A 57509-nucleotide genomic window follows, 5' to 3' on the forward strand; every position below is an offset into this window, starting at 1 on the left:
CCCACGAACAAAAAATGAAAATTTTAGTCATTTAATATCAATGGGTTACCAGTAAATGCTCTCGTGCCATATGACTTATTCGCACCTTCCCTAGAGCCACATGACTTGATTTCGGCAATTAGTACTTATGTTTTGAGCAAGGGGCAAGACTATTGGGCTCTGGATGCCAATTTTGATCATGAAAAAATCCATAAATATGATGAGGCCAGGCAACGACTTGAAGCCAAGGCGTTGCAATTAGGTGAGGAGTTTGCGGCATCAGGTCATAAACTTGATGAGCTGGGGCCAAACCTGTTTTCAAATGGTTGGATGCCTAATACCTATGCATTCGGAAGAGGATTGGCTAAGGGGGGGCATGATTTACGAGCGGGCTGGCAGCAACTTGTCGAGCAACTGGAACCATTGTCCAGGGTAGGTATGAATGTTGCCGTCTTTGGTGGTTTTATCAAAGAGATAGATGCATTTGAACCAGAGTTGGTACAGGAGTTACTCGACTTTTGTGCCCAGCATCCAGTACTCCGTCACTCGCTGGTCTATTTGCATCCTTGGGGTAAATTTACAGAAGTTGATCTAGGGAAGGTGCGAATAAGTCATATGGCACGAGAGCATTTACTGGTAACCCATTGATATTAAATGACTAAAATTTTCATTTTTTGTTCGTGGGATACTTGTTCGCACTTTCCCTAGAGCGTTGTATGATGCTGTTGGATGATCCTGATATTGACCCAAATATGTATGAACCCATCTTATGGCGAGATGAGTATGCATCCTTGCCGAGAGCGAGAATCCTCGAGCTTGCAATGCGACTTCTGAGTAAACCTGGCGGCAGTGATGTGGTGCTGGAGGCGCTAAGCATGCGCCTTCATGACAAAGATGTGATGGTGGATACGTTGGGGCCCGATTTTCGTCAGATAGGTCTTAGGGCCGCAATTTTAAATTTGCCAAAAGATCACAACGATCCTGGTGGGTCAAAAGGCTACAACATGGAGTGCGTCATCAATGCTGCATTACGTTTCGATGGCAATGAGCCAGAAAAACAGGAGTGGTTGGACGCAATTTTTGCTGTTGTTGATCTGCACTATGGTTACGTTCATTCATATGAAAGCGCCATTGAGACAACAGCTGCGCTGATGCCAGAAGCATTTTTAAATCGAGTCTTTGAAGGCACTGAAGAGCAACAAGAACGTCGGCAGTTTTTTATTTGTAATAGAGACTTACGATTCTCACCTCTTGCCTATATTAATATGGATTTTCTGATTTCGTGGTGTTGTGCCCGAAATGAGCCCCGCGTATGGGTAGCTATTGCAGCAAGCATTAACTTGTGGGAAAAGGATGGCGAAATTGAAGGGCTCAGGATGTCAGAGTTAGCTCTCAGGCTGCTTGAGTCATCTCCTGACCCTGCTATTGTTCTGGAAATATTCGCCGAAAGTGTCACTCCTTCATCTTGGTCTGGTAGCCGAGCCAAAGTAATGCAGTCCAGAGCGGAGGCAATTCGCAAGTTAGTTGAGCATGACAGAGCAGATATTTCGAGTGCAGCTCAAACTGTTTCAGAGAATTTGGTTCAGTTTATCGAGCGACAGAAAGAGCGAGAACAGCGGGAGGATATGGAGCAAGAACAGCGATTTGAATAAAAATCACCTGTTTCAAGTCCGTAGGGTGCAATGAACAGCGTGAATTGCACCTCTAATTTGGTGTTTCATACCTTGTACAAAAGCCGCTCGGCAAACGGTGCAATGCGCTGCGCTTATTGCACCCTACGTCTCTTCGTCAATTCGCCGGGGTGGTGTAACTGATCGCACGCCCCGTAACCAAAGGAACAGAAGGGGCAATCGGCGCCCCGACTCTGCTAATGCCCCCGCTTTATATCACGGCATGCTGGTCCGGCATGGTTTGATAGTCTGCTGACTCACAACCAACAGCCCTGTTTTTCCTCCTATCAGGAGAGCATAAAAGGCCACGTTCACTCATACCTCGCCGCTTCCCAGGCATGTATCGCCTGTTTGCGGGTCTCGCCCCAGTGATAGCCGCCGAGCCTGCCGTTTTGCTGGATGACTCTGTGGCAGGGGATCATCAAGGCGACGGGGTTGGCGCCCACCGCCAGCCCCACGGCGCGGGCGGCCTTTGGGTTGCCGACGGCGTTTGCCACCTGGGCGTAGCTCACCACCTTGGCGGGCGGGATCTGCAGCAGCGCCCGCCAGACGCTGATCTGAAAGTTGGTGCCGCTCACGTGCAAGGAGAGGGGGCGGTCCGGTGTCTTGCTGCCATCGAACATGGTGTGGATGACCCCCTGGGTGCGTGATGGCGCTTCTCGCAGTTCTGCCGCTGGCCAACGCTGGGCGAGGGCACTCAGCGGCGTTTGTGGGGCCTGGTCATCGAGAAACGAGAAGTTGCACACCCCTCGCGGGGTCAGGGCAACGAACGCCTGGCCGAAGGGGGTGTCGTGCACCCCGTGATCGATAACCAGCCCGGCCCCGCGCTGTTTGTACTCCCCCGGCGTCACCGCTTCTAGCTGCACGAAGTGATCGTAGAGCCGCGAGCCGCTGCTCAGGCCCAGGGTATCGGCCACTTCCAGCAGCGGGCGCGACTCCTGCAACAGCGCCTTGGCCCGCTCCAGGGTCAGCACCTGCAAGTAGCGCTTCGGGGTCACTCCGGCCCAGCGGCTGAACAGCCGCTGGAAGTGAAAGGGGCTTAGGTGAACGTGCGCCGCTATCTCGTCCAGGGTGGGCTGGCGCGCCACCTGGCTTGCGATAAAACGGATGGCATCGGCGATGCGGGCGTAATCAGACATAGGGAGCTCTCACGATAGGTTTGCAGCCGCAGGATCTTGGGTGCGACAAGGTCATGTGCGACAAATAGATACCCCACCATCGGCCAGCAGGGCAATGCCGGTGGTAAAGCTGGATGCATCGGACGCAAGATAGAGGGCCGAGCGGGCGATCTCCTCCGGTTGGGCCAGGCGCTTGAGGGCATGCATATGCTGCACAAAGGCGAGACTCTCCGGTGTATCGGTAAAGGCCCGCCCCATGGGGGTGTCGGTGCCCCCCGGCAGCAGGGCGTTGACCCGCACCCCTTGTGCCCCATATTCGGCGGCCAGCACCTGGGTCAGGCCGATGAGGCCTGCTTTGCTCGCAGCATAGGCCGCCATGCCGGGCAGCCCCAGGGTATGGCCGACGAAGGTGGAGGTAAAAATAAGGGAGCCGCCCCCGCGTGCCTGCATGGCGGGGATCTGGTACTTGGCCCCCACAAAGGCGCTGGTGAGGTTGGTATCCAGGGTCTCTTGCCACTGCGCCAGTTCAAGCCCCGGCACGCTGCCCGGTGTCCCCGTGCTGCCGGCGTTGTTGAAGGCGATATCGAGTCCGCCGAAACGGGTCAGCGCGAGATCCACCAGGGCGCGGGCATAGGTTTCGCTTTTCACATCTCCCGCCAGGCTCACCGCCTGGCCCCCGAATTCCCTGATCTCCTCCACCAGCAGATCCAGCTCGGGCTGGCGGCGGGCGCCGACGACGACGCTGGCCCCCTCCCTTGCAAACAGGATGGCGCTGGCGCGACCGATACCGGAGCTGGCGCCCGTGATGATGGCGACCTTGTTGGACAGTAATGACATGGCAGTTCCCTCGCTAATGCGCATGGCGCCAGGTGGCGACGCTCATGCAGGATTGGCAGACAAGTGGATGGGTTCAACCCCCTCCTGGTTCAAACCTCCTTTGGTTCAACCCCTTGGGAGGTCGAAAGCACTGTTGGTTTGAAAGCACTATGGCGGTGAACCTTCGTCACGACGACCCGAATCTTGCTCACTTGTCCCATCGGCGATGGCCCATCACGGCATCAGGAGATATCCGCGTTTTATTAAGGGAGTGGGAACGGAGCGGGGTTGTGGCGCCGCTTTCCCAGGTGGTGGTGACCTGGGTTTGCAAGGGCAGGGTATGGAAAACAGTGCCACCGGTGTCGGCGGCACTGACGCAAAGCCTGGTGGGATAACGCTCTTTTAGGGGTTATCAGGCCAGGGCGGGGCTGGATGTGGCGGCGCAGGGCAGGGCGGTCAACTGTGCAAGGTGCTGGCCCAGGGAGACACCGGCGCCGGTGGCGTTGACCGTCTCGAAGTAGTCGTGCCAGCCCGATACGGCTATTCCCTGGACGAGGGCATCGATAGCTGCGGCATCCGGCCCGCGCCAGATGGCGAAGAAGGGGTGGGGCGCACCATGGAGGGTGGCAGCATCGGTCTCGCCCAGGGCGATGGGCTCCACCCCGAGGGCGGCGAGGTTGGCCATGCCTGTGCCAATGGCCTCGAAGAACTGCTGACGAGCCGTCTGGCTCAGTGCCAGCCAGGCGGGAGTGGGGGTGTAGAGCTCTGCCAGATAGTGGGTCATAGGGGTTCCTTCGGGAGTTGGCCCTTGCGCAAGGTGCGCAAGGCGCGTTGACAAATCCGGGTTGTCGCGGGGCAGGGGCTTTCGCGAGACCAGCGCGCGCAGAGGTCAGTGACCCACTGTGGCCTGTCTTTGCTCGCATCGTTCAGCCAGTTGGCTACGGAGTCCTGCACATAAGGGGCGGGATCGGCCTTGAGGGGCTCGAGTAGCATCAGGGCCTGCTCCGGCGCTTGTCGCAGGGACGCAAGATGGGTACACCAGACGCCGCGGGGCCGGGTCGCTTCGCTTGCAAAGCGTCGCAGTCGCTCGGACGGCTCCGCCGTCCAGGGCACCAGGGCGGCAATGGCCACCTCGAGCTGCGCAGCAATGGTCGATCGCATTGCGAGCCAGGCCCACTCGCGCACCCCAAAGTGAGGGTCATCGGCGAGGGGGCGAATGAGGGCCAGGCGGTCGCTGAGCGACAGCCCCTCGCTCGCGCCCACCATGAAACAGGCCCAGCCCCGCACGGTATCGGAGGGATGACGGCTGAGCGCCGCAAGATCCCTCGTGCCGTTCTCGGTCAGGAGCAGCCTGGCGGCCAGTGCCATGCGCCGGGTAATGCCCTCCCCGGATGCGGCGTGCATCGACGCCAGCGCCTGGGGCCCGAGCGAAGGCCGGGTGCACTGCATCAGGGCGGCAAAATCCACCGTCAGGCATTCGGTCAGGTTGCTTGCCTCAGCCTCTCCCCGGTTGAGCTGGGCGAGGCGTGAGGGGGCGATATCCGTGATGCGGCTGCGTGTCATGGGTGCTCCTCTGTGGCGGCCTCTGTGCAGCCTGCCCGGGATGAGATGACATTGAGCCAGGCCCGCTTGAGCAGGGCACTCAGGGTCTCTCGCTCTGCCTGATCGAACCCGGCAAACAGGGAGCCTATCCACTGGCTGTGCTCATCGAGCAGGTGCTGCGCAAGGGCCTGGCCCTGCTCTGTCAGGCGCACCGAGATCTTTCGCCTGTCCTGGCTGTCGCTGTGGCGAGCCAGCAGGCCGTCCCGTTGCAGCCCGTCGAGCAGGCCGGTGATGGTGGCCCGCGTAACCCCCGCCTTGTCGGCAAGCTCGTGGGGAGCCAACCCTTCTGGCAGGTCGCGCAGCAAAAACAGCAGCACGAACTTGCCTTCGGAGAGGCGGTGAGGGGCCAGGCGCGCCGCGCACGCCTGATCGATGGCAGTGGCGAGGGTCAACACCTCAAAGCAGACGCGTATGTTTTGGGTGTCCGCGTGTCCGCGGCGCTCTGCATCCTCGAGCAGGGCGAGGTGTTTCTGTTCCAGCGTGATCATGATGGTGAGTCTCGAATGACTTTGTATGGCGCCATACTATATGGCGCCAATCAAATGATCAACCACCCAAGCGCGCGACCGGAATGGTCCATGGCAACGGAGAGCGGGAGTGTGGCGATGGGGGGCCTTTGCAAGAGAAGGCGTTGCAAGAAAATCGGCCATCTTTGGCCGTCATTCCCTATAATGCCCCTCCTTTGTGGTCTGGGGGGAGTGCCCGCAGTGAGCCACCGCAAGCCCGAATGTTGATAGAGACGATCCCATGCATACCCTGGAACAGCTTCGCGCAGGCGAACTCTGCGGCGCCCGCCACCTCAAACTTGCTGAAAACCTCGCGGTGTTCCCTCCCGAGATCCTGAGCCTCAAAGAAACGTTGGAGGTGCTGGATCTCACCGGCAACCAGCTGAGCGAGTTGCCTGACGCGCTGGCCGAATGCAAGAAGCTGCGCATCCTCTTCTGCTCCGAGAACAACTTCACCGAACTGCCCGAGGTGCTGGGGCGCTGCCCTGCGCTCACCATGGTGGGCTTCAAGGCCAACCGCATCGCGACCGTCCCGGCCGCCTCCCTGCCCGCCAGATTGCGCTGGCTGATCCTGACCGACAACGAGATAGAGACACTGCCCGGAGAATTGGGGCGCTGCATTGATCTGCAAAAGCTGATGCTCTCGGGCAACCGGCTACATGAGCTTCCCGAGACGCTTGCCGGTTGCCACCGTTTGGAGCTTTTGCGCATCGCCGCCAACCGCCTGCCAGCGCTGCCGAGTTGGTTGCCCTCGATGCCGCGCCTGTCCTGGCTGGCCTTTGCGGGCAACCCTTTCTGTGATGAGCAGGCGTGTCTGAACGGCACATCGGAGTTCACTACCGAGATCCTCTGGCAGGCGCTCTCACTGGGAGACGTGCTCGGGGAGGGGGCATCCGGCGTCATCTATCGCGCCGAGTGGGCGAGTGCCGAAGGGCCCGGGGCGGTGGCGGTCAAGCTCTTCAAGGGGGCCGTCACCAGCGATGGCTTGCCCCTGAGCGAGATGGGGGCGTCCCTGGCCGCCGGTCGTCATCCAAACCTGGTCGGTGTGATGGGGCGAGTGAGCGATCATCCCTCCGGCATCCCGGCACTGGTGATGCCCCTGATAGACCCCGCCTTCGCCACCCTGGCGGGGCCCCCGAGCCTGGACTCCTGCACCCGGGATGTCTATGGGGCGGATCTGAACTTCACTCCGGCCCAGGTGATGGCCATGGTGCAAGGGGTGGCTGCGGCTGCCCGGCACCTGCACGAGCGGGGCATCCTCCACGGCGATCTCTACGCACACAACCTGCTGTACTCCTTGCAGCCCGCGATGCCTCACTCGCCGCAGGAGGCGCCGGGCCGGGTGCTGCTCGGTGACTTTGGTGCCGCCTCCTGTTACGACCGCGCCGATGAGGTGCTGGCCGGGCGGCTGGAGCGCCTGGAAGTGCGGGCCTTTGGCTGCCTGCTGGCCGAGCTGCTGGCGCGCAGTGATGGGGGGGACGCCGACCTCGACCCCCTTCATCGACTGGCCGGGGAGTGCGGCTTTGAGGTGCCTTCCCGGCGACCCACCTTTGCGCAGATCCTGACCCGGCTGGCAGCGATGGCGACAAGCCTGCCTGGGGTCGTGGCCTGAGGCCTGCCCATCGTGGGCCTTCTCATGCACTGGGGCGGGATCATGGGGCTTGCGCCACTTCGGTGAAGTTGTGATAGTGATGCACCATTGCAGATGACGAGAGGAAGATGATGGAAGCGGCATTTTGGCACCAGAAGTGGAAAGAGAACCGGATTGGCTTTCATCAGGCAGATTTCAACCGCTGGCTGCAATCCTGGTGGTCGGCCCAGCAAGGGAGCGACCCCGTGCTGGTACCCCTTTGCGGCAAGTCCCGGGACATGCTCTGGCTGCGTGAGCAGGGGCATCCAGTGGATGGCTTCGAGCTCTCCGAGCTCGCCATTACCCAGTTTTTTGACGAGAACAACCTGAGTGCAGAGAAAAGCGAGGTGGGTCCCTATCAGTGCCACCGGCACGCCGATCTGCGCATCTATCAGGGGGACTTCTTCGCCGCTCCGGAGCTCGGGCAGCGTTATCGCCTGGTCTATGACAGGGCGGCCCTCATCGCCTTGCCGGGCGCCATGCGCCGGCAGTATGCCGCCCTGATGAGCCGCCTGGTGGAGGCGGGGGGGCAGGTGTTGCTGGTGACCCTCGAATATCAGCCCGAGCAGCAGCAACAGCCGCCGTTCTCGGTAGGGGAGATGGAGGTGCGTACCCTGTTTGAGCGCGACTTTGGTGTCGAGGTGCTGGGCCGGGGGGCGGAGCTGGATCACCCCAGGGTGCTCTCGGGGCAGCTCTCCTATTTCGATGAGGTGGCTTACCGGCTGATCCGCCGGGGTTGAGAGGACGCGAGGCCGATGCCAAGGATGGAAGTGGCGCTTGTTTTACCTCCTTTGACATAGATCAACGTGGAAAATCAGGGAAATGCCTAAGATGAGGCTGTTTCTCAATCACTGCTGGTGCCGACCGATGAGCTCTGGTTTGAACGCCGGTCGAACATCAACCCAGTGTCTGATTTTCACGCTCATGTTCACTTTTGGCGGCTCTGGTCGCAATTGATTATGGTTTTTCCAGCCGACCCCACGGGGTCGGCTTTTTATTGCCTGCGCGTTGCCAACAGGGGAGGTCAGCCTTCGAAGGTGGCGGCGTTGAGCCGAAATGCCCTGGGATCGTCGACAAACTGGCCGGTGATCCGCTCGTCGTGCTCGTGGCCCAGGCCATAACTGCAGAGGATGAGGCGATCCGAGGTGCGGGATCTCAGCTGGGTGATGAAGCGCACCAGATCGGCACGGCTGAGCCTGCCCACCTCCTCGCGTACCCGTTCGCGCTGATCAAAACCCAGATCCTTGTTGCCGATGCTGACCCAGAGCCGCTGGCCGCGGCTGCGCAGGTTGGCATCCCGCTCGCTGAGCTGGGCCTGCAACCCCGCCTTGCTCTCCTGCCACTGCTGCTCGGTGAACTCCAGCATGGCCAGCGGGAAGAGATCGATGAACTCCTCCACCGCATCCAGCAGGATCTGCGGCCCCGCTACCGGCGACTGGATATAGAAGATGAGACCGGGATGGCGGTTGAGGGGCAGGTTGCCGGCTCCCACAACGTAACCGAGCTGCTGGCGTGTGCGCAGCTCGTGGAAGAAGGTGGATGACATGATGTGGTTGGCCAGGGTGAAGCAGGCGAGATCCCGCGCCCGGGTGGTGCGCGACTGGTAGTAGACCAGCAGCGCCGAGTCCTCGTGATCGCACCCCTGCTCCCGAATGAGGGTGCCTCTGTCCTGGATGGAGATGAGGGGGCGGCGGGTCTCGGCGCTGGGCTGGCTGTTGGCACCGAGGTGGCGCTCCAGCAGGGCCGCGAGTTCGAGGGCCTCGGCGGCCGTCCAGTCTCCGTGTACCAGGGCCTCCAGATGCACCCTGGCAAAGAGCTCGGAGACGAAGCCGGGCATCTCCCCGAGTTCGACGGTGCGCAGGTGGCGCAACAGCTGCTCGAAGGGCGGGTTGTTGGGTTGCAGCAAACTGGTGAGCTGGTTGAACAACTGGGAGATGGGGCGGGTCTTGGCCTGGTTCTCCCAGTTGCGGATAAGCTGCTCCTTGATCTCGCTAAAGCGTGCCGGATCCGGATACCCCAGGGTGCGGTTGCCGAGGATCATGTCGAGCAGCAGCGGTTGCTTGTCGGCAAAGCCGCTGAGGTTGATGGTAAAGCCCCCCTGATGGGCATAAATCTGGTAGCCAAGGCCTGCGAGCTCCGCCGGGTAGGTGAGGGCGTTGAGGTGATCCGTGAGCAGTTCCACGGCCAGACGCGCCATGGCGATGTGACGCGGGCTCTTGACCGCATGTTCGCTGTCGACGGAGATGTAAAGGCTGCCCTTGGGCACGCTGAACTGATGCTCGTGCAGGTGCCAGAGCCGGAAACCGGGCCTGTCGATGAGGCAGGACGGCATGTCGGCGGACAGCGCCGGCAGACGGGCGTCGAGGCGGGTGCTGATGAAGGGGTTGGGCGCCGGCAGGTGCAGGGCGGGATCCGGTTCACTCTGCTGCCAGCGGATCTTCTCGGCTTCGCTGATGATCTGGACGCTGTAGGGTGTCTGGTACCAGCGGGCGAGGCGATCCGTGCTCACTTCCGGGGCCTGGATGGTCACTCGCAGATTGTGGGGCGTCAGCTTGGCGAGGAAGCGCCGGATCAGCGGCTCATCGAACTCGCGCATCATGTAGTCGCCATAGAGCAGGTCGTCCGGCCCGTAGCTGAACAGGTTGAGCACGAGGCCGGAGACGGTGTCGAGGGCCCGGCCCCGCTCCTGGAAGCGGAAGGCGGATTCCAGCACGCTGCGCTTCTCCTCATAGCGCCAGGCCTGCACCCCGTCCCGCTCGATGAGCTTCAGATAGCCAAACAGGGCGGCGATGATCTCGTCTACATGCTCAAGCCCAAGGGGGGTGAGGCCAAAGCTCACGCCAAAGTCCTTGAAGTTGGCGCCGCTGATGCCGCCGCCGGCGGCGAGCTGATTGACCCAGCCCCGCCCCTTGAGCAGGGAGAGCAGGCTGCCTTCTCCCTCATAGCCGATGAGGTGGCTCAGGAAGGTGAGGGGTTTTTTGTCGTAATACTCATCCACGCACGGCAGCGGGAAGGTCAGCGCCAGCTTGCGGGTCTCCTTGACCGGGGTCAGCTGGATGCGAATGCCGAGATCATCGAGCCGGTAGAGAGGATGGCTCAGTACCGGAGGGCCGAGTCGGCGATCCGGAATGGCACCAAAGAAGCGATCACACCAGGCCAGCTGGGTCTCGATGGGTGCCGGTGAAAGCATGACCAGCGCCATGCGATCCGCACTGTAGTGGGTTTCGTAGAACGCAATGAGGTCCGAGCGCAGATCCCGGCCGGGAAGATCCGCCAAGGTGTCGAGGTTGCCCACCGAGAATTTGGAGAAGGGGTGGTCCGGATTGACCGTCTCCTTGTGCACCTGGTAGCTGCGGCGCACATCGTCCTGCAGCTTGAGGCGGTACTCGGAGTCCACCGCGTTGCGCTCCTTGTCGACCCACTCCGGTGCAAAGGTGGGGCAGATGAAGAACTGGGAGAACCGGTCGAGCCCCGCCTCGAAGAAGCCGTTGTCGATGTCGAAGAAGAAGTTGGTGAACTCGGTACCGGTCCAGGCGTTGTTGCTGCCCCCGTGACGGCTCATGAATTGCTGGTATTCACCGGGTTTGGGGTAGGTGCGGGTACCGAGAAACAGCATATGCTCGAGGAAATGGGCCATGCCCTGGCGATCCGCAGGATCGTCGAAGTGGCCGGTATTCACCGCCAGGGAGGCGGCGGATTTGTCGGTCTCGGGATCACAGATCAGCAAGACCCTGAGCCGGTTTGCCAGCTCCAGATAGTGATACCGCCGATGGTCATTGGGACTGGCATATGGGCTCATTGGGGAGGGGCTCGCGGTGAATTTATTTGAATTTAAACATGATTATCGACCCCGCTATCTTGCGAGGCAAACCCTTTTCTGAGAGGTGGCGCAATTGTTTCCCCCGGCATGGCGGGGTAAGATTCCCCCGCTATTTAAACAGGCCCCTTGGGCGAGGTTGTAATGAAAATCTACATCATGCGTCATGGCCAGGCTGGCATGAACGCAAAGACTGATGAACAGCGTCCACTGACCGAGCAAGGCATCGAAGAGTCCATCCACATGGCGGGCTGGCTGGCTCCCCAATTGGCAGGCTCCCTGAACCTGGTGATCCACAGCAACTACCTGCGTGCCAGACAGACCTGGCAGGCCATCGCCCCCGAGTTGCCCAAGGCCCTCAAGGTCGAGGAGAGCGGCGACATCACCCCCTATGGGGACCCGGCTTTCGTGGCGAGCTACCTCACTGCGCTGGCGGCGGAGCATGACAACATCCTGATGGTCAGCCACCTGCCGCTGGTGGGGTATCTGGTCCAGAGTCTCTGCCCGGCGGCAGGGGCCCCCATGTTCGCGACGTCCGGGCTGGCCTGCATCGAATGGCAAGATGGCAAAGGAGTCTTGCTCTGGCTGGAAGGACCGCATACAATACGGTAAAAGTTAATAATAAGTTACAGTTTGGTTTTTTGGGGAAGAGAGAGTCGAATTTTCCGGTTTTTTATATAAATTTAACGGAATTATTTCGCATAAGCTGCTGTCATACGGATACAACTTCAAGAGGTTGCAAACGATGAGAGTGTTCAAGAAGTACCTGCCACTGATGGTGGCAAAACATGTCAAAACCTTCTTCAAGGGGCGGATTTACATCCACGGCAGGGGGCGCTTCGATTTCCAGTCGGGCTTGCTGATGATGCCATTGCAAGCCGACATTCCCCATCGCCAGACGGTGCTCGAGGTCAATGAACTGATTTCAAGGCTCCACATGGATGCCGCCTGAGGCGCCTCAGGCTGACCCTGGTCCCCCTCATGCCCGCCCCTGTGCGGGCATGATTGTTGATGGCGCCTGGGCGCGGTGCCAACCGTTCGCGTCATGGTGCTTCTTCCTGCGTTGGCAGGCTTGCTTATCCTGATTGCCTCTCTATACTCGCGCGCAATACCCGCCTTTTTATTCTGGATATAGCAATGCCCCTTGCCTTCCTGTTTCCCTTCTCCTGCATGGCCATCTGGGCCGGCAATGGCATCGTCAGCAAGCTGGCGGTCGGGGTGTTGTCTCCTGCGGCGCTCGCCTGGTCGCGCTGGATGGTGGCGGCCCTGGTGCTGACCCCGTTTCTGGCTCACCGGGCCTGGCGCGAGCGCCGCAAACTGCGGGCCGGTTTCTCGAAGCTGGCGGTGCTGGCCCTGCTCGGGATGGTCTTGAACCAGACCTTTGGCTATTACGCGGCCCAGACCCTGGGGGCCACCGAGATTGGCCTGATGATGGGACTGACCCCCTTGATGACGGTGCTGCTCAGCATCTGGTTGCTGCGCGAGCGGCCCACCTGGGGGGCGCTGCTGGGAGGCGCCATCTCCATTCTGGGGCTGGCGATTTTGTTGGGGCAGGGGGATCCGGCCCGGCTGCTGACCCAGGGCATCCATATCGGTTCCGTCTACATGCTGCTCTCGGCGGCCACCTATGCGCTCTACAGCGTGCTGCTCAAGCGCTGGGATCTGGGGCTGGACAACTGGTCCATGCTCTACGGTCAGGTGCTGTGCAGCCTCCTGTTCCTCACCCCCTTCTATCTGCTGGTGGATGGGCACTGGCCCGATGGCAGCGCCCTCTGGCTCATCCTCTATGCGGGGATCCCGACCTCGGCCCTCTCGCCCTGGCTCTGGATGCAGGGCATTGCCCTGCTCGGGGCGAGCCGCACCGCCATCTTCATGAACCTGTTGCCGGTCATGACGGCCGCCCTTGCCATCAGCTGGCTCGGGGAGCGGCTCACCAGCTATCACCTCATCGGTGGCGGCATGACCCTGATGGGGGTGCTGCTGGCGCAGTTGCTGGTGAGGCCCGTGACGGTGCGAAGACGCGCCCGGCTCGCGGTGGCGGGCTGTCAGGAAAAGTAGGATAAAAAAAGACCGCCCTCGAGGCGGTCTTTTTGGTTCGGTGCCCAGCGTCACTGCGCCGTCAGATAGAGATCCTTGGCATAGACCAGGTCTTGCGGGTTCTGGTAGGGGTAGCCCTTGACGTTGGGTTTGAGCAGCCGTGATTTCACGTAGAAGTAGACAGGGGCGATGGGGGCTTCCTCGTCGATCAGCACCTCGGCCTGCTGATAGAGGCGGTTGCGCTCGGCCGGATCCTTGGCGTCATGGGCCTTGGCCAGGAGGGCGTCGTACTCCTTGTTGAACCACTTGCCGCTGTTGGCGCTGCTGCTGGAGGTCATGATGTCGAGGAAGGTGGAGGCATCGTTGTAGTCTCCGTTCCAGGAGTAGCGGCTCACCCCGAAGTCACCCTCGTTCAGGGCCGACACCATGGTCTTCCACTCCATGTTGTTGAGCTCCGCTTTGACCCCCAGGTTGTGCTTCCACATGGAGGAGATGGCGAGCGCTATCTTCTTGTGCCCCTCGTTGGTGTTGTAGAGGATGTCCACCGTCAGCGGCTTGTCCGGGCCGTAACCCGCCTCGCCGAGCAGCGCCTTGGCCTGCTTGATGCGCTCTTCCTTGCTCATCAGCTCGCTGGCGGGGCGTTTGAGCTCGAAGCCGTCCACGCTCGGCGGGGTCAGGCTGAAGGCCGAGAGCTGCCCCTGTCCCAGGATCTTCTCCGTGATGGTGTCCCGGTCGATGGCAAGAGAGAGTGCTTTGCGCACCCTGACGTCGTCAAAGGGTTTGCGCTGGGTGTTGAAGACGTAGTAGTAGGTGGCGAGCATGGGGGCGCTCACCAGCTCCTCCGGGCTCTGGCGCTTGATCTGCTGATACTGCTCCAGGGGATAGGTGGTGTAGTGCAGCTCGCTCGCACGATAGCGGTTGTAGGCCGCGGTATCGGAGACGATCTCCAGATAGATCACCTTGTTCAGCACGGTGTGCTCGTTGTCCCAGTAGTGGGGGTTGCGCTCGGCGATGAGGCGCTCGTTCGGGGTCCACTCCTTGAGGGCGAAGGCGCCGTTGGAGACGATGTTGGCCGGTTTGACCCACTCATGACCGAACTTCTCGATGGTGGCCTTGGGCGCCGGGAAGGTGGTGTAGTGGGAGAGGGTCTTGAGGAAGAAGGGGACCGGGTTTTTCAGGGTGATCTGCAGGGTGTAGTCATCGAGCGCCTTGATCCCCAGGGCATCCGGGCTCTGCTTGCCCTGCACCACGTCGCTGGCATTGGCGACGCCGGTCAGCTCGATGAACCAGGCGTAGTTGGAGGCGTTCTTGGGGTCCGCCGCCCGCTGCCAGCCATAGACGTAGTCCGCCGCCGTCACCGGCTCGCCGTTGGACCATTTGGCATCGGGTCTGAGCTTGAAGGTGTAGACGGTGCCCGTGGCATCGAGCTCGTAGCCAAGGGCGCCCGCCGCCTGCAGCTTGCCGTTGCCATCCAGGGTATAGAGCCCCTCGAACAGATCGTTGACGACGTCGCTGCCCGCGCTCTCTTCCACCATCTGGGGATCGATGGAGGCAGGCTCGGTGCCGATGTTGCGCACGAACACTTGCTGGGTGGCTGGCAGAAGCTGGGTGCCTTCAGGCACCTGGGCGGCGAGGACGGGGAGGGTGAGCAGAGCGGCAACCGCCCCGGCGATAAGCGACTTTTTCATTGAATATCCTTATGTTTTTTTGCTTCCAAAGCGCAGCCAGTGTGCGGGATTGGGGGGCAGATCTCAAGAGGGGAGCCTCTGGCGCAACATTGCCGGGCGCCAGGGGGAGCAAGGCGGGCCGCCGCGTCGGCCCGGATGCATTCTTGTCACGAATTAACCCCCCAAAAGATGCCGGATGGCACCCTTGTTTCACGGCGAAAGCCCGTGGTGGCGCGGTTTTCTGGCGATTTAAAGAACGGCTTAATTCGCTGCAAAAACAAAAAACAGGCGTTACATTGGGTTACAAAACAACGCTGCCGGGGATCGGCACTTTTTTTGCCGACACTTGCAAACGTTTTCAACGGCCAACGGAAACGATCTTAAAGGAACAAGAATGCGAAACATGATCACCATGGGCGAGTTCATCGTCAAAAAGCAGGCGGACTACCCGACCGCGACCGGCGAGCTGACCTCCTTGCTCAGCTCCATCCGCCTGGCCGCCAAGGTGGTGAACCGGGAGATCAACAAGGCGGGTCTGGCGGACATCATCGGCTCCATCGGCGCCGAAAACGTGCAGGGCGAGGTGCAGCAGAAGCTGGACGTCTATGCCAACGAGCGCTTCAAGGCGGCGCTGGAGGCCCGTGGCGAGGTGTGCGGCATGGCCTCTGAGGAGGAGGAGGACTTCGTCTCCTTCGATTCCGAGCTCTCTCGTCACTCCAAGTACGTGGTGCTGATAGACCCCCTCGACGGCTCCTCCAACATCGACGTCAACGTCTCGGTCGGGACCATCTTCTCCATCTACCGCCGGGTCAGCAAACCGGGCGCCGGGGTCACTCTGGAGGACTTCCTGCAGCCGGGTCACCGTCAGGTCGCGGCGGGCTACGTGGTCTACGGCTCCTCCACCATGCTGGTCTACACCACCGGCTTTGGGGTCAACGGCTTCACCTATGACCCCTCCATCGGCTGCTTCTGCCTCTCCCACGAGAACATCCGCATTCCGGAGGAGGGCAAGATCTACTCCATCAACGAGGGCAACTACATCAAGTTCCCGGACGGGGTGAAGAAGTACCTGAAATACTGCCAGGAGCGTGACGAGGCGACTCACAGGCCCTATACCTCCCGCTACATCGGCTCCCTGGTGTCGGATTTCCACCGCAACCTGCTCAAGGGGGGCATCTACATCTACCCGTCCGGCACCAACTCCCCGAACGGCAAGCTGCGCCTGCTCTATGAGTGCAACCCCATGGCCTTCCTGGTGGAGCAGGCCGGTGGCAAGGCGTCCGATGGCTTTGGCCGCATCATGGACATCCAGCCTACCGCTCTGCACCAGCGCACCCCCTACTTCGTCGGGTCCACCAGGATGGTGGAGCGGGCCGAGGCCTTCATGCGGGAGTTCTCCGCCCACGAGGATCCGGCCAACCAGGGCTAAGCCCGGGCCAGCGTCCCTTCGTCACGGGAGCCGTCAAGGCTCCCGTTTTTATTGGCGTGCAGGCGGATGTAGCCAGGTTGATATGCTGACGGACTGACGGACTGACGGACTGACGGACTGACGGACTGACGGACTGACGGACTGACGGACCGACGCGGCGCCTCGGCGGTCGCGGTGCAATGGCTGGTGGCCCCTGGCCGGGATACCTGGTCTGGATACCTGGGCGGGATAAATACGGCACGGGCCATCTGCGGGGCTATCGAGGCGCGTTGACCCCGTTTTTGCCCACGATCATCCCCACATCCATCTGTTTTTCAGATGGGTGATGACTCAATGCATCGTATCAACAGATGGATTCGGCGGCAAAATGGTGCTGCCAGGAGGGCGAACCGAGGCATCGGGAGGCAAGAAGGCGGGCCGGGGGCGAGATGCCGCCCCTTGCCAGCAACGAAACGGGAGCCCTGGGGCTCCCGTTGTTGTAGGCGGCAGGTCGCGCCCTGCTGACGTCATGCTTTCCCTCAGGGGGTGGCATGGCGGGCGAGATCCGCCAGCAGGCCGTCCACCAGTTTGAGGCGCATGGCCCTGTCCTGGGTCGGTACCTGGAAGCGCAGCCGGGTCGGCCCGTCCATCTTGTAGATGCGCGGCTGCTCCGAGAGCAGCTTGACCAGATAGGCCGGGTTGACGCGGGTTTCCTGGGTAAAGTCCAGATAGCCGCCGCGCTCGCTCATCTCCACCCGGCGAATCCCCAGCGCCGTGGCGCGCTGGCGGAAGGCGGCCAGCTCCATCAGCGTCTTGGTCGGCTCCGGCAAGAGGCCGAAGCGATCGATGAGCTCCACTTTGAGCTCCCGCAGCTCCTGCTCGTCGGCGGCACTGGCGATGCGCTTGTACATGGAGAGGCGCATGTTGACGTCCGGGATGTAGTCGTCCGGGAGCAAGGCGGGCAGGCGCAGCTCCACCTCGGTGTGCTGGCTCATGAGCAGCTCCAGCGACGGCTCCTTGCCATGTTTGAGCGCCTCCACCGCCTGCTCCAGCATCTCCATGTAGAGGGTGAAGCCCACCGATTCGATCTGGCCGCTCTGATCGTCGCCCAGCAGCTCGCCCGCGCCCCGGATCTCCAGATCGTGGGTGGCGAGCGCAAAGCCGGCGCCGAGATCTTCGAGGGACGCGATGGCCTCCAGCCGCTTGGCCGCATCCTTGGTCATCAGCTTGGGATGGGGGGTGAGCAGGTAGGCATAGGCCTGGTGGTGGGAGCGCCCGACCCGGCCCCGCAGCTGGTGCAGCTGGGCCAGGCCAAGGTGATCCGCCCGGTCCATGATGATGGTGTTGGCGCTCGGCACGTCGATGCCGGTCTCGATGATGGTGGTGCACACCAGCAGGTTGAAGCGCTGGTGGTAGAAGTCCGACATCACCCGCTCGAGCTCCCGCTCGCGCATCTGGCCGTGGGCGATGCCGATGCGCGCCTCCGGCACCAGCTCGGCAAGATCGGCGGCGCACTTCTCGATGCTCTCCACGTCGTTGTGCAGGTAGTAGACCTGGCCGCCACGCTTCAACTCCCGCAGTACCGCCTCGCGCACCACCGCAGGTTCGTGCTGGCGCACGAAGGTCTTGATGGCGAGCCGCTTGGCGGGCGGGGTGGCGATGATGGAGAGATCCCGCATGCCGGACATGGCCATGTTGAGGGTGCGGGGAATGGGGGTGGCGGTGAGGGTGAGGATATCCACGTCGGCGCGCAGCGCCTTGATCTTCTCCTTCTGGCGCACCCCGAAGCGGTGCTCCTCGTCGACGATGAGCAGGCCCAGATCCTTGAAGGTGAGCTCGGCGCCGAGCAGCTTGTGGGTGCCGATGATGATGTCCACCTTGCCCTCGGCCATCTCCTTCATCACGGCGCTCTGCTCCTTGGCGGAGCGGAAGCGGCTCAGCACCTCCACCCGCACCGGCCAGTTGGCGAATCGGTCGCGGAAGTTGTCGTAGTGTTGCTGGGCCAGGAGGGTGGTGGGCACCAGCACGGCCACCTGCTTGCCACCGTGTACGGCCACAAAGGCCGCCCGCATCGCCACTTCGGTTTTGCCAAAGCCCACATCGCCGCACACCAGCCGATCCATGCTCTTGGCCTGGCACATGTCGCCGAGCACAGCGTTGATGGCATTGAGCTGATCCTCGGTCTCCTCGAACGGGAAGCTCGCGGCAAACTGGCGGTAGGCCTCCCGGTCGTGTTTGAAGGCAAAACCGTGACGGGCTGCCCGCATGGCATAGACATCCAGCAGCTCGGCCGCCACGTCCCGCACCTTTTCCGCCGCCTTGCGCCGCGCCTTGACCCAGGCCTCGCCGCCGAGCTTGTGGCTGGGCGGGTTGTCGGAGCCGGTGTAGCGGCTGATCAGGTGCAAACTGGTGACCGGCACGAACAGCTTGTCGCCGCCGGCGTATTCCAGGGTCAGAAACTCGGTGGGCAGGCCGCCTGCATCGATGGTCTCGAGCCCCAGGTAGCGACCGACCCCGTGATCCAGGTGCACCACCGGCTGGCCCTGGGTCAGCTCGCCCAGGTTTCGGATCACCGCATCCGAGCTCAGGTTCTTGCTCTTGTCCCGCTGGCGCTTGCTGCGGATCTTGCCGCCGAGCAGCTCGGCTTCGGTGATGAGGGCAAGGGGCGTCTGGCCGGGCTCTTGCAGTAGGAAGCCCCGCTCTAGGGGACAGACCAGCAGCCCGTGGCGCGCATCGCTCACCAGGAAGGCGTCGAGGGAAGCAAACTCCCGGGGTTGCAGGTTGATCCGTGCGAGCAGATCCCCGAGCCCCTCGCGCCGCCCCTCGGACTCCACCGCAAACAGGGTGCGCCCGGCAAAGCCTTGCAGGAAGCCGTCAAGGGCCAGCAGGGGTTGCTCCTTGCTGTGGTCGAGCTGCAGATCCGGCAGGGGGGCGAGGGGCAGATCGTGCTGACCCGCTCCGCCGTCAACGGTCGCCTCCTGCAGACGCACGGCGCCATAGTCCCCGAGGGCGGCGAAGAGCTGCTCCACCGGCAGATAGATCTGCTGGGGCGGCAGCAGGGGACGGGTGTTGTCCCAGCGTCTGTCTTCATAGCGCTGGCCGATGTCGTTCCAGAAGCGCTGGGCCGCGGGGTAGATCTCCCCCACGGTGAGCAGCAGGGTGTTTTCGGGCAGGTAATCAAACAGGCTGGCGGTCTGCTGGAAGAAGAGCGGCAGGTAGTATTCAATGCCGGCGGGCCAGCGCCCCTTGCTCACCTCCTGATAGACGGAGCCCTCGGCGCGGGAGATCTCGAACTGTTCGCGATACTGGCCACGAAACAGCTCGATGGCCCCCTCGTCGGTGGGAAATTCCCGTGCGGGCAGGAGGCTCACCGACTTCACCGGCTCGCTGGAGCGCTGGGTCTCGGGGTCGAACGGGCGGATGGAGTCCACCTCGTCGTCGAAAAAATCAATGCGATAGGGGCGGCTGCTCCCCATGGGGAAGAGATCCAGCAGGGAGCCGCGGGCGGCGAATTCGCCGTGCTCCAGCACCTGTTCCACCGCCACGTAGCCCGCCTCCGCCAGACGCCCGCGCAGCTGCTGCAGGTTGAGGCGCTGGCCGCTTGTGACCATCAGGCTGTATTTGTCGAGATAAGCCTGGGGCGCCGTGCGCAGCATCAGGGTGGAGATGGGCACGATGAGCACGCCGTGGCGCATCTGCGGCAACTGGTAGAGGGTCTCGAGGCGCTGGGAGATGATGTCCTGGTGGGGAGAGAAGCTGTCGTAGGGCAGGGTCTCCCAGTCCGGGAACAGCAGCACCGGGCAATCCTGATCCGCCAGCAGGAACCCCAGTTCCTGTTCAAGGCGCAGGGCGCTCGGGGTATCGGCGGTGACCAGCAGGACGGGTCTTCGGGCTTCCCGGGTGAGGCGGGCGGCAACCAGAGCCAGGCTGCTGCCGACCAGCTGGCCGAACGTTGTCTTCTGGCCCGCTTTGGCGGGCAAGGCGGGGAGGGTCATTGGCATCATCGGAGTCTTTTACTGTTGGCGTTCTTTTGACATGGGCCTAGGTTAGCGCTGACGTTCCTGGGCACGCAGCTTGAGCTGTTTCGACTGAACATGCAGGCTGGCGCGCACCAGCAGCTCCCGGTCATCCTCGCGGATGCGCACGTAGTCGAGCACCACGTGGGTGCCATGCTCTCCGGCGTCCCGCTGCACGACCTCGCCGTAGCAGTAGACGGCGGAGGCCTCTTCCCGCAGGAAGATCTTGAGCCGCACGATCTGGTGCAGGGCGGGGGCCTCCCCGTGCCCCTGGTGGGGGTGCAGGTAGGTGAGCTGCCCGGCGCCAAAGCGCAGGGTGTGGAAGCGGTGCTCGGGGTGATCCTGGGCCGCCAGCACATAGCCCATGATCATGTCGATCTTGCGGGACTGCTGATTGATGATCTCCACCAGATCGTGCATGGACTCGTTCTGGCTGCGCAGCAACCGGCTGCTCACCAGATCGATGGAGGTGATGGCGGAGGCGATGCGAAACGGCTCGGGCAACTCGGCCTCCAGGGCCTCCAGCGTCGGCAGACGAAAGTCGGCCGGCATCGGGATCACATTGACCGGCGTGGCATGGGTGACGCTGAAGAACTGTTCCTGCATGGAGGCTATCCCTTGTTGTCATAGACGGTTTCCCTTTATTATCCGGTATCTTATTTCGTTGGCAACGTAGATATCCTTGAAGACCGGACTTTTTCAGCCACTGTCGCTGGCCATCGGCCTGCGTTATGCAGGCTCGCGACGCAGTAACCGCTTCGTCTCCTTTATCTCCCTGTTCTCCACCTTTGGCATCGCCATCGGGGTCGCCGCCCTGATGGTGGTGATCTCGGTGATGAACGGGTTCGAAGGCCAGCTCAAGGGGCGCATCCTCGGGGTGATCCCCCATGTGGTGGTGACCAATCAGGCCGGACGCATCGAGGCCGAGCCCGAAGGTCTGCCCGACCTGGCCCGCTTGCCCCACGTGGTGGCCACGGCCCCCATGCTCGACAGCGAAGGCATGCTGCAAAGCCCGGGCCAGCTCACCGGCGTGAGCGTGCAGGGGATCGATCCCGCCCGCTGGCCCAAGGATGACATCCTGCACGCCCAGATGCTGGGAGGGCGCCTTGACAGCCTGCAGGCCGGTGAATACCACATCGTGCTGGGGCAGGGGGTGGCCAGCCGACTCAAGGTCTCTATCGGCGACCAGGTGCGTCTCATCCTGACCGAAGGTACCCGCTTTACCCCCTTTGGCCGAGTGCCGGCCCAGCGTCTTTTCACCGTCTCCGGCATCTTCGGGGTCGGCGCCGACGTGGACAGCCAGGTGGCCCTGATTGCCCTCGGGGATGCCCAGCGCATGCTGCGCCTGCCCGCAGACAAGGTGGGCGGCATCCGCCTCTGGCTGGACGATCCCTTCGCCGCCGACGAGGTGGTGAAGACCACGTTGCCGGATGGGCTGGAGTGGCAGGACTGGCGCCGCGAGCGCGGCGAGCTGTTCCAGGCGGTGGCCATGGAAAAACGGATGATGGGGCTGATGCTGGTGCTGATCATCGCGGTCGCCACCTTCAACATCCTCTCCGCCCTGGTGATGGTGGTCACCGACAAGGAAGGGGAGGTGGCCATCCTGCGTACCATGGGCATGAGCGAATCCGGCATCGTCAAGATCTTCATGGTGCTGGGGGCGTCGAGCGGCGTCATCGGCGCCCTGTTCGGGGGGTTGGCGGGGCTGGCGCTCTGCTTTGGCCTCAATCCTCTGCTCAATGCCCTTGGGCTCAACCTCTATATGGCGGCAGGGGGCAGCGGTCTGCCGGTCATCGTCGAGCCGGCCCAGGTCATGACCATTTTGCTGGGCGCCGTGCTGCTCAGCTTCAGTGCCACCCTTTACCCGGCCTCCCGCGCGGCCCGGGTCAAACCGGCGGAGGCGCTGCGTTATGAATAATTCATCTTCTGTTGTTACTGGTGCAAGTGGAGCCCCCGTTATGAATCAATCCGTCTCCTGCGAGCCGCTGCTGCGCTGCCAGGCCCTCAATCATGTCTACAAAGAGGGCAATCTGGAGACCCAGGTACTCAAGGGGATCGAGCTGGACGTCGCCCCCGGGGAGATGCTGGCGGTGGTGGGGAGTTCGGGCTCCGGCAAGACCACCCTGCTGCACCTGATGGGGGCGCTGGACAACCCTTCCAGCGGCGCCGTGCTGTTCAAGGGGCAGGACATCCATGGCTGGGACAGCCGCACCCAGGCGAGGTTTCGCAACCAGGAGCTGGGTTTCGTTTACCAGTTCCACCACCTGCTCTCGGAATTCAGCGCGCTGGAAAATGCGGCCATGCCGCTGCTGATCGCCGGTGAGTCAGTGGCCAGCGCCACCGAGAAGGCGAGCAAGATGCTGGGGCGGGTGGGGCTTTCCCACCGTCTCAACCACAGACCGTCCGAGCTCTCCGGTGGTGAGCGCCAGCGGGTGGCCATCGCCCGTGCCCTGGTCAACGAACCCAGCTTGGTGCTGGCGGACGAGCCCACCGGCAACCTGGATCATGCCAGCGCCACCGCCGTCTATGAGCTCTTGTGCGAGCTCAACCGCGAGCTTGGCACCGCGTTCGTGGTGGTGACCCATGACTTGAGCCTGGCCGCCAAGCTCCACCGCCGGGTCACCCTGGTGAGCGGCATCATGGCGGAGGTCGCCTGATGTTCAAGCCGCTGCCCCTGTTCCTGGGCCTGCGTTACAGCCGCTCCCGCCGCCGCAACGGCTTCATCGCCTTCATTTCGGCCTCCTCCCTCATCGGGATCGCCCTCGGGGTGATGGCCCTCATTCTTGGCCTCTCCGCCATGAACGGGTTCGAGCGGGAGCTCAAGAACCGGGTGCTCTCCGTGGTCCCCCACGGCGAGCTCATCGGCATGGAAGCGCCGCTGCCTGACTGGCCGCGGCTCAGGGACTACCTGCTGGCCCAGCCCGGGGTGGAGGCGGCTGCCCCCGTCATTCGCCTGGACGGCCTGCTGGAGCACGGCTCCGCCCTCAAGGGGGTCCAGCTGCGTGCGGTGCTGCCGGAGCTGGAAGCCAATCTCTCCGATGCGGGCAACTTCATGACGGGTCGGGGCCTTCGCGAGCTGCAGGCGGGTGAACACGGGGTCATCCTCGGCAAGATCATCGCCGACAAGCTGGGGGTCAAGACAGGGGACACCGTCACCCTGCTGCTGCCCCAGGCGGGTGATGCCGCCGGCATCAAGAACCCGAAACGGGAGGTGCTCACCGTGGTAGGACTGCTCGAGATCGGCGGCCAGCTCGACGGCCTGCTCGGCTTCATGCACCTGGCGGACGCCCAGGCCATCACCGGCATGGGCAGCGCGGTGGAGGGGTTCAGCCTCAAGGTGAGCGACGTGCTCAAGGCCCAGTCCATCACGGTGGCGGCGGCCCAGAAATTCCCACACTACGTCTATATCAGCAGCTGGATGAGCCGTCAGGGTTATCTCTATCAGGACATCCAGATGGTGCGCACCGTGATGTACGTGGTGATGCTGATGGTGGTGGCGGTGGCCTGCTTCAACATCGTCTCTACCCTGGTGATGGCGGTGAACGAGAAGCGCAGCGAGATCGCTATCTTGAAGACCATGGGGGCGAGCCCGGGCCAGATCCGGCTTACCTTCGTCATCCAGGGGATGGTGAACGGGGTGGCGGGAGCCTTGCTAGGCGCCCTGCTGGGCGGCCTGCTCTCCAGCAAGCTGACCCAGATCCTGAGCGCCATCGAAGGGGTGATCGGGCACCGTTTCCTCAATCCGGACATCTACTTCATCGACTTCCTGCCGACCGAGCTGCACATGCAGGACTTGCTCATCGTGACCGGCGCCGCCATCCTGATGAGCCTGGTGGCGACCCTCTATCCCGCCTGGCGGGCGAGCGGCCTGGTGCCGTCCCGGGAACTGGGGCATTGATGCCCATGGATGTGATAAAGGGCCCTGCGGGGCCCTTTTTATTGTCACTCGTTTGTGGGGAAACCCCCGAAGTGGCGGTTATCGGGGCAATACGCAGGAGGAGATGATGCCTGGTGCCGTGTTGATGGCATCAATGGGCATTCAACTCATCGAGAGGCAGTGAAAAACTCCCCACGAAGACATCGATGAAGTAGCGCATGGCGGGGTTCATCCTGGCGTCCAGCATCTGCTCGAGGCGCTTTCGCGCGGGCTCGAACTCCCGGTTGCCGACGCTCAGCTCCTCCAGACACTTGGTGTAGGCGCAGAGGGTGTCTGCATCCTTCACCAGGCTGGTGAGGGCCTCGTCCTGGGCGCCGGAGTCGAGCAGGGGGCGAAAGTCCTCGACCAGCTCAGGCGGCAACATCCCCAGCAGGCGCTGCTCGGCGGCAAGCTCAATCTTCTTGTATTCGCGGGCGATTTCGGGATTGAAGTACTTGACCGGGGTGGGCAGATCCCCGGTCAGCACCTCGCTGCTGTCGTGGTAGAGGGCCATGACGGCGGCCCGGTCTGCATCCACCTGAGCGCCGAACAGACGATTGCTGATAAGACCGAGGGCGTGGGCCACCATGGCGACCTGCAGGCTGTGCTCGGCGATGTTTTCGGGCTGGATGTTGCGCATCAGGGGCCAGCGGTAGATGAGGCGCATACGGGCGAGGTTGGCAAAAAAATGGCTGGGCAGCATGGAAGACCTCGAATGGGGCAATGAAAAAGGGCAGACCCTAGTCTGCCCTTTTTTCCACCCGCAAGGATAGCCTGAGATGGGCCGTCAGCGGATGTAGCGGCCCGATTCGGCCTCGTGGTTGGTCACTATCATCTGGCCGATGGGGGCCAGGCTGATGAGGGCCAGCTTGAGGTGCTGGATGCCGAACGGGATGCCGACGATGGTGACGAAACAGGCCAGCGCCGAGGCGATGTGGCCGATGGCCAGCCAGACCCCGATGAGCACAAACCAGAGAATGTTGCCAATCAGCCCCAGGGCGCCGGTGCCGATGTCGCTCTGGCCCGTCATGCTCTTGCGGCTCACCGCCTGCTTGCCAAACGGGAAGAAGGTGAAAGTGCCGATGACGAAGCAGGCGCGTCCCCAGGGGATCCCGATGAGGGAGATGAAGCAGAGCAGCCCCGCCAGCCACCAGGCCAGCCCCATGAAGACGCCTCCCAGCACGAACCAGAGCAGATTGAACAAGAAGCGGAAAAAGGACATGTGGGTGACTCCAGCAGCACGTGAATTGGCTGTCACCATAGCGAGCCCTGCCGGGGGACGCAATGGCACAGGCGAGAAGGTGGACAATTTGGGTCGCAGCACGCCATTTTTGTGCCTGATTGGCGGCGGATGGCGATCAAAATGGCCCGTTCGCCGTGAAAAAGAGTGAGCCAGTGCAAATTATTGCGGATGGAATGCTTGAACTCGGTGCAAGGCTTCCCCATATAGGAGAGAGTCTTGCGCAAATTGTGCTGTCTGTGCCCCGGATGGGGGATGTGCGGCTCGACGCGACCACTGCACGCCGCTATAATGTCGCGTCATATTTTCTCATCACAAAGACAGTCGTTGTCTTTATAAACAGGAAGACTCCGGGCTTGCCCGGGGGCAATAAAGGGTCAGCACGCAGTGCTGAGTTGAACGAGGTAAAAGAATGCAAGTTTCTGTAGAGACAACCCAGGGTCTGGAACGCCGTCTTACCATCACTGTACCGGCCGCTACCGTTGACGCCGCCGTGCGCAAAGAATTGAATGGCCTGGCCAAAACCCGTCGCATCGACGGTTTCCGTCCTGGCAAGGCTCCGGTTGCCATCATCAAGAAGATGTTCGGTGCCATGGCTCACGCCCGCGTTGCCGATGAAATGATGCAGAACAACTTCATCAAGGCCATCATCGAGAACAAACTGAGCCCGGCTGGCGCCCCGACCATGGATCCGAAAGAGATCAAAGAAGGTCAGGATTTCGAATTCACCGCCACTTTCGAAGTGTATCCGGAGTTCGAAGTTGCCGGTCTGGAGAGCATCAAGGTCGAGAAGCCGGTTGCCACCGTGAAGGACAGCGACCTGGAAAACATGATCGACACCCTGCGCAAGCAGCACGCCACCTGGACTGAAGCCGCTGTGGCTGCCGCCAATGGCATGCGTGTGACCATGGACTTCGTCGGTTCCATCGACGGTGAAGAGTTCGACGGTGGCAAGGCTGAAGGCTTCACTCTGGAACTGGGCGCTGGCCGCATGATCCCGGGCTTCGAAGACGCCATCCTGGGCAAGAAAGCGGGCGACGAGTTCACCATCGAGGTGACTTTCCCGGCTGACTACCACGCCGAAGCCCTGAAGGGCAAGGCTGCCAAGTTTGCCTCCAAGCTGCACAAGGTTGAAGAGCAGGTGCTGCCCGAGCTGACCGAAGAGTTCGTCAAGCGTTTCGGCATCGAGAGCGGCAGCGTTGAAGAGCTGAAGGCAGAAGTGCGCAAGAACATGGAGCGCGAACTGGCCCAGGCCCTGAAAAACAGCGTGAAAGAGCAGGTACTGAACGGCCTGGTTGAAGCCAACCAGATCGATCTGCCGAAGGCTGCCGTTGCCCAGGAAATCGACACCCTGCGTCAGCAGGCTCTGCAGCGCTTCGGTGGCTTCCAGGGCGGCAACGCCCCCGAGCTGCCGGCCGAGCTGTTCCAGGCCCAGGCCGAGCGCCGTGTCCGCGTTGGTCTGCTGCTGGGTGACGTCATCCGCACCAACGAGATCAAGGCTGACGACGCCCGTGTGACCAGCATCATCGAGTCCATGGCCACTGCCTACGAAGATCCGAAAGAAGTGATCGAGTACTATCAGCAGAACGAGCAGATGCTGAACGGCGTGCGCAACCTGGCCATTGAAGATCAAGCCATCGATCTGATCCTGTCCAAGGCGCAAGTCACCGAGAAAGAAGTTGCCTTCGACGAAGTGATCAACAAGTCTGGTGCCGCTGCCTAAGAACATTTGACTTAAGGTCAAAACTGTTAAGTATAATGGCTCGTGTGATCTCCACTCGGGCCATTTTATTTTAGGGACAATGCCTTATGTACAAGAACTATAACGATGTGACTGAATCCCCACGCAATGCGCTCATCCCGATGGTGGTAGAGCAAACCGCGAAAGGGGAGCGTTCCTACGACATCTATTCCCGTCTGCTGAAAGAGCGGGTGATCTTCCTGACCGGTCAGGTCGAGGATCACATGGCGAACCTGGTGGTGGCCCAGCTGCTGTTCCTGGAGTCCGAGAACCCGGATCAGGACATCAGCATCTACATCAACTCGCCGGGTGGCGCCGTCACTGCGGGTATGTCCATCTATGACACCATGCAGTTCATCAAGCCGGACGTGAGCACCGTCTGCATGGGGCAGGCCTGCTCCATGGGGGCCTTCCTGCTGGCCGGTGGCGCCAAGGGCAAGCGTTTCTGCCTGCCCAATGCCCGAGTGATGATCCACCAGCCGCTGGGCGGCTTCCAGGGGCAGGCTTCTGACATCCAGATCCATGCCCAGGAGATCCTGAAAATCAAGAATACCCTGAACGATCGTCTGGCGTTCCATACCGGTCAGGACATGGCCACCATCGAGCGCGACACCGACCGTGACAACTTCATGTCCGCCGAGCAGGCCGTTGCCTATGGTCTGGTTGACGGCATCCTGAGCCAGCGCGGCTGAGCAGGGTACCCCGTCCTGTTGTAAACTCAACAGGACGATCCATCCTCTATTGATAAAACGAGGTCGCTGAATGACAGAGAAACGCAAGGGTGAGGGCGACAAGCTGCTGTATTGCTCTTTCTGCGGCAAAAGCCAGCATGAAGTGCGCAAGCTGATCGCTGGCCCTTCCGTCTACGTATGTGATGAGTGTGTCGAGCTGTGCAACGACATCATCCGCGAGGAGATCCGCGAGATCTCTCCCAAGCGCGATGGTAGCGAGCTGCCGACCCCTCATGAAATCCGCGCCCATCTGGACGACTACGTGATCGGTCAGGAGTACGCCAAGAAGGTGCTGGCAGTGGCTGTCTACAACCACTACAAGCGTCTTCGCAGCGGCAGCGAGTCCGGTGGCGTGGAGCTGGGCAAATCCAACATCCTGCTGATTGGCCCCACCGGCAGCGGCAAGACCCTGCTGGCCGAGACCCTGGCTCGTCTGCTGGATGTGCCCTTCACCATGGCCGATGCCACCACCCTGACCGAAGCCGGTTATGTGGGCGAGGACGTGGAGAACATCATCCAGAAGTTGCTGCAAAAGTGCGACTACGACGTGGAGAAGGCCCAGCGCGGTATCGTCTACATCGACGAGATCGACAAGATCTCCCGCAAGTCGGACAACCCCTCCATCACCCGCGACGTGTCCGGGGAAGGGGTGCAGCAGGCCCTGCTGAAACTGATCGAAGGCACCATCGCCTCCGTGCCGCCCCAGGGCGGTCGCAAGCACCCGCAGCAGGAGTTTTTGCAGGTCGATACCTCCAAGATCCTCTTCATCTGTGGTGGTGCCTTCGCGGGGCTGGACAAGGTGATCGAGCAGCGTTCCGTCAAGGGCACCGGCATCGGTTTTGGCGCCGAGGTGAAATCCAAGAATGCCAAGGCAACCCTGAGCGAGAACTTTGCCAAGGTGGAGCCGGAAGATCTCATCAAGTACGGTCTTATCCCCGAGTTCATCGGCCGTCTGCCGGTGGTCGCGACCCTGACCGAGCTTGACGAGGCGGCCCTCATCCAGATCCTGAAAGAGCCGAAAAACGCGCTGACCAAGCAGTATGCCGCGCTGTTCGCCCTGGAAGAGGTGGAGCTGGAGTTTCGTGACGACGCGCTCAATGCCATTGCCCGCAAGGCCATGGAGCGCAAAACCGGTGCCCGGGGTCTGCGTTCCATTGTCGAGGCCGTGCTGCTCGACACCATGTATGACCTGCCCTCCCTGAAAGGGGTCAGCAAGGTGGTGATCGACGAGACGGTGATCAAGGGAGACTCCGCGCCTCTGATGATCTACGACAATCCCGAGACTCAGGCCGCAGCCTCAGAGTAACTGTCTGATTTTTAATCACATAAAGGGGCTTTTTGCCCCTTTCATGCTTTTTACGGCCAAGGCGATTGAATCTCATCTTTGCGCCCCCATATACTCAGCCAAGCCTTTGCCAACGGTATAACAAGCCGAGAGGACATATATGAACCTAGAGCGTTCAGAACGCATCGAGATTCCCGTCCTGCCTCTTCGTGACGTGGTGGTCTATCCCCACATGGTCATTCCACTCTTTGTGGGGCGGGAAAAATCCATTCGCTGTCTGGAAGCGGCCATGGAGCAGGACAAGAAAGTCCTGCTGGTGGCCCAGAAGGATGCGTCGACTGACGAACCGACGGTGGAGGAAATTTTCTCCGTCGGGACAGTGGCCAATATTCTGCAGATGCTCAAGCTGCCGGACGGCACCGTCAAGGTGCTGGTGGAGGGGGGCCAGCGTGCCCGTCTTGAGCGGATGATCGACGATCGCGACTTTTTTGTCGGGGAGGCCCAGTACATCGCGTCCGCCCCCATCGAGGAGAAGGATCAGGACGTGCTGGTGCGCTCTGCCATCGGCCAGTTCGAAGGTTACATCAAGCTCAACAAGAAGATCCCGCCCGAGGTACTCACCTCGATTTCGGCGATCGACGATGCGGCGCGCCTGGCCGATACCATGGCTGCCCACATGCCGCTCAAGCTCGAAGACAAGCAGAAGGTGCTGGAAATCGCCTCCGTGTCCGAGCGCATCGAGTTTCTGATGGCCATGATGGAGTCGGAGATCGACCTGTTGCAGGTCGAGAAACGCATCCGCTCCCGGGTCAAGAAGCAGATGGAGAAGAGCCAGCGGGAGTATTACCTCAACGAGCAGATGAAGGCCATCCAGAAAGAGCTGGGTGAGCTGGAAGACAGCCCGGATGAATTCGAAGCCCTCAATCGCAAGATTGAAGAGGCCGGGATGCCGGAGGATGCCCGCGAGAAGGCCCAGGCCGAGCTCGCCAAGCTCAAGATGATGTCCCCCATGTCGGCGGAAGCTACCGTGGTGCGCAGCTATGTGGACTGGATGGTGCAGGTGCCCTGGAAGGCACGCTCCAAGGTCAAGAAAGACCTGGGCAAGGCCCAGGAGGTGCTGGATGCGGATCACTATGGCCTGGACAAGGTCAAGGATCGCATCCTCGAATACCTGGCGGTGCAGGCGCGTGTGAACAAGCTCAAGGGCCCCATCCTCTGCCTGGTCGGGCCTCCCGGGGTGGGCAAGACCTCCCTGGGGCAGTCCATCGCCAAGGCTACCGGCCGCAAGTATGTGCGCATGGCCCTGGGTGGGGTGCGTGACGAGGCGGAGATCCGCGGTCACCGTCGTACCTATATCGGCTCCATGCCCGGCAAGCTCATTCAGAAGATGGCGAAAGTCGGCGTGAAGAACCCGCTGTTCCTGCTCGACGAAATCGACAAGATGAGCTCGGACATGCGTGGCGATCCCGCTTCCGCCCTGCTGGAGGTGCTGGATCCCGAGCAGAACAGCAGCTTCAACGATCACTATCTGGAAGTGGATTATGACCTGTCGGACGTGATGTTCGTGGCCACCTCCAACTCCATGAACATACCGGGTCCGCTGCTGGACCGGATGGAAGTGATCCGTCTGTCCGGCTACACCGAGGACGAGAAGCTCAACATTGCCAAGCAGCACCTGGTGGCCAAGCAGATCCAGCGCAACGGCCTGAAGCCTTCCGAGATCACCATCGAGGATTCGGCGCTGATCGGGGTGATTCGCTACTACACCCGCGAGGCGGGTGTGCGCAGCCTGGAGCGTGAAATCTCAAAAATCTGTCGCAAGGCAGTCAAACGCATCCTGCTGGACAAGAGCATCAAGCATGTTCAGGTCAACCAGGAGAACCTCAAGGAGTTCCTGGGGGTACAGCGCTTTGACTATGGCAAGGCCACCGACCAGAACCAGATTGGTCAGGTGTGCGGGCTGGCGTGGACCGAAGTGGGGGGCGATCTGCTCACCATCGAGACCACCAACATGCCGGGCAAGGGCAAGCTCACTTACACCGGTTCCCTCGGTGACGTGATGCAGGAGTCCATCCAGGCGGCCATGACGGTGGTGCGGGCCCGTGCCGAGAAGCTGCGTATCAACGGCGACTTCTACGAGAAGCGCGACATCCACGTGCACGTGCCGGAAGGGGCGACCCCGAAAGACGGCCCGAGCGCCGGTATCGCCATGTGTACCGCCCTGGTCTCCAGCCTCACCGGCAACCCGGTGCGTGCCGACGTGGCGATGACGGGTGAAATCACCCTGCGTGGCGAGGTGCTGCCCATCGGTGGTCTCAAGGAGAAACTGCTGGCGGCCCACCGTGGTGGCATCAAGCGTGTGCTGATCCCGAAAGAGAACGAACGTGACCTCGAGGAGATCCCGGCCAACGTCAAACAAGATCTTGAAATCTATCCGGTTCGCTGGATTGATGAGGTGCTTGCACTGGCGTTGCAGGACAATCCGCAAGGTTTCGAACGCGTTTCTGTCGTGTAAATGTTGATGCGCCGCAAATTTGGCGCATTCGGGGGGTGGTTAAGGCTTGCATGCACCGGACAACGGAAGTAGCCTTGACCACCGATCGGGTACTCATGATGAGTCGCAATGCGTGATGTGGCGCGGGTTTGCGCCAGATTGTCACTTGCAACTGATCAGGAGGCTTGTTATAAAACCTCCACTTGTTGTGGCCAGGGAAATCAGCGCCGCAGCGATGTTCGATAAAAGGGGAATATAAGAGTGAATAAATCTCAACTGATTGACAAGATTGCAGACGGTGCTGATATCTCCAAAGCTGCCGCTGGCCGTGCGCTGGATGCCTTCATCGATGCCGTGGGCGAAGCCCTGAAAGAGGGTGACCAGGTTGCTCTGGTTGGTTTCGGTACTTTCGCCGTTCGCGAGCGTGCAGCCCGTTCCGGCCGCAACCCGCAAACTGGTGCGACCATCGAAATCGCTGCCGGTAAAGTTCCTGCCTTCAAAGCCGGCAAGGCCCTGAAAGACGCGGTCAACTAAGCCGGTCGCTGATATCTATCGGCACCGTCCTTGGTCTCTGACCAGACAAGTGAGAGGGCTCTCCCTCATACTGCTTGACCAAGGCGCATCGCAATCGGTGCGCCTTTTCATTATTTACGCCCATCGAGTTCGGGAGCATAAGTACAAACATGATGTTGGATAAACTACGCGAAGGGGCGCAGGGCAAGGTAGCCAAGGTTATCTTGGGCCTGATCATCCTCTCCTTTGCCTTGGCCGGGGTAGGCAGCTACCTCAATGGCCCGGCACGTACCGCCCCCGCCACCGTCAACGGCAATGACATCAGTGCCCCCGCACTGGAGAATGCCTACCGCAATGAGCGGGCCCGCATGGAATCCCAAATGGGTGAGGCCTTCAACCAGCTGGCCGCCAATCCCGATTACATGAAACAGTTCCGCCGTGGCGTGCTGGACCGTCTGATCGATCAGGCGCTGATCGATGACAAGGCCCGCTCCCTGGGTCTGCGCGTCAGCGATGAGCAGATCAAGCAGGCCATCGTCGCCATGCCCGAGTTTGCCGAGAACGGCAAGTTCAGCAATGACCGCTACCTGCAGCTCATTCGCCGTGCCGGCATGACCCCCGAGATGTTCCGCGACTCCCTGCGCCAGGACATGGTGCGCCAGCAATTGATGGGCGCCGTGCTGGGATCGGAGTTCGCCCTCAAGGGTGAAGCCGAGCAACTGGATCGTCTCTACAACCAGACCCGTGACCTGCGCCTGATCCGTCTGGCCGCTTCCGCCTATGTGGACGGGATCGAGGTGAGCGATGCCGAGGTGGAGCAGTTCTACAAGGCCAACAGCGCTCGCTTCATGAACGACGAGACGGTCAAGGTCGACTATCTGCTACTCGATGCCGCGAACCTTGGCAAGAACATCAAGGTCACCGAGCAGGATGCCCAGGATTACTACGACCAGCATCAGGATCTGTTCCAGCGTCCCGAGCGCCGTCAGGTGGCGCACATCCTGATCCCGTTTGGCAAGGATGAAAAGGCCGCCGAGCAGAAAGCCGAGGCCGTGCTGGCCAAGGCCAAGGCAGGTGACGATTTCGCCGCGTTGGCCAAGGCCGACTCCTCCGATACCTTCTCCGCGAAGAAGGGCGGGGAGCTCGACTGGTTCGAGAAGGGGGTGATGGATCCTGCCTTCGAGAAAGCCGCGTTCGCGCTGGCCAAGGCCGGCGATCTCTCCGCCGTGGTGAAGAGCCCGTTCGGCTTCCACATCATCAAGCTGCTGGGAGTCGAACCGGCCAAGACCAAGCCCTTCGTGGACGTGATGAGCGATACCATCGCCCGTCTGCAGTCTGAGAAGGCCAAGGAGCAGTTCTTCGCCGAACAGCAGAAGATGGCCGACAGCAGCTTCGAGAACCCGGACTCCCTGGACTTGACCGCCGAAGCCATGGGCCTCCAGGTGCAGTCCACCGGCTATTTCAGCCAGGCCGATGCGCCGGCACCGCTCAATGATCCCAAGGTGCTTTCCGTGGCATTCTCCGAACAGCTGCGCGATGACAACACCAACTCCGACGTGATCGAGCTGGCCGACGGCAAGGCGCTGGTGCTGCACATCATGGGTCACCAGCCGAAGGCGGCCAAGCCGCTTGCCGAGGTGAAAGAGCAGGTGATCACCGCCATCAAGCACGACAAGGCCAGTGAAGTGGCCCGTGGCAAGGCCCAGGGTCTGCTGGACAAGCTCAAGGCCGGTGAGACCGTTCAGGCCGACCTGACCGCGCTGGGTCTGAAAGTGGATACCCATACCGGTGTATCCCGTTTCGCCCAGGAGATGGACCAGAACCTGGTGACCCAGGCGTTCCGCATGCCCCATCCGACCGATGGCAAGCCGAGCGTCGAGCTGGTGACCGAAGCCAACGGTGATCGTGTGGTGGTGGCGCTGGACAAGGTCAACGTCATCAAGGAGCCGTCCCAGATGGTTAGCCTGCTGCAAGGTCAGCTGGGTCAGGGCAAGGCACAGGCCGACTACAAGTCGCTGATCGACGAGCTGCGCAAGGCGGCCAAGATCGAATACTTCACCGACGTGGAAGCCACTGTCGAGTAAGTCAGCCTCACGGCCCCAAGTGTGAAAACGGCTCCATGATGGAGCCGTTTTTTTTGTGCCATCGACAGCCCGGCAGAGCGGGCGGGCGCAGGAGGGAAGGGCCAGGCACGGGCTTGTGCTGCCTATCCTGGCTGGGGATGAGCGGGACAGGTGTATGACAGCGCGCTGTACTCTTGCTCTCCCTATCCCCAATCCTTCTCTTGCTGTGGGGCGTGATCAAGGAGGCATAAAAAACCGGCGCACGAGGCGCCGGTTCTGATCGCTTTGCTTGAAAGCGGAGGATTACACCACACCCTGGGTGCGCAGGTAATCCTCGTAGGTGCCGCCGAAGTCGCGGATGCCGTCTTCAGTCAGTTCCAGGATGCGGGTCGCCAGGGAGGAGACGAACTCGCGGTCGTGGGAGACGAAGATCAGGGTACCCTTGTACATCTCCAGCGCCAGGTTCAAGGATTCGATGGATTCCATGTCCAGGTGGTTGGTCGGTTCATCCATGATCAGGATGTTGGGGCGCTGCATCATCAGCTTGCCGAACAGCATCCGGCCCTGTTCACCACCGGAGAGCACCTTGACCGGCTTCTTGATGTCGTCCTGGGAGAAGAGCAGACGACCCAGCACGGAGCGCACCGCCTGCTCGTCTTCGTTCTCCTGCTTCCATTGGGCCATCCAGTCGAACACATTGAGATCGGTGTCGAAATCTTCGGCGTGATCCTGGGCGTAGTAGCCGATCTGGGCGTTCTCGGACCACTTGATGGTGCCGGTATCCGGTGCCAGGGCACCGACCAGCGTCTTGATCAGGGTGGACTTACCGATCCCGTTGGTACCCAGGATGGCGACCTTCTCGCCCACTTCCAGCATCATGTTGAGCCCCTTGAACAGGGGACCGTCGCCATAACCCTTGGAGACGCCTTCGATTTCCAGGATGTTGCGGTAGAGCTTCTTGTCCTGCTCGAAGCGGATGAAGGGGTTCTGACGGCTGGATACCTTCACTTCCTCAATCTTGATCTTGTCGATCTGCTTGAGGCGGGAGGTAGCCTGGCTGGATTTTGAGGCGTTGGCGCTGAAGCGGGAGACGAAGGATTGCAGATCGGCGATCTGGGCCTTCTTCTTGGCGTTGTCGGCCAGCAGGCGCTCGCGGGCCTGGGTGGCAGCCAGCATGTACTCGTCGTAGTTGCCCGGGTAGACCCGCAGCTCGCCGTAGTCCAGATCCGCCATGTGGGTGCAGACGGAGTTCAGGAAGTGACGGTCGTGAGAGATGATGATCATGGTGCTTTCACGATCGTTGAGCACCTGCTCCAGCCAGCGAATGGTGTTGATGTCCAGGTTGTTGGTCGGCTCGTCCAGCAACAGGATGTCGGGGTTGGAGAAGAGCGCCTGCGCCAGCAGTACCCGCAGTTTCCAGCCCGGGGCCACTTCGCTCATCGGGCCGTTGTGCTGCTCGATGGGAATACCGGCACCCAGCAGCAGTTCGCCTGCGCGGGATTCGGCGGTATAGCCATCATATTCGGCGACCAGGCCTTCCAGCTCGGCGGCCTTCATGTAGTCGTCGTCGGTGGCTTCCAGGTTGGCGTAGATGGCATCGCGTTCGGCGATGGCGGCCCACAGCTCGGTGTGGCCCATCATGACCACGTCCAGCACGCGCATCTCTTCGTAGGCGAACTGATCCTGGCGCAGCTTACCGATGCGCTCGTTGACATCCAGGCTCACATTGCCGCCGGTGGGTTCGAGATCGCCGCCGAGGATCTTCATGAAGGTGGACTTGCCACAGCCGTTGGCACCGATGAGGCCGTAGCGGTTGCCGCCGCCAAACTTGACGCTGATGTTCTCAAACAGCGGCTTGGCGCCGAACTGCATGGTGATGTTGTTGCTTGAAAGCACTGGAATGTCCCGGTTGGTCTGTCAAATGGCGCGCATTATGGCACAGATCCCCTGAAAGTTTTAGCAGGAACTGTGATCTGGCCCCATTGCAGGGGGTAAGGTTTCACGACCAGGCCGGCAACGGGCTCCGGCCTCTCTTGCAGAGGGGAGGCGAGGGGCGGTCATGAAAAAAGCCGGCACTGGGCCGGCTTGGATGCGTGGGGTGTCACTTAGTGGGCGGAGGCGCCGGAGGCACCGAGCCCGGTCTGGGAGCGGACGAACTGCGGGAAGAACTTCGCATGCTCGTCGGAGGCTGCCTGGGACTTGTCGGTGACCGAGAAGAACCAGATCCCGATGAAGGCCAGCCCCATGGAGAAGAGCGCTGGGTATTCGTAGGGGAAGATGGCCTGGGCATGACCCAGCACCTTCACCCAGACGGTGGGGCCCAGGATCATCAGGGTCACGGCGCTGATGAGACCGAGCCAGCCGCCATAGACGGCGCCACGGGTGGTCAGGCGGGACCAGAACATGGAGAGGAAGAGCACCGGGAAGTTGCAGCTCGCCGCGATGGAGAAGGCCAGGCCCACCATGAAGGCGATGTTCTGCTTCTCGAACAGGATGCCAAGGCCGATGGCGACCACACCCAGCACCAGGGTGGTCATCTTGGAGACGCGCAACTCGTCGGCCTCGTTGGCCTTGCCTTCCTTGATGACGCAGGCGTAGAGGTCGTGAGAGACCGCGGAGGCCCCCGCCAGGGTCAGCCCGGCCACGACCGCCAGTATGGTGGCAAACGCCACGGCGGAGATGAAGCCCAGGAACAGGCTGCCACCCACCGCATCGGCCAGATGGACCGCCGCCATGTTGGTGCCCCCCAGCAGGGCACCGGTGGCGTCCTTGAAGTCCGGGTTGGTGCTGACCAGCAGGATGGCGCCAAAGCCGATGATGAAGGTGAGGATGTAGAAGTACCCGATGAAGCCGGTGGCATAGAACACCGATTTACGGGCTTCCTTGGCATCGCTCACGGTGAAGAAGCGCATCAGGATGTGGGGCAGACCTGCGGTACCGAACATCAGGGCCAGCCCAAGGGAGATGGCGGAGATGGGGTCGGCGACCAGGCCGCCCGGGCTCATTATGGCCGCACCATTGGCATGCACCTTGACCGCTTCGCTGAACAGGGTACCGACGTCGAAGTTGACGGACTTCATCACCATGATGGCCATGAAGGAGGCACCGGAGAGCAGCATCACCGCCTTGATGATCTGTACCCAGGTGGTGGCCAGCATGCCGCCGAACAGCACGTAGAGCACCATCAGGATGCCGACCAGCACCACGGCCACGTGGTATTGGAGGCCGAACAGCAGCTCGATGAGCTTGCCGGCACCGACCATCTGGGCGATGAGGTAGAGGGCGACCACCACCAGGGAGCCGCTGGCGGAGAGGCTGCGCACCGAGGTCTGCTTGAGGCGGTAGGAGGCCACGTCGGCAAAGGTGTACTTGCCGAGGTTGCGCAGCCGCTCCGCGATCAGGAACAGGATGATGGGCCAGCCCACCAGGAAGCCGATGGAGTAGATGAGACCGTCATATCCCGAGGTGTAGACCAAGGCGGAGATGCCGAGGAAGGAGGCGGCGGACATGTAGTCACCGGCGATGGCCAGACCATTCTGGAAGCCGGTGATGCGCCCGCCGGCGGCGTAGTAGTCGGAGGCCGAGCGGTTGCGCTTGGAGGCCCAGTAGGTGATGAACAGGGTCGCGGCCACGAAGATCACGAACATCACGATGGCCGAGATATTGAGGGGTTGGCGTTGCACCTCGCCGCTGATGGCGTCGGCCGCCAGCAAGGGGGTGGAGATCAGACCTGCCAGCGGCAGCAGAAACTTGCCTTTCATGATTGCGCTCCCTTGAGGATCTTCTGGTTCAGCTCGTCGAACTCGCCGTTGGCACGAAATACGTAGATACCGGTCAGCACGAAGGCCGATACGATGAGACCAATCCCGACCGGGATGCCACGGGTGATGCTGGAGCCTTCGCTCAAGGGGGTGCCAAGCCAGCCCGGTGCAAAGGCGATGAGCAGGATGAACGCCAGGTAGAGCCCCAGCATCAGGATGGAGAGGGTCCAGGCAAAACGCTGGCGTTTGGCGACCAGTGCCTGGAAGTTGGGATCTTGCTGGATCCGAAGATACGGTTGCTGTTCCATTGCAGTTCTCCATGACAGTGAATGTCAGCGGTGGATGAGGGGTTCCCTACCGGACAGCACGGCTGTCCATGTAAGCAAAATGTGAATTAAATGTTATTTCCGAACAATTAGACTTTGGGATAAGCCAGCGGGCCGCCCTGATGCAGGCGTACAAAGACAAGGGCGGCGGTGACGGCATCGCTCAGGGCGTCGTGGGGGGGCAGGGCTGGCAGCGCCAGATGGCGACAGATCGCGGCCAGGTGCAGATCGATGGCGGCGTCGGGATAGCGGCGATAGAGGTGATCGTGATAGAGGCGGCTCACCTCGATGCCGCGCTGGGGCAGGGTGAGCCCCCACAGCCGTTGGCAGGCGAGGTTGAGAATGCGCAGGTCATAGGCGATGTGATACCCCACCAGCTCACGGGAGCCGATGAACTCCAGCAGCGCGCGCAGCGCGGGCTCCAGTGCCATTCCCTGTTGCAGATCCTGATGGCGCAGGCCGTGGATCACCACGGACCCGGCGCTCAGGCTGGCGGGAGCCTGGACCCGGATGGCAAGGGCATCGCCCGTTTCTATCCGGTTGCCCCGGATGCGCACCGCCCCGATGGAGACGATCTCCGCCAGCGCCGGATCCAGGCTGGTGGTCTCGAAGTCCAGCGCCACCCACTCGTCGCCAGCAGGGCGGGCAAAGAGCGGGGCAAACACCCCCTCCCGAAACGTCCTGCCAAGCCAGCGGCGGCGCCAGTGCATCCACATCGCTATTGCCTAAGACGAAAGTGCAAGGTGAGCCATTGCTGGAACTTCTTCACCTGGTGCAGGGCATGGCGCAGCAGATCCCGCTCTGCGGGGCCGAGGTCTGCCACCCGCACCCGTCCGTCTCCCTCCTGCAACTGGCTGCGCAGCCGAAGCCGCATGAACAGCCGGAAGGCCTCCGCCAGATTGGTGCCATAGTCCCGGCTGAGGCGTCCCTGGCCCACCAGGGCCTCGATGCGTCCTGTGGTCGAGGTCTCCAGGATCCCCGCCTCCAGGGAGAGTACCCGGACGCCGTGGACAAGGGGGAAGAGGCCGCCCCGCTTGAGATCCAGCCCCTCGGGGGCTTGCTCCAGCCTGCCAAAGAGGGTGAGGGGGGCGTGAAAGGCGACGGCGGCCCTTGCCATCTCCGCCAGCAGATCCGGCCGGTCGGCGAGGCAGGCCCGCAGGTGGCGGGCGACGGGGGCGAGCCGGGCGCGATCTCCCGTGATGGCCTGGGCATCGGCCAGGGTGGCGAGCCAGAGCAGATCCGCTTCGCTGGCGCGCACACAGGCCTGCTCTATCCCTTGCAGCCAGCCGCCAAGCGGCTTCACCCAGGCCGGGTTGTTGACCATCACCCTGCCCGGGCAAGGGGGATAACCCAGGCGCGCCAGCAGGGCGCTGAAGGCGGCCAGATCCGCCGACTGGGTGGGCCACGGCAGGCCATCCGGCAGGATCAGGGCATTGTCCTGATCGGTTTTCTGGATCTGTTCGCCACGCCCCTCCGACCCCAGCATCAGCAGGCACACCTGCTCTTGCTGCGCCGCGGGGATCACCAGGGAAAAGGCCTTGGCGATCAACTGCTCGTTGATGGTGGCGATGAGCTTCATCAGGAACAGGGTGTGGATCCCCTGGGCAAACAGGGAGCGAATGAGTTGCTGCTGCTCCCGGGCGACCGCCTCGAGGGCGGCCGGGGAGTCGGCGCGGGCGATGCGCAGGGTCAGCACATGGGAGTGAGTGGAGAAGAGCCCGAGCACCTGGGTCAGATGCAGGATGCCTGCCACCTCCTGCCCCTGCCAGATGACCAGGCGCTTGATGCGGTGGCGGGTCATCAGCAGCAGGGCATCGAACAGATAGCTCCCCAGTGGCAGACCCGTCAGCGGGGTGGGGGTCAGCACCGCCAGCGGCGCACTGAGCGGCAATCCCTTGAGGGTGAGGGCGTGGAGCAGGGTCTTGCGGGTGGCCAGGCTCAGGCTGCCCTCTGCTCCGGGATAGAGCAGGCAGTCGGTGCCCCTGGCCACCATGGCCTCGGTGGCGGCCAGGAGTGAGAGGCTGCTTTCCACGATGAGCGGCGCCTGCAGATGGTCGGGAGCGATGCGGGTCAGGATGAACTCTGCCAGGTTCTGCTGTCCGAGCTGGCCGCGGCGCTCCTGCTCCCGCTGGCGCTCCGCCAGGGTGGCGGTGAAGTAGCGGGCGATATGGGGGTGCGCGTCGCACAGGGCCAGAAAGACGGGGCGGGGAATGAGCTGGCAGAGGGTATCTTCCAGGGCGGCGAAACGGTGGCGGCAGTGCCCGTCAAACTGGGCACGGACGTCGAACATGTCCCCCTCGCCATAGTCCCCAAAGGATTGATGGGGGGCCGACTCTTCCACGGCCCCCTTGATGATGAGGTAGAGCCCGGCGGGCTCCTCCCCGGCGTGCTGCACCGTCTGGCCCGCGCGAAAGTAGCAGATGCTGAGGTGCTGACCGAGCCGCTGGCGTGCCTCCTCGTCCAGGCCGTCGAACGGTGGACGGGCAAAATTGAACAGAAGTGACATGACAGGCTCCACCGTGACCATGGGGCCAGTCTGACAAAGGCTCCACCACCGGGCCAGCCGACTTTAGTCGCAGGCCCGGGGCGGCCTCCCTGTACCTGCCCATAACACTCTGGTAACGTTGTGGTATGACCAGTTGAATCAAAGGACGAAGACGGAGATGGAAAAGCCAAGGGTCAAATGGGTGTTTCAGGAGGGGATCGCCGAGGTGATGCTCTGCCGGGGGGACAAGCTCAACGCGCTGGATCGGGCCATGTTCGACACCATCGACGAGACGCTGAACGCAGTATCCCGGCAAAAAGGGTTGCGGGCCGTGATCCTGCACGGGGAGGGGCGGGCGTTCTGCGCCGGGCTGGATGTGAAATCCATGCTGAGGCAGCCGGTGGCGGCGCTGGAGATCCTCAAGCGCGAGGCGGACGAGGCGACCAACCTGGCCCAGCGGGTGGCCTATGGCTGGCATCAACTGCCGGTGCCCGTGATTGCGGTGACCCAGGGGGTCTGTTTTGGCGGCGGTCTGCAGATAGCGCTCGGCGCCGATTTTCGCTTCAGCACCCCGGATTGCCGCTTCTCGGTGATGGAGATCAAGTGGGGCATCATCCCCGACATGAGCGGCAGTGTCACCCTGCGCAACCTGATGGGGATGGATACCGCCATGGAGCTTGCCATGAGCGGGCGCGAGCTCGAAGCCAGCGAAGCCAAGTCCCTCGGCCTGGTGAGCCGGGTGTGCGCGGATCCCCTGGAAGAGGCGCGGGCCTTTGCCCGGACCCTGATCACCAAGTCGCCGGATGCGCTGGCGGGGATCAAGCAGCTCTACACCCAGGCCTGGGCTCGCAGTGACGAGACCATGCTCAAGGAAGAGACCCGGTTGCAGAGGCAGATCCTGGGGCGCCCCAACCAGTGGCGGGCGACCCTCAACAGCCTGCTTCGCTGGCGCCTGCCATTCGGACCGCGCCGCAACGCGCTTTGAACCCCTCACCCATCCAACACAAATGAAAATGGCAGCCGAAGCTGCCATTTTGCATTGTGCCGTCTGATTACTTGGCAACGGTATCCGGGTCTGCCTCGAAGGGGTGGCCGGTTTGCTCGCGCATCAGGTTCACTTCGGCGCGGTTTTCAATCCAGTAGTCGGCGTTCTTGATGCCGAGCTTTTCCGGGTGGAACACGGGATCCAGACCCTTGGCCAGCTGTGCCTCGTAGTCTTTCAGACAGGCGAAAGCCGGCTTTTGCAGCATCAGGATGGCACCGATGTTGAGCCAGGCCATCAGGCCGACGCCGATGTCACCCAGGCCCCAGGCCAGATCGGCGGTCTTGACGGTGCCGTAGACGGTGGCAGCCATCAGCGCAATCTTCAGCAGGAAGGTGAGCCAGGGGCGGTTAATCTTGCGGTTGACAAAAGCGATGTTGGTTTCGGCGATGTAGTAGTAGGCCACGATGGTGGTGAAGGCGAAGAAGAACAGGGCGATGGCGACGAAGTAGTTGCCAAAGCCTGGCATCATGCTTTCCATGGCGGTCTGCACATAGCCGGGGCCTGCCGCGATGCCGGCGATGCCGGTGTAGAGGGCGGCACCGTCCGGACCCTGCACGTTGTACAGGCCGGTGATGAGCAGCATGAAGCCGGTGGCGGAGCAGACGAACAGGGTGTCGATGTAGACGGAGAACGCCTGCACCAGGCCCTGCTTGGCCGGGTGGCTCACCGCCGCGGCGGAGGAGGCGTGGGGACCAGTCCCCTGGGCGGCTTCGTTGGAGTAGACCCCGCGCTTGACACCCCACATGATGGCCAGACCCAGAATGGCGCCGAAGCCGGCTTCCATCCCGAAGGCACTCTTCCAGATGAGCAGGATCACGCCCGGCAGTTGGCCGATGTTCAGGGCGATGATGACGCAGGCGACGATGATGTAACCCAGCGCCATGAAGGGCACCACGGTACTGGCGAAATTGGCGATGCGTTTGACGCCGCCGAAGATGATGAAACCGAGCAGCAGCGCCAGACCGGCGGCGGTGACGTTGGGATCGATGTCAAAGGCGGTCTGCAGGCTGGAGCCGATGGAGTTGGCTTGTACGCCCGGCAGCAGCACGCCGCAGGCGAAGATGGTGGCGATGGCGAAGGTCCAGGCATACCACTTCATGCCCAGGCCCTTCTCGATGTAGAAGGCCGGACCGCCGCGGTATTCACCGTTGATCTTCTCCTTGTAGACCTGACCCAGGGTGGACTCCACGAAGGCGGAGCTGGCGCCGAGGAAGGCGACCATCCACATCCAGAACAGGGCGCCCGGGCCGCCGAAGGTGATGGCGGTGGCCACACCGGCGATGTTGCCGGTACCGACGCGACCGGCCAGGGTCATGGAGAGTGCCTGGAAGGAGGAGACACCGGCATCGTTGCCCTTGCCCTGAAACATCAGGCGTATCATGCCTTTCAAGTGGCGCAGTTGCAGGAAACGGCTGCGCAGGGAGAAGTAGAGGCCTACCCCCAGACACAGATAAATGAGCGCTGGGCTCCAAATCACGCCATTGATGGCATTGACGATCTCATTCATGTACAACAACTCCTTTGTTGCGCTGTCTTGGCGAGGTCTATATGCCTCGCTCCCTTAACATTGAAATATGCGGTGACCAAGGGGGTCACTCAGGATTGTGCGGGACTTTCGACTGGTTAGTCCGCGGGATTTAACATATCGGTTTGTTCAGGGCCTTCCTAGTGAAAAGTGTTGTGACTTTGTTAATTTGTGAATTGACATTAACAAATGGTGAATGGAACTGGACAAGATTCGGTACATACCCATCATCTGCCGCTTTGCCATGCCCAGAGGGCTGATTGAGGTAATGCAAATAGGAGGCCAGGAGTGGCAACAAGGGAAAACAGGTGCATCATTCGCCTCGCCGGGGAGGAAGATGGGACCGGATTGACGGGGTTGTTTGCCCAGCTGGGCTACCCCAACCCTGACGGGGCGGTCAGCGCCAGGCTGGCCCAGCCCGATCCGGCTCGGGAGGTACTGCTGGCCCTGTGCGAGGGGATCCCGGTGGGGGTGCTGGTGTGGCATCGCCTGCAGCCCATGCACCTTGCACCAGCCTGGGGCCTGATCTCGGCGCTGGTTGTCGATGAGGGTGCAAGGGGCGGGGGCATCGGGGCCCTGCTGCTGGCGGCGGCAGAGCAGCGGGCGGCAGCCCTGGGGTGCGGCCAGCTGGAGCTCTCCAGCAGCCTCAAGCGCGAAGGGGCGCACCGATTTTATCTGGCGCAAGGGTATTGCGAGCGTCCGAAACGTTTTGTGAAAGCTGTCTGATTGGCAAGAGGAGTCCGTGTGTTCTGGTCCAGGTTGAAAGAGGTATTGGGTGGTGCATCTCCCCGGGAGCCCCGTCTCCCAGAAGAGCAGGAGTGGCGCGAGGCGCTGGCGGCGGTGCCCATCTTGCAGGGGCTTGAAGAAGAAGAGGCGCAGAAGTTGATGGAGCTGGCGCGCCATTTTCTCTCGCGCAAGACCCTCACCCAGATCGGGGTGGAACTGACGCCCCGCCAGCAGGGGGTGCTGGCCCTGCAGGCAGTGCTGCCCATCCTGCACCTGGGGTTCGATTGGTATCGAGGTTTCCACGAGGTGATCATCATCCCCGAGCCCGTGACCCGTCGTCAGGAGGTGCAGGACGAGTTCGGGCTGGTGAGCGAATTTGAAGAGGAGAACGCCGGTGAATCCTGGCCCCAGGGGCCGCTGGTGCTGGCCTGGAGCGAATTGCAGCAGGACGGGGACTGGGACGGATTCAACTTGGTGATCCATGAGCTTGCCCACAAGCTCGACATGCTGGGAGGGGATGCGGACGGTGCACCGCCCCTGCCGCGGGGCATGGATCCCCAGCAATGGACCCGGGCGCTGCAAGGTGCGTTTGACGAGATGAACGATCAGTTGACCAGAGAGGAGGTGACCGAGATAGACCCCTACGCCGCCTCGCATCCCGCCGAATTCTTCGCGGTGTGCAGCGAGAGCTTCTTCACCGATCCGTTGCGTCTGCGCGCCGTCTACCCTGCGGTCTATGACCAGTTCGCCCGCTTCTACGGCCAGGATCCCGCAGGCCGCTACCCGGCCACCCGATTGCTTGCTGGGGATCCCGGAGCGCAGGGCTGACCGGCACTGTGTCCGGGCGGCAGAAACACAAAAGGCACCCGAGGGTGCCTTTTTCGTGACAGCGATGTCGCCGGGTGCTTAGGCAGCGGCTTTGAGCTCGACGGGAGCGGCTTTCTTCTGCTCGCCGATGGGCAGCACGGTGCGACCGAACTGCTCGTTGATCACAGTGGCCATGGCCAGGTAGATGGCGCTGGCGCCGCAGATGATGCCTTCGAAACCTGCGATGGTGCCGATCAGGGTGCTGCCGGTGAAGTCACGGGCGGCCAGCAGGAAGAACAGCACGGTCAGGGAGGCGAACACGAACTGCTTCACGCGGGGGAAGTTGATGGTGCCTACCAGCATGAACAGGGTGAACATGCCCCACATCAGCAGATACCAGCCCATGTAGGCGTGGGGAGTGGCTTCGGCCAGACCCATGCCCGGCATCATCAGCAGGAACACCAGGCTCCACCAGAAGGTACCGTAGGAGATGAAGGCGGTGACACCGAAGGTGTTGCCACGCTTGTACTCCATGATGCCGGCGATGATCTGGGCCAGACCGCCATAGCACAGACCCATGGCCAGGATCATGGCGCTGATGGGGAAGAAACCTGCGTTATGGATGTTCAGCAGAATGGTGGTCATACCGAAACCCATCAGACCCAGAGGGGCAGGGTTGGCCAATTTTTCGCTCACGTGGTGTTCTCCAACAATAGAGGTGGGGTTGATAAAAGACGCGCGATTTTAGGCAGGCTCAGGGTCCCGGGCAAGGGGGGACACACAGAAATGGTAAAAAAAGAACACGAAAGTTTAAGTGGCCAACCATTCGTGCCATTCAGGTAGACGAGTGGTGAATGAAAAACGTTTTCAACGTTGCAATTTTGTATAAAAGGCACCTTGGCATGAAAGTCGGCAACGACGATGGTGACTGGGATTGGTGAGGGAAACGCGCCCCGGATGGTCGCGTCATGGCGGCTTGATTGAAAAATGAGTTCATATGCCATCAGACCAGAGTGTTTCCCTCCTGTTTGTGGCGCATCGGCCTCCCGTATCGCTTGCCATCGCAGTGTCCGTTGCGCTCCCCATTTTCTCGTCAACCCCGCGCTCGCCACCGTGTTCACTACACAAGGGCGGGGTGCCTGAGAAACCCGCAAGCGCGCCGTGTTGACTGCCACGGGCGAAAGGGGCGCAAGATTAACGGGCAGGATCAGAGGCTGCCCTTGTCAAAAAGCCAGAGGCGGGATGGGCCATGGACCCAGTAAAAACGCTTCGAAATGGAAGGGGGCGCGGGGTTGGCCCTGTGGCGTGCGCAAGAGGGTGTTCAGGATTGGCCCGATTAGACACTGTATATCTAATCGGCCATCTATTTTGACATGCCGACATGCCGACATGCCGACATGCCGACATGCCGACATGCCGACATGCCGACATGCCGACATGCCGACATGCGGGATAACGGGATAACGGGATAACGGGATAACGGGATAACGAGATCTTTCGAGACGGCTAGCGAGAGATAAATCCTGATGGCAGGGGTCGGGGGAGGTTAGAGAAGGGGAGGCAAGCAGGGATAAGGCAGCTCCACCATGATGTCGCCGCCGCTAGGCACAAAGGGAACAGCAGGGGCAAAGCGCGGGACCAGCCACCGCCCGCTCGCTCCGGCGGGAAAGAAAGGGATGAGAAAGGGTCGAGCAACTGGCACCGCACGGGTATCTGGGCGGTGGGCACCTTAAATGGCCAGGAAGGCGTTATCCGGTGGGGGTCGGGGGTGGGAGCCCCTTGGGCCATATGCCGTCGGGGCAAACAAGAGGGGCATCCGGCGGGCGCCGGATCAGTTGTCCAGGGTCAGCACCACCTTGGCTTCCTTGTCCGTCTCCTTCACCTGGCTGTCGAGCACGAAGAGGCGCTCCGGCGCGATGCCCTGGGTATCCACCAGATACTCCTTGGTGTTCTGGGCGCGGCGCATGGCGAGGTTTCGCAGGGACTTGGCGGTGATGAGCTGCTGATCCCGCAGCAGGAGCACCGCCTGGGCGCGCAGGGCCTCGCTCCCTTCATCGAGTCGCAACCGGTCGGCCAGATCCCCGAGATCTTCGTTGAACTTGGCTTCATAGGCCTCTGCCAGTGCGGATTGCATGGCGGGATCCTGCTCCAGCAGCGTCAAATCCACCGGGCTGCCGGTGATCTTGGCCAGCAGCCGCTCAAGCTTCTGGCGCTGAAGGATGGGGCGCTCTTCGTTGAAGTTGACCTTGCCGCGGATGTTCATGCTGAGCTTGGGCCTCTCCTTGAGGGCCTGGGCGAGGGTGGTCAGCTTGGTCTGCTGTGTCGGGGTCAGGGCGGGATCGCCAGGCAGGAAGGGGAGCTCGTCGAGATCCTTGGTGCCCCCCGTCAGGGACGCAAGCAGGGAGAAGGGGGAGGTGATGGCCTTGCCGAGGGTATTGCCGAGCACGTCCCAGAAGATGTTGCCCAGGCTGAAATCAGGCTGATCCAGATTGCCCTTCACCTTGAGGTTCATCTTGATGACGCCGTTCGAATCGCTCAGCAGGGCGATGGCGAGGCCGAGGGGCAGATCCTTGGCCTGCTCGCTCTTGACCTTCTCCCCGAGTTGCAGCTTCTTGATGGTGATGTCGTTGTCCCCCTCCAGCCGGTTGCCCTGCAGCTTGTAGTTGAGCTTCATGGAGAGCTGCCCCTTGTCGATGGCATAGCCCGCATAGGTGCTGGAGTAGGGGGTGAAGGTGGTGAGCTCCAGGTTGTTGAAGGCCACGGCCACGTCCAGCACGGGATCCTCGATGAGCAGGTTGGCGCCCCCCCGGATGGTGACGGGGGCGTAGCGGTCCACCTTGCCGTTGAAGGCGAGCTCGGAGCGCTGCCCCGGGGTGTTGCTGATATGGCGGCTCTGGCCGTCGAGGGAGGCGATGTCCACCACGAACTCCGGGCTCAGGCTGCGATCGGCGAAGCGCAGGTTGCCCTGGGCGGTACGGATCTGATCGATGACGATGTGCGGGGCGGGGGCGCTCTCCCTGGCGTTCGCGGCGTGTTGCGGCAGCAGCAGTTGCTGCACGTTGGTGATCCCCTCTTCGTTGATCTCGATACGGGCATAGGGTTTGCTCAGCAGGATGTCGGCGATGCGCAGTTGCTGGCTCAGGCCATCATAGTGCAGGCCGCTCAATTGCAGATTCTCTATCTGGAGCAGGCGCTGGTTGTCGGCCCGATCCAGCACGTTGAGCCCCGCGACCTCGAGTCCACCGCTTATCTCCAGCTTGCTGATGGCCCCCTGGCGGTCGGTGGCCAGGTCCAGCCTGGTGCGGCTGGCAAGCTCACCGTCCCGCACGCTGATGCGCAGCAGATCCTGCAGGTAGGGTTGAGCCAGGGTCAGCGGCAGCCCCTGCTGGCGGATGGCGCCGTTCAGGGTGAAGGGGGTCAGCCCCAGGGTGCCGTCAAACGCCACCGTCGTCCTGGTGTCGAGGGCTGCGTTGAGTGTGAGGGGGCTGGGTTGGGCGGTCTGGCTGCCAAGGGGCCCGAGGGTGAGGGCGATGGCGGAGATGGCCCGTTTCAGGGGCTTGCCGCTGGTGGCTTCGGTCAGGGTGAGGCTGCCCTGGTCGATGCGGGTCTGCTTGAGGGCCCATTGCCAGGGCTTGGCGGGGGTGGCCGGTTGTTTGCCCCCCTTGGGGGTCTTCTGGGGGATCAGCAGGTCCGCGAGATCCAGTTGTTGCTGGTGGTCGAGGACGGCGGTGATGGCCGGGCTCTTGAAGGTGGCGGCATCGAGCTCAAGGCGCTGCTTGTTGCCATCGATGCGGATCCCGGTCAGCGCCAACTGCTTGAAGCGGGCAAATTCCTCCCCCTTGTTGCGTGTGAGCTGCCAGTTGGCCAGGGTCAGCTTGCCCTTTGACAACTGCCAGTCCAGTCCCTGCTTGCCCTGGGTGAGGCGATAGGCGAGCTCGGCGCTGGCCTCCCCTTTGGCGAGGGTCGCCTTGAGATAGGGGGCCCAGAGGGGGGCGAAGGGGGCGATGGCCACCTTGCCAAGGCTGAGGTTGCCCTTGCCGGCGCCGCTCATCATGTCGAATTCCCCTTCGGCCTTGAGGGGGCTCTTCTCGTTGACGGTAGCGCTCAGGCGATAGGGGTTGAGCACCCCCTCTGCGGTGGAAAAGCCGGGCAGGTGCAGGGCGAGCTTGTCCAGGGTGAGGGGCGGCACCCACCCCGGGCTGCTCTGCTTGCGGCTGTCCCGGTAGCTGAGCTGGCCCTGCTCGACGGACAGCTTGCCGATGGTCACCAGCACGGGCTCGGCGCTAGCTGGCGGTGTTTGCTCCGGCGCAGGGGCGAGCAGGGAGGCCAGTGCATCGGTCAGATTGAAGCGCGCCTCCCCCTTGAGATCCTCGAGGCGCACCAGATCTGCCCTGGGGGCGGTCAGGGTGGCCTCTTCCAGTACCAGGGCGCGCTGCTGCCAGCTCGCTTTCAAGGCGGGAATGAGCTTCAGCTCTTCAAATGACACCAGTGCTTGCTGCTGGTCATCGAGCATGGCGCTGGGCCCCAGCACGAGGGAGGGGGAGCGGATCCCCACCTCTATCTTGCCAAGGGAGAGGTGCAGACCGTAATGGGTGGCAAGCCAGCCGGGGAGATGGCGCTGGATGAGGGTCGGCGCCTGCCAGAGCAGGATGGTGATGCCGATGAGCAGGAGCGCGAGAAGAGAGAGGGCATAGCGCAGCAGACGAGCGGGCAGAGGCTTGAGCATGATGGTCTCCATTTGATGCGCATATGGTAGCAATTAATCGTGCCCGGTTCATGGGAAGGACTCATGAGGTGCGCCGCACTTTGACCGGGCTGGGGAATTATTGTGCGACCAAGGCCGGATTTCCCCGGTTTGCCCCACCTCGCCGCTTGCCCAAACCGCCCAGTCTGTCCGGCATGTCGTGACGGGCGATGTGGGGAACAAGGGGGTTGCCGGGTCAGGGCCTGCCACTGCGAATATCCACTGGAAAACCGGGATACCGGGGGCGAGATACCCCCAGAGTCTGTCAATCCCCGTCGGTTTTCAAGCCGCCGAGGGAGTGGATGCAGCGCTGCTCGGCGGCATCAAGCTCGGCCATCACCATCTGGATGTCCTCCAGCTGCTGGCGCAGGGAGTGGCGTCTGGCCTCGATGAGCTGGATCATGGAGTGAAGCTGCATCCGGCTGGAGCGGTCGGTGTCGTACATGTCGAACAGCTCGCGGATCTCCGCCAGGCTGAACCCGAGGCGCTTGCCGCGCAGGGTCAATTTCAGGCGGATCCTGTCTTTGTGGCTGTAGATGCGGGTCTGCCCCTCCCGGGTCGGGGTGATAAGCCCCTCGTCCTCGTAATAGCGGATGGTGCGGGGGGTGATGTCGAACTCCTGGGCCAGCTCCGAGATGCTGTAGGTCCTCTCCTTGCCACTGGCGTGTCTGGCTCTCATGGTGCGCCCTCCTGATGAGCTGGCGGGGTCCTGGCCCCGCGGCAAGGGCCGGGTTCATGATGCATGATGGCCTCCCGGGGTGCGCTGCTCGCGCTCTTGTGCGAGGCGCCGTCCCCTCCCGTGCAGGGCCTGGCCGACCCGGGAGCCGTTGGGGCGCCCCAGCAGCTCGCTCACCCACTGGCCGGTGGCGGCCAGCTGGTCGAGATCGACGCCGGTGCTCATGCCAAGGCCGTGCAGCAGATAGACCACCTCTTCCGACGCCACATTGCCGGAGGCGCCGGGGGCATAGGGGCAGCCGCCGAGCCCGGCCACCGAGCAGTCGATGGTGCGGATGCCGCGCTCGAGGGCCGGCAGCAGGTTGGCCAGCCCCTGGCCATAGGTGTCGTGAAAATGAACCGCAAGCCGGCCCGCCGGGATCTCGTGCAGCACCGCATCCAGCATGGGAGCCACGGTGCCCGGGGTGCCGACGCCGATGGTGTCGCCGAGGGATATCTCGTGGCAGCCCAGATCCAGCAGCCGCTCGGCCAGGGCGGCGACCCGTTTCGGGCGGGTCGGGCCGTCGAACGGGCAGGCGATGACGGTGGAGAGGTAGCCGCGCACCTTGATGCCGAGGCTGCGCGCCTCCTGCACCAGGGGGGCGAAGCGCACCAGGGACTCCTCCACGCTGATGCCGATGTTGGCTCGGGTGAAGCCGTCCGAGCAGGCGGTGAAGAGGCCTATCTCGTCGGCGCGTGCGGCGACGGCGGCCTGCAGACCCTGCAGATTGGGCACCAGGGCGCCATAGCGGGTCGGCCCCCTGCGCGGCAGGGCGTTGAACAGTGCGGCGGAATCCGCCATCTGCGGCACCTTTTTGGGCGACACGAAGGCCCCCACCTCGATGCGCTGCAACCCGCTCTCGGCCAGGCGGGCGATGAGCGCCAGCCGCTGCGCCAGGGAGAGGGTGGCGGTCTCATTTTGCAGGCCGTCCCGGGGCCCCATCTCCACCAGGCTGACCTTGTCGTCCCGGTTCTCGTGCGTGTGGCTCATGAGCGCTCCTCCTGCGCGGTATGGTCCTCGGCAAAGCGCACCAGCACGGCGCCCTGGCTCACCTGTTCCCCCTGGCGGCACTGCAGGGCCTCAATCACCCCGTCCCGGTCGGCCTTGAGGACGTGCTCCATCTTCATCGCCTCCAGCACCAGCAGGGGTTGCCCCTTGCTGACCGGCTGGCCGGCCTCGACCTGCAGCGCCACCACGATGCCGTGCATGGGGGCCAGGATGCCCGGGACATGGCTCGTATCGTGATCATGGTGGAGCTGATGATGCTGATCATCGAGCGAGAAGCGGATGCGTCTGCCCGCCAGGTGCAGCAAATAGGCGCCCTCTCCGAGGGGCTGCACCGGATAGCGCTGCCAATGTCCACCCTGGCACAGGCGGATCTGATCAGCCCCGAGTTCGAACGGGATCTGCTCGCCCTGCCAGAGCAGGGCACCCCCTCGCTCGGCGAGGGTGAGAGTGCGGGTCTCCTCGCCGATGCGCACCGTGGCGCAAAAGCGGCGGGTGGGGCCCAGCCGAAAGCCTGCGGCCTGCTGCCAGGGGGAGGCATCGCGCTCGCAAGTGGCGAGCCAGAGGGTGGTGAGGGGCCAGGCGAGCGCCGGAACGGGCAGGGTGTCGGTGGGAATGGGCCACTGGGTGTGGTGGCGCATCGCCAGCACCTCTGGCGCTTCGCACAGGCGCTGCAGGAGCGGGCCGTTGTGCACCAGAGGGCCGAGATCCAGGGCTGCCAGGGCATCGGCCAGGGTGGCAAAGGCTTCGCTGCGGCTCGGTGCGTGGGCGACGAGCTTGGCGATCATGGGGTCGTAATAGGGGCTCACCTCATCGCCAGCGGTGACGCCGGTGTCGATGCGCACCCCCTTGGGCCAGGTGAGCCAGTGGATGGGGCCGCTCGCTGGCAGAAAACCGGCGGCCACGTCTTCGGCGTAGAGGCGCGCCTCCACCGCGTGGCCACGCAGCACCACCTCATCCTGGGTGAGGGGCAGCGGTTTGCCCTCGGCCACCGCCAGCTGCCAGGCCACCAGATCCTGGCCTGTGATGGCCTCGGTAACCGGGTGCTCCACCTGCAACCGGGTGTTCATCTCCATGAAGAAGAACTCCTCCCCGCACAGCAGAAACTCGATGGTGCCAGCCCCCTGATAGTGGATGGCCTTGGCCGCCGCCACGGCCGCCTCGCCCATGGCGCGGCGCAGGGCAGGGGAGATGTCGGGGGCGGGGGCCTCCTCGATCACCTTCTGGTGGCGGCGCTGCAAGGAGCAGTCCCTGTCCCCCAGATAGATGGCGTTGCCAAGGGCATCGGCAAAGACCTGCACCTCCACGTGACGGGCGCGGGGGAGATAGCGCTCCAGCAGCACATGGTCGTCGCCAAAGGCGGCACTCGCCTCCCGCTTGACCGCCGCCAGGGCGTCGTCAAAGTCGGCCAGCTGATCGACCCGGCGCATCCCCTTGCCACCGCCGCCACTGGCCGCCTTGATAAGGAGCGGGAAGCCCACCTGGCTCGCCTGATCGCGCAAAAAGTCGGGATGCTGATCCGCGCCGTGATAACCGGGCAGCACGGGGACGCCGGCTGCCTGCATCAGCCCCTTGGCCCCCGACTTGTCCCCCATGGCGAGGATGGCGGCGCCGCTTGGGCCGACAAAGCGCAGGCCCCGCTGTTCGCAGGCTGTGGCAAAGTCGCTGTTCTCGGACAGGAAACCGTAGCCCGGGTGGATGGCGTCGGCATTCGCCTCTTTGGCAATCTTGAGCACCTTGCCGGTGTCGAGGTAGCTCTCCCGGGCAGGGGCCGGCCCCAGATGCCAGGCCTCGTCGGCTTCGCGCACATGCATGGCACGGGCGTCGGCGTCGGAGTAGAGGGCGATGGTATGAATGCCGAGGCGCTGTGCGGTCTTGATGATGCGCACGGCGATTTCACCGCGATTGGCGATCAGCAGGCGCTTGATGGGAGTGTGATGGGTCATGCTACCTCTCTGTTGTTCAAGGCGCACAAGTGCGAAGCGTGTTGATCCACACTCCCGTTATATTGACCACAGTTGGCGATCAGCAGGTGCTTGATGGGGTGGTATTGAGTCATGCTTCGTCCTTGAAACGGGGGCTCCAGGTTGGGGGGCGTTTGTCGAAGAAGGCCTGGATCCCCTCCTGGGCCTCGAGACCGACCCGTACCCGGGCGATGGTCTCGACGGTCTGCTCTTCGTGCTGGTGGCCTGGGCGCCCTTCGAGGGCGGCCAGCAGCCGCTTGGTCTCCTTCATCGCCTGGGGGCCGTTGCGACACAACCGCAGGGCCATGGCGCGTCCCTCCGCCAGCAACTGATCAGGCTGGCTGAGCCTGTGCACCACGTTGAGTCGGCAGGCGGTGATGGCATCGAAAGGCTCTGCGCTCAGCATGTAGCGGCGGGCCTGGCGCATCCCCATGGCGCGCACCACGTAGGGGCTGATCACCGCAGGCACCAGTCCCAGGGTCACCTCGGAGAGGCAGAAGCGGGCATTTTCGCTGGCCAGCACGATGTCGCAGGCGCAGACAAGGCCCAAGGCTCCACCGTAGGCGGCCCCCTGCACCAGGGCCACGGTGGGGAAGGGCAGCTCGTCCAGTGCCTGCATCAGGTGGGCCAGCACCCGGGCGTCCTCGCGATTCTTGTCAAAGGCGCGGGGGTCGAACGCTTCCCCTGCCATCTTGCGCATCCACTCGAGATCGGCGCCCGCGCAAAAATGCGGCCCCTCGGCGCGCAGCAGCAGCACGTGGGGGCGGTCGGCGAGGGGCTGGCCGTGGGTCAGCTCGTCGAGGCAGTCGAGCAGCCCTTGCATCAGGTCGGCATCGAGGGCGTTGTGACGGGCCGGGCGGGCGAGCACCAGCTCGATCACCGGGCCGTGGCGCTCCAGGCGAAAATGGGCAAGGGGATCGTTGAAGAGCGGGTCTGACATATGAACTCCTTACATCCGGAAGATGCCGTACTGCCCGGGGCCCGGCTCGGCCCCCTGGCAGGCCGCCAGCGCCAGGGCCAGCACGGTGCGGCTCTGGGCCGGGTCGATGACGCCGTCATCCCACAGGCGAGCACTGGCGTAATAGGGGTGACCCTGGCGCTCGTACTGCGCGATCACCGGGGCGCGAATGGCGGCCGCCTCCGGCTCGCCCAGAGTCTTGCCCTCGGCGGCCAGCTTGTCCCGGCGCACCTGCACCAGCACCCCGGCCGCCTGCTCGCCCCCCATGACGGAGATGCGGCTGTTGGGCCAGCTGAAGAGAAAATCCGGTTCATAGGCGCGCCCGCACATGCCGTAGTTGCCAGCGCCGAAGCTGCCGCCGACGATCAGGGTGATCTTGGGCACCCGGCTGCAGGCCACGGCGGTCACCAGCTTGGCGCCGTGCTTGGCGATCCCCTCTTTCTCCGCCGTACTTCCTACCATAAAACCGGTGATGTTTTGCAGAAACAGCAGCGGGATCCCCCGCTGGTTGCAAAGCTGGATGAAGTGGGCTCCCTTCTGGGCGCTGTCGCTGTGCAGCACGCCATTGTTGGCGAGGATCCCCACCTGCATGCCCTCAATGCGGGAAAAACCCGTCACCAAGGTAGTGCCGAACAACGCCTTGAATTCGTCAAACACAGAGCCATCCACCAGTCGGGCGATCAATTCTCGTGCGTCATAGGGGCGCTTGAGACTGGTGCCCACCAGGCCGTAGAGCTCCTCGATGGGGTAGTGCGGCTCATCATAGGAGGGAGCGGATGGGGCGGGTGACGCCGCCGTCTGGTTGTCACCCAGGTTGCTTACCAGGGTGCGGGTGATGGCCAGGGCATGGGCATCGTCCCGGGCCATGTGATCCGCCACCCCGGAGTGGACGCAATGCACCTCGGCGCCGCCCAAGGCTTCTGCGCTGATCTCCTCACCGGTGGCGGCCTTGACCAGGGGCGGGCCCGCCAGAAAGAGGGTGGCCTGTTCCCTGACCATGATGGACTCGTCCGCCATGGCGGGCACGTAGGCACCCCCGGCGGTACAGAGCCCCATCACCACCGCCAGCTGGGGGATGCTCTGGGCCGACATGCGAGCCTGGTTGTAGAAGATGCGGCCAAAATGCTCCCGGTCGGGGAACACCTCGTCCTGCATGGGCAGGAAGGCGCCGCCGGAATCCACCAGATAGAGGCAGGGGAGGCGCAGCCGCTCGGCGATGGCCTGGGCGCGCAGATGTTTTTTCACCGTGAGGGGGTAGTAGGTGCCGCCCTTCACGGTGGCGTCATTCACCACCAGCATGCACAGGCGCCCCGAGACCCGGCCGATGCCGGTGAGGATGCCGGCGGCGGGCACCGGCTCGTCATAGACCTGCCAGCCAGCCAACGCCGACAGTTCGAGAAAGGGGGAACCCGGGTCCAGCAGCTGGTCGATGCGCTCCCGGGGCAGCAGCTTGCCACGGGCCTGGTGGCGGGCGTTGTTGGCCGCGCCCCCGCCCTGGGCTATCTCCTCCAGGCGGGTATTCAGATCGTCGACCAGTGCCTGCATGGCGGCCCGATTGGCCTCATAGTCGGGGCTCGCGGTGTCGAGACGGGAATGGATCCTGCTCATGCGTTATCCCCCATCAGCTCACGGCCGATGAGCCAGCGGCGGATCTCCGAGGTGCCGGCGCCGATTTCGTAGAGCTTGGCGTCCCGCAGCAGGCGGCCGGTGGGGTATTCGTTGATGTAGCCGTTGCCGCCGAGCAGCTGGATGGCATCGAGGGCCATCTGGGTGGCATTTTCGGCGGCAAACAGGATGGCGGCGGCGCAATCCTTGCGGCTGGTACGGCCCTGATCGCAGGCGCTCGCCACCGAGTAGACCAGCGCCCGGCTGCTGGCGAGGCGGGTATACATGTCGGCGAGCTTGCCTTGCACCAGCTGGAACTCGCCGATGGCCTGACCGAACTGCTTGCGCTCGCGCACATAGGGAAGCACCACGTCCATGCAGGCCTGCATGATGCCAAGGGGGCCTGCTGCCAGCACCACCCGCTCGTAGTCCAGACCGCTCATCAGTACCTTGACCCCCCCGTGCAGGGGGCCCAGCAGGTTCTCCTGCTTCACCCGGCAGTTGTCGAACACCAGTTCGCAGGTACTGGAGCCGCGCATGCCGAGCTTGTCGAGCTTCTGGGCGGTGGAAAAACCGGGAGTCCCCGCCTCGACGATAAAGGCGGAAATCCCTTTGGGCCCGGCGGCGGCATCGGTCTTGGCATAGATGACGAAGGTGTCGGCATCGGGCCCGTTTGTGATCCACATCTTGTTGCCGTTCAGCACGAAGTGATCCCCCTCGCGCACCGCGGTGAGGCGCATGCTCACCACGTCGGAGCCAGCACCCGGCTCGCTCATGGCCAGCGCCCCCACGTGTTTGCCGCTGACCAGATCAGGCAGATATCTCGCCTTCTGATCAGGGGTGCCGTGGCGGTGGATCTGGTTGATGCAGAGGTTGGAGTGGGCGCCGTAGGAGAGGCCGACCGAGGCGCTGGCGCGGCTCACCTGCTCCACCACCAGCACATGGGCCAGATAGCCGAGGTTCACCCCGTCATACTCCTCCGCCACCGTGATGCCGTGCAGCCCCAGCTCACCCATGCGGGGCCAGAGATCCCGGGGAAAAGCGTTGCTCTGATCGATCTCGCTGGCGCGCGGTGCGATCACTTTCTGGCAGAAAGCCTCGACCTGTTCGGTCAGGGCGCGGAGGGTTTCATCCATCAGGGCATGCATCCTTGCTCTCCTTGGTCTGTGGTGCTCACCGGTCTTCTACTCCCGACAGGGAGGGAAAACTGGTCAGTCCATTCGTGAATTAAGTTTACGTTAGCGTAAACGTAAATGAGTTGTTAGTCTAAGGTAAATTCGTTGAGTGCCGACTGCAAGGGGCATACCCCCGAGCGGGCAAACGCAAGGAGTGAGCAAGATGATCAGCGAGTGCATCCGGTCTGTCGGTCTGCCTGAGGAGCTCTGGCACAGTGCCAGCCCCCGGGCAGCCAAGGAGAGTGCGGCATGAGCCAACACCATACCCAGTACGGGGATCTGCCGCTCTACATCGGTGGCGAGGCTTGCCCGTCCGCAAGCGACGAGTGGATAGAGGTGACCGACCCGGCGGACCAGCATCTGCTGGCGCGGGTGCCGAAAGCGACCTCTGCGGAAATTGAGCTGGCGGTGCGCGCCGC

At 62.5% G+C, this 57509-nt stretch carries 47 protein-coding genes (1 of these 47 running past the window's edge); 22 read left to right on the forward strand and 25 right to left on the reverse strand.

Annotated elements, in window-relative coordinates:
• Window positions 1-105: 105 nt before the first annotated feature.
• Both AB5Y64_RS05710 and AB5Y64_RS05715 read left to right on the forward strand, forming a co-directional pair.
• Complete coding sequence (locus tag AB5Y64_RS05710; protein ID WP_368203440.1) at window positions 106-627, forward strand: hypothetical protein; 522 nt, start codon at window positions 106-108, stop codon at window positions 625-627.
• A 68-nt stretch (window positions 628-695) separates the two neighbouring features.
• Window positions 696-1631 (forward strand): hypothetical protein, encoded by a 936-nt coding sequence (locus AB5Y64_RS05715; protein ID WP_368203443.1) that lies wholly within the window; start codon window positions 696-698, stop codon window positions 1629-1631.
• Window positions 1632-1960: 329 nt separating this feature from the next.
• Here the strand turns inward: AB5Y64_RS05715 and AB5Y64_RS05720 are convergent, their stop codons facing one another.
• From AB5Y64_RS05720 to AB5Y64_RS05740, 5 genes are all read right to left on the reverse strand, one after another.
• A complete protein-coding gene (locus AB5Y64_RS05720) occupies window positions 1961-2788 on the reverse strand; it encodes a bifunctional transcriptional activator/DNA repair enzyme AdaA (RefSeq protein ID WP_368203445.1) in 828 nt (275 codons plus the stop codon).
• Between the two features lie 51 nt (window positions 2789-2839).
• A complete protein-coding gene (locus AB5Y64_RS05725; protein ID WP_143237457.1) occupies window positions 2840-3604 on the reverse strand; it encodes an SDR family oxidoreductase in 765 nt (254 codons plus the stop codon).
• A gap of 391 nt (window positions 3605-3995) precedes the next feature.
• Complete coding sequence (locus AB5Y64_RS05730) at window positions 3996-4367, reverse strand: DUF6616 family protein (protein WP_368203447.1); 372 nt, start codon at window positions 4365-4367, stop codon at window positions 3996-3998.
• A complete protein-coding gene (locus tag AB5Y64_RS05735; protein WP_368203450.1) occupies window positions 4364-5146 on the reverse strand; it encodes a HEAT repeat domain-containing protein in 783 nt (260 codons plus the stop codon). Before AB5Y64_RS05735 ends, AB5Y64_RS05730 begins: the two co-directional genes overlap by 4 nt.
• Window positions 5143-5673, reverse strand: coding sequence for a MarR family transcriptional regulator (locus tag AB5Y64_RS05740; protein WP_323937422.1), 531 nt, complete (start codon window positions 5671-5673; stop codon window positions 5143-5145). The genes AB5Y64_RS05735 and AB5Y64_RS05740 overlap by 4 nt, the downstream gene beginning before the upstream one ends.
• A gap of 259 nt (window positions 5674-5932) precedes the next feature.
• On the opposite strand from AB5Y64_RS05740, the gene AB5Y64_RS05745 reads away from it, so the two are divergent.
• Window positions 5933-7303 carry a leucine-rich repeat-containing protein kinase family protein gene (locus AB5Y64_RS05745; RefSeq protein ID WP_319903217.1) on the forward strand — a complete coding sequence of 457 codons (1371 nt, stop codon included), beginning with the start codon at window positions 5933-5935 and terminating at the stop codon, window positions 7301-7303.
• Between the two features lie 110 nt (window positions 7304-7413).
• On the forward strand, window positions 7414-8061 hold the full coding sequence (locus AB5Y64_RS05750) for a thiopurine S-methyltransferase (protein WP_319903215.1): 648 nt from the start codon (window positions 7414-7416) through the stop codon (window positions 8059-8061).
• Between the two features lie 284 nt (window positions 8062-8345).
• Here the strand turns inward: AB5Y64_RS05750 and AB5Y64_RS05755 are convergent, their stop codons facing one another.
• Window positions 8346-11120: an insulinase family protein gene (locus AB5Y64_RS05755; protein ID WP_221366474.1), complete on the reverse strand. Its 2775-nt coding sequence runs from the start codon at window positions 11118-11120 to the stop codon at window positions 8346-8348.
• Window positions 11121-11282: 162 nt separating this feature from the next.
• Between AB5Y64_RS05755 and sixA the strand changes: the two genes are divergently transcribed.
• The 3 genes from sixA to AB5Y64_RS05770 all read left to right on the forward strand — a co-directional run bounded on the left by sixA (window position 11283) and on the right by AB5Y64_RS05770 (window position 13196).
• Window positions 11283-11750 (forward strand): phosphohistidine phosphatase SixA, encoded by a 468-nt coding sequence (gene sixA / locus AB5Y64_RS05760; RefSeq protein ID WP_069651167.1) that lies wholly within the window; start codon window positions 11283-11285, stop codon window positions 11748-11750.
• A 133-nt stretch (window positions 11751-11883) separates the two neighbouring features.
• Window positions 11884-12090: a DUF1107 domain-containing protein gene (locus AB5Y64_RS05765; protein ID WP_005324080.1), complete on the forward strand. Its 207-nt coding sequence runs from the start codon at window positions 11884-11886 to the stop codon at window positions 12088-12090.
• 185 nt (window positions 12091-12275) lie between these two features.
• Window positions 12276-13196 (forward strand): DMT family transporter, encoded by a 921-nt coding sequence (locus AB5Y64_RS05770; protein ID WP_039039040.1) that lies wholly within the window; start codon window positions 12276-12278, stop codon window positions 13194-13196.
• Window positions 13197-13246: 50 nt separating this feature from the next.
• Here AB5Y64_RS05770 and AB5Y64_RS05775 read toward each other — a convergent pair whose 3' ends face one another.
• The gene (locus AB5Y64_RS05775; RefSeq protein ID WP_045524768.1) at window positions 13247-14863 is read right to left on the reverse strand and encodes a peptide ABC transporter substrate-binding protein; all 1617 of its coding nucleotides are present in this window, start codon (window positions 14861-14863) and stop codon (window positions 13247-13249) included.
• A 143-nt stretch (window positions 14864-15006) separates the two neighbouring features.
• Between AB5Y64_RS05775 and AB5Y64_RS05780 the strand changes: the two genes are divergently transcribed.
• Complete coding sequence (locus AB5Y64_RS05780) at window positions 15007-15249, forward strand: hypothetical protein (protein ID WP_125117245.1); 243 nt, start codon at window positions 15007-15009, stop codon at window positions 15247-15249.
• Complete coding sequence (gene fbp, locus AB5Y64_RS05785; RefSeq protein ID WP_029314452.1) at window positions 15237-16271, forward strand: class 1 fructose-bisphosphatase; 1035 nt, start codon at window positions 15237-15239, stop codon at window positions 16269-16271. Before AB5Y64_RS05780 ends, fbp begins: the two co-directional genes overlap by 13 nt.
• Before the next feature lie 518 nt (window positions 16272-16789).
• On the opposite strand, the gene mfd is transcribed toward fbp, so the two are convergent.
• On the reverse strand, window positions 16790-20254 hold the full coding sequence (mfd, locus tag AB5Y64_RS05790; protein ID WP_368203454.1) for a transcription-repair coupling factor: 3465 nt from the start codon (window positions 20252-20254) through the stop codon (window positions 16790-16792).
• A 42-nt stretch (window positions 20255-20296) separates the two neighbouring features.
• Entirely contained in the window at window positions 20297-20872 is a 576-nt protein-coding gene (locus AB5Y64_RS05795) for a PilZ domain-containing protein (RefSeq protein WP_042863798.1), read from the reverse strand.
• A gap of 76 nt (window positions 20873-20948) precedes the next feature.
• Here AB5Y64_RS05795 and AB5Y64_RS05800 point away from each other — a divergent pair, with 76 nt between their 5' ends.
• From AB5Y64_RS05800 to lolE, 3 genes are read left to right on the forward strand one after another with little or no spacing between them, the layout of a single operon-like run.
• Window positions 20949-22184 carry a lipoprotein-releasing ABC transporter permease subunit gene (locus AB5Y64_RS05800; RefSeq protein ID WP_042016083.1) on the forward strand — a complete coding sequence of 412 codons (1236 nt, stop codon included), beginning with the start codon at window positions 20949-20951 and terminating at the stop codon, window positions 22182-22184.
• Between the two features lie 40 nt (window positions 22185-22224).
• Window positions 22225-22923, forward strand: coding sequence for a lipoprotein-releasing ABC transporter ATP-binding protein LolD (gene lolD, locus AB5Y64_RS05805; protein WP_010674567.1), 699 nt, complete (start codon window positions 22225-22227; stop codon window positions 22921-22923).
• On the forward strand, window positions 22923-24164 hold the full coding sequence (gene lolE / locus AB5Y64_RS05810; RefSeq protein WP_103243212.1) for a lipoprotein-releasing ABC transporter permease subunit LolE: 1242 nt from the start codon (window positions 22923-22925) through the stop codon (window positions 24162-24164). Before lolD ends, lolE begins: the two co-directional genes overlap by 1 nt.
• Before the next feature lie 130 nt (window positions 24165-24294).
• Here the strand turns inward: lolE and yfbR are convergent, their stop codons facing one another.
• Together yfbR and AB5Y64_RS05820 are read right to left on the reverse strand one after the other, a co-directional pair.
• The gene (gene yfbR, locus AB5Y64_RS05815) at window positions 24295-24885 is read right to left on the reverse strand and encodes a 5'-deoxynucleotidase (RefSeq protein WP_010674569.1); all 591 of its coding nucleotides are present in this window, start codon (window positions 24883-24885) and stop codon (window positions 24295-24297) included.
• Window positions 24886-24969: 84 nt separating this feature from the next.
• Window positions 24970-25404: a YccF domain-containing protein gene (locus AB5Y64_RS05820; RefSeq protein WP_042016081.1), complete on the reverse strand. Its 435-nt coding sequence runs from the start codon at window positions 25402-25404 to the stop codon at window positions 24970-24972.
• Between the two features lie 430 nt (window positions 25405-25834).
• Between AB5Y64_RS05820 and tig the strand changes: the two genes are divergently transcribed.
• The 6 genes from tig (at window position 25835) to ppiD (ending at window position 34270) form a co-directional block, all read left to right on the forward strand.
• Window positions 25835-27145: a trigger factor gene (gene tig / locus AB5Y64_RS05825; protein WP_010674572.1), complete on the forward strand. Its 1311-nt coding sequence runs from the start codon at window positions 25835-25837 to the stop codon at window positions 27143-27145.
• 86 nt (window positions 27146-27231) lie between these two features.
• The gene (gene clpP, locus AB5Y64_RS05830; protein WP_005324106.1) at window positions 27232-27855 is read left to right on the forward strand and encodes an ATP-dependent Clp endopeptidase proteolytic subunit ClpP; all 624 of its coding nucleotides are present in this window, start codon (window positions 27232-27234) and stop codon (window positions 27853-27855) included.
• 70 nt (window positions 27856-27925) lie between these two features.
• Window positions 27926-29200 carry an ATP-dependent protease ATP-binding subunit ClpX gene (gene clpX / locus AB5Y64_RS05835; RefSeq protein WP_010674573.1) on the forward strand — a complete coding sequence of 425 codons (1275 nt, stop codon included), beginning with the start codon at window positions 27926-27928 and terminating at the stop codon, window positions 29198-29200.
• Between the two features lie 139 nt (window positions 29201-29339).
• Complete coding sequence (lon, locus tag AB5Y64_RS05840) at window positions 29340-31694, forward strand: endopeptidase La (RefSeq protein ID WP_010674574.1); 2355 nt, start codon at window positions 29340-29342, stop codon at window positions 31692-31694.
• A 240-nt stretch (window positions 31695-31934) separates the two neighbouring features.
• On the forward strand, window positions 31935-32207 hold the full coding sequence (gene hupB / locus AB5Y64_RS05845; protein WP_005315375.1) for a nucleoid-associated protein HU-beta: 273 nt from the start codon (window positions 31935-31937) through the stop codon (window positions 32205-32207).
• A gap of 149 nt (window positions 32208-32356) precedes the next feature.
• Window positions 32357-34270, forward strand: a complete 1914-nt coding sequence (gene ppiD / locus AB5Y64_RS05850; RefSeq protein ID WP_161470459.1) for a peptidylprolyl isomerase — start codon at window positions 32357-32359, stop codon at window positions 34268-34270.
• A 282-nt stretch (window positions 34271-34552) separates the two neighbouring features.
• Here ppiD and AB5Y64_RS05855 read toward each other — a convergent pair whose 3' ends face one another.
• The 5 genes from AB5Y64_RS05855 to AB5Y64_RS05875 all read right to left on the reverse strand — a co-directional run bounded on the left by AB5Y64_RS05855 (window position 34553) and on the right by AB5Y64_RS05875 (window position 40842).
• The gene (locus tag AB5Y64_RS05855; RefSeq protein WP_010674576.1) at window positions 34553-36145 is read right to left on the reverse strand and encodes an ABC-F family ATPase; all 1593 of its coding nucleotides are present in this window, start codon (window positions 36143-36145) and stop codon (window positions 34553-34555) included.
• 209 nt (window positions 36146-36354) lie between these two features.
• Window positions 36355-38010 (reverse strand): cation acetate symporter, encoded by a 1656-nt coding sequence (locus tag AB5Y64_RS05860; RefSeq protein ID WP_010674577.1) that lies wholly within the window; start codon window positions 38008-38010, stop codon window positions 36355-36357.
• Complete coding sequence (locus AB5Y64_RS05865; RefSeq protein ID WP_039039049.1) at window positions 38007-38318, reverse strand: DUF485 domain-containing protein; 312 nt, start codon at window positions 38316-38318, stop codon at window positions 38007-38009. Before AB5Y64_RS05865 ends, AB5Y64_RS05860 begins: the two co-directional genes overlap by 4 nt.
• A gap of 107 nt (window positions 38319-38425) precedes the next feature.
• A complete protein-coding gene (locus AB5Y64_RS05870) occupies window positions 38426-39052 on the reverse strand; it encodes a 3'-5' exonuclease (protein ID WP_103243210.1) in 627 nt (208 codons plus the stop codon).
• Between the two features lie 2 nt (window positions 39053-39054).
• Window positions 39055-40842, reverse strand: coding sequence for a putative nucleotidyltransferase substrate binding domain-containing protein (locus AB5Y64_RS05875; RefSeq protein ID WP_103243209.1), 1788 nt, complete (start codon window positions 40840-40842; stop codon window positions 39055-39057).
• A gap of 157 nt (window positions 40843-40999) precedes the next feature.
• Here AB5Y64_RS05875 and AB5Y64_RS05880 point away from each other — a divergent pair, with 157 nt between their 5' ends.
• Window positions 41000-41806 carry a crotonase/enoyl-CoA hydratase family protein gene (locus tag AB5Y64_RS05880; protein WP_103243208.1) on the forward strand — a complete coding sequence of 269 codons (807 nt, stop codon included), beginning with the start codon at window positions 41000-41002 and terminating at the stop codon, window positions 41804-41806.
• A gap of 67 nt (window positions 41807-41873) precedes the next feature.
• On the opposite strand, the gene AB5Y64_RS05885 is transcribed toward AB5Y64_RS05880, so the two are convergent.
• A complete protein-coding gene (locus AB5Y64_RS05885) occupies window positions 41874-43373 on the reverse strand; it encodes a sodium:alanine symporter family protein (RefSeq protein ID WP_043156472.1) in 1500 nt (499 codons plus the stop codon).
• 375 nt (window positions 43374-43748) lie between these two features.
• Between AB5Y64_RS05885 and AB5Y64_RS05890 the strand changes: the two genes are divergently transcribed.
• Entirely contained in the window at window positions 43749-44117 is a 369-nt protein-coding gene (locus AB5Y64_RS05890; protein ID WP_223919952.1) for a GNAT family N-acetyltransferase, read from the forward strand.
• 18 nt (window positions 44118-44135) lie between these two features.
• Complete coding sequence (locus tag AB5Y64_RS05895) at window positions 44136-44945, forward strand: zinc-dependent peptidase (protein WP_069651179.1); 810 nt, start codon at window positions 44136-44138, stop codon at window positions 44943-44945.
• Window positions 44946-45023: 78 nt separating this feature from the next.
• Here AB5Y64_RS05895 and AB5Y64_RS05900 read toward each other — a convergent pair whose 3' ends face one another.
• The 8 genes from AB5Y64_RS05900 to AB5Y64_RS05935 all read right to left on the reverse strand — a co-directional run bounded on the left by AB5Y64_RS05900 (window position 45024) and on the right by AB5Y64_RS05935 (window position 57063).
• Window positions 45024-45620: a GPR1/FUN34/YaaH family transporter gene (locus tag AB5Y64_RS05900; RefSeq protein WP_069651183.1), complete on the reverse strand. Its 597-nt coding sequence runs from the start codon at window positions 45618-45620 to the stop codon at window positions 45024-45026.
• A 1135-nt stretch (window positions 45621-46755) separates the two neighbouring features.
• Window positions 46756-49650, reverse strand: coding sequence for a DUF748 domain-containing protein (locus AB5Y64_RS05905; protein WP_368203457.1), 2895 nt, complete (start codon window positions 49648-49650; stop codon window positions 46756-46758).
• Window positions 49651-49933: 283 nt separating this feature from the next.
• A complete protein-coding gene (locus AB5Y64_RS05910; RefSeq protein ID WP_010674587.1) occupies window positions 49934-50347 on the reverse strand; it encodes a MerR family DNA-binding transcriptional regulator in 414 nt (137 codons plus the stop codon).
• 54 nt (window positions 50348-50401) lie between these two features.
• Complete coding sequence (locus AB5Y64_RS05915) at window positions 50402-51373, reverse strand: hydroxymethylglutaryl-CoA lyase (RefSeq protein WP_161470455.1); 972 nt, start codon at window positions 51371-51373, stop codon at window positions 50402-50404.
• Window positions 51370-53334, reverse strand: coding sequence for a biotin carboxylase N-terminal domain-containing protein (locus tag AB5Y64_RS05920; protein ID WP_161470454.1), 1965 nt, complete (start codon window positions 53332-53334; stop codon window positions 51370-51372). Before AB5Y64_RS05920 ends, AB5Y64_RS05915 begins: the two co-directional genes overlap by 4 nt.
• Before the next feature lie 109 nt (window positions 53335-53443).
• Window positions 53444-54292: an enoyl-CoA hydratase-related protein gene (locus AB5Y64_RS05925; RefSeq protein WP_368203460.1), complete on the reverse strand. Its 849-nt coding sequence runs from the start codon at window positions 54290-54292 to the stop codon at window positions 53444-53446.
• 9 nt (window positions 54293-54301) lie between these two features.
• A complete protein-coding gene (locus AB5Y64_RS05930) occupies window positions 54302-55918 on the reverse strand; it encodes a carboxyl transferase domain-containing protein (protein ID WP_223931952.1) in 1617 nt (538 codons plus the stop codon).
• Window positions 55915-57063, reverse strand: coding sequence for an isovaleryl-CoA dehydrogenase (locus AB5Y64_RS05935; RefSeq protein WP_368203461.1), 1149 nt, complete (start codon window positions 57061-57063; stop codon window positions 55915-55917). The genes AB5Y64_RS05930 and AB5Y64_RS05935 overlap by 4 nt, the downstream gene beginning before the upstream one ends.
• A 276-nt stretch (window positions 57064-57339) precedes the next feature.
• Here AB5Y64_RS05935 and AB5Y64_RS05940 point away from each other — a divergent pair, with 276 nt between their 5' ends.
• Window positions 57340-57509, forward strand: the beginning of a protein-coding gene (locus AB5Y64_RS05940) for a CoA-acylating methylmalonate-semialdehyde dehydrogenase (RefSeq protein WP_286700148.1). The gene runs 1342 nt beyond the window's last position; the window shows 170 of its 1512 coding nt (coding positions 1-170); it begins with the start codon at window positions 57340-57342; its stop codon lies beyond the right edge, outside the window.

This window comes from Aeromonas sp. R5-1 (assembly GCF_040908265.1).
In the GTDB taxonomy this organism is placed as follows: Bacteria; Pseudomonadota; Gammaproteobacteria; order Enterobacterales; family Aeromonadaceae; genus Aeromonas; species Aeromonas caviae.

What these genes read in the sequence shown, in the direction of transcription:
- AB5Y64_RS05715 (WP_368203443.1), top strand. Translation starts at nt 696, where the DNA reads ATGATGCTGTTGGATGATCCTGATATTGACCCAAATATGTATGAACCC.
- AB5Y64_RS05720 (WP_368203445.1), bottom strand. Translation starts at nt 2,788, where the DNA reads ATGTCTGATTACGCCCGCATCGCCGATGCCATCCGTTTTATCGCAAGC.
- AB5Y64_RS05725 (WP_143237457.1), bottom strand. Translation starts at nt 3,604, where the DNA reads ATGTCATTACTGTCCAACAAGGTCGCCATCATCACGGGCGCCAGCTCC.
- AB5Y64_RS05730 (WP_368203447.1), bottom strand. Translation starts at nt 4,367, where the DNA reads ATGACCCACTATCTGGCAGAGCTCTACACCCCCACTCCCGCCTGGCTG.
- AB5Y64_RS05735 (WP_368203450.1), bottom strand. Translation starts at nt 5,146, where the DNA reads ATGACACGCAGCCGCATCACGGATATCGCCCCCTCACGCCTCGCCCAG.
- AB5Y64_RS05740 (WP_323937422.1), bottom strand. Translation starts at nt 5,673, where the DNA reads ATGATCACGCTGGAACAGAAACACCTCGCCCTGCTCGAGGATGCAGAG.
- AB5Y64_RS05745 (WP_319903217.1), top strand. Translation starts at nt 5,933, where the DNA reads ATGCATACCCTGGAACAGCTTCGCGCAGGCGAACTCTGCGGCGCCCGC.
- AB5Y64_RS05750 (WP_319903215.1), top strand. Translation starts at nt 7,414, where the DNA reads ATGGAAGCGGCATTTTGGCACCAGAAGTGGAAAGAGAACCGGATTGGC.
- AB5Y64_RS05755 (WP_221366474.1), bottom strand. Translation starts at nt 11,120, where the DNA reads ATGAGCCCATATGCCAGTCCCAATGACCATCGGCGGTATCACTATCTG.
- sixA (WP_069651167.1), top strand. Translation starts at nt 11,283, where the DNA reads ATGAAAATCTACATCATGCGTCATGGCCAGGCTGGCATGAACGCAAAG.
- AB5Y64_RS05765 (WP_005324080.1), top strand. Translation starts at nt 11,884, where the DNA reads ATGAGAGTGTTCAAGAAGTACCTGCCACTGATGGTGGCAAAACATGTC.
- AB5Y64_RS05770 (WP_039039040.1), top strand. Translation starts at nt 12,276, where the DNA reads ATGCCCCTTGCCTTCCTGTTTCCCTTCTCCTGCATGGCCATCTGGGCC.
- AB5Y64_RS05775 (WP_045524768.1), bottom strand. Translation starts at nt 14,863, where the DNA reads ATGAAAAAGTCGCTTATCGCCGGGGCGGTTGCCGCTCTGCTCACCCTC.
- fbp (WP_029314452.1), top strand. Translation starts at nt 15,237, where the DNA reads ATGCGAAACATGATCACCATGGGCGAGTTCATCGTCAAAAAGCAGGCG.
- mfd (WP_368203454.1), bottom strand. Translation starts at nt 20,254, where the DNA reads ATGATGCCAATGACCCTCCCCGCCTTGCCCGCCAAAGCGGGCCAGAAG.
- AB5Y64_RS05795 (WP_042863798.1), bottom strand. Translation starts at nt 20,872, where the DNA reads ATGCAGGAACAGTTCTTCAGCGTCACCCATGCCACGCCGGTCAATGTG.
- lolD (WP_010674567.1), top strand. Translation starts at nt 22,225, where the DNA reads ATGAATCAATCCGTCTCCTGCGAGCCGCTGCTGCGCTGCCAGGCCCTC.
- lolE (WP_103243212.1), top strand. Translation starts at nt 22,923, where the DNA reads ATGTTCAAGCCGCTGCCCCTGTTCCTGGGCCTGCGTTACAGCCGCTCC.
- yfbR (WP_010674569.1), bottom strand. Translation starts at nt 24,885, where the DNA reads ATGCTGCCCAGCCATTTTTTTGCCAACCTCGCCCGTATGCGCCTCATC.
- AB5Y64_RS05820 (WP_042016081.1), bottom strand. Translation starts at nt 25,404, where the DNA reads ATGTCCTTTTTCCGCTTCTTGTTCAATCTGCTCTGGTTCGTGCTGGGA.
- tig (WP_010674572.1), top strand. Translation starts at nt 25,835, where the DNA reads ATGCAAGTTTCTGTAGAGACAACCCAGGGTCTGGAACGCCGTCTTACC.
- clpP (WP_005324106.1), top strand. Translation starts at nt 27,232, where the DNA reads ATGTACAAGAACTATAACGATGTGACTGAATCCCCACGCAATGCGCTC.
- clpX (WP_010674573.1), top strand. Translation starts at nt 27,926, where the DNA reads ATGACAGAGAAACGCAAGGGTGAGGGCGACAAGCTGCTGTATTGCTCT.
- lon (WP_010674574.1), top strand. Translation starts at nt 29,340, where the DNA reads ATGAACCTAGAGCGTTCAGAACGCATCGAGATTCCCGTCCTGCCTCTT.
- ppiD (WP_161470459.1), top strand. Translation starts at nt 32,357, where the DNA reads ATGATGTTGGATAAACTACGCGAAGGGGCGCAGGGCAAGGTAGCCAAG.
- AB5Y64_RS05860 (WP_010674577.1), bottom strand. Translation starts at nt 38,010, where the DNA reads ATGAAAGGCAAGTTTCTGCTGCCGCTGGCAGGTCTGATCTCCACCCCC.
- AB5Y64_RS05865 (WP_039039049.1), bottom strand. Translation starts at nt 38,318, where the DNA reads ATGGAACAGCAACCGTATCTTCGGATCCAGCAAGATCCCAACTTCCAG.
- AB5Y64_RS05870 (WP_103243210.1), bottom strand. Translation starts at nt 39,052, where the DNA reads ATGTGGATGCACTGGCGCCGCCGCTGGCTTGGCAGGACGTTTCGGGAG.
- AB5Y64_RS05875 (WP_103243209.1), bottom strand. Translation starts at nt 40,842, where the DNA reads ATGTCACTTCTGTTCAATTTTGCCCGTCCACCGTTCGACGGCCTGGAC.
- AB5Y64_RS05880 (WP_103243208.1), top strand. Translation starts at nt 41,000, where the DNA reads ATGGAAAAGCCAAGGGTCAAATGGGTGTTTCAGGAGGGGATCGCCGAG.
- AB5Y64_RS05885 (WP_043156472.1), bottom strand. Translation starts at nt 43,373, where the DNA reads ATGAATGAGATCGTCAATGCCATCAATGGCGTGATTTGGAGCCCAGCG.
- AB5Y64_RS05905 (WP_368203457.1), bottom strand. Translation starts at nt 49,650, where the DNA reads ATGCTCAAGCCTCTGCCCGCTCGTCTGCTGCGCTATGCCCTCTCTCTT.
- AB5Y64_RS05910 (WP_010674587.1), bottom strand. Translation starts at nt 50,347, where the DNA reads ATGAGAGCCAGACACGCCAGTGGCAAGGAGAGGACCTACAGCATCTCG.
- AB5Y64_RS05915 (WP_161470455.1), bottom strand. Translation starts at nt 51,373, where the DNA reads ATGAGCCACACGCACGAGAACCGGGACGACAAGGTCAGCCTGGTGGAG.
- AB5Y64_RS05920 (WP_161470454.1), bottom strand. Translation starts at nt 53,334, where the DNA reads ATGACCCATCACACTCCCATCAAGCGCCTGCTGATCGCCAATCGCGGT.
- AB5Y64_RS05925 (WP_368203460.1), bottom strand. Translation starts at nt 54,292, where the DNA reads ATGTCAGACCCGCTCTTCAACGATCCCCTTGCCCATTTTCGCCTGGAG.
- AB5Y64_RS05930 (WP_223931952.1), bottom strand. Translation starts at nt 55,918, where the DNA reads ATGAGCAGGATCCATTCCCGTCTCGACACCGCGAGCCCCGACTATGAG.
- AB5Y64_RS05935 (WP_368203461.1), bottom strand. Translation starts at nt 57,063, where the DNA reads ATGCATGCCCTGATGGATGAAACCCTCCGCGCCCTGACCGAACAGGTC.